This is a genomic window from Yoonia sp. JB2-21 (assembly GCF_055693545.1).
The window spans coordinates 455,060-512,730 of the sequence record NZ_JBVFUC010000001.1; the positions used below are offsets into that span (position 1 = coordinate 455,060).

The following is a 57,671-nucleotide window of genomic DNA, read 5'->3' on the forward strand; positions in this document are numbered from 1 at the left end:
GCGGTTACGCGAGTTGGACGGAACCCGGCCATCAAAAGGAAATTCGGTTTCCGCAAATAAGGGATAATAGGTCGGGAAGTCTGTGATCAGGCGGTTTGCCAATATCCCAAGGTCTTCCATCGACATCCGGTGCCCTGCAACCGGCCAACCGTTTGAATTGACAAAGGTGGAATTCATCATACCCATCTGACGCGCCCGATCGGTCATCATACGGGCAAAGCCTGCTTCTGTTCCATCAGGCGAGAGTGCTTCGGCCAAAACAGCGCTGGCATCGTTGCCCGACAAGACGATTACACCGCGCAGCAGATCTTCGACCGAGACGCGATCGGTTGTGTCCAAGAACATCGATGATCCGCCATAGCCAGCGGCATGCGTCGAAACAGCCAGCTCTTCATCGATGGCAAGCCGTCCATCGGCGACAGCCTCAAACGCCATGTAGATTGTCATCAACTTGGACATCGACGCTGGTGGCAACGGGTCCTGTGCATTTTTTGACAGCAGTACGGTGCCGGTTGTCTGATCAAAAATGTAAGCCGCCTGCGCGCTCGTCTCAAAAGCAAAGAGCGACACAGGAGCCGTCACAAATGAAACGATGAGTGCGAAGCGGCGTAACCATCCTATGCGCATCTTGAGGGTGTCCTTTCTTGATCCGCTATTGGTCGTCTTCATCTTCTGTCACGAAAGCATCGACAAAACCCATCTCTTTGAGCCGCCTGATGTCACCGGTATCCGCCAGTGGACCGGCAATGACCCGCCAGACAGTGCGACCGCCAAGCTCTTCTGGCAAAACTGCTGCCTGAATGCCCGAAGCGATGATGGACTGCGCCGCACTACCGGCATTCGCCTCAACGCTAAAGACGCCAATCTGTGCGGTAGAGCCTTGCGGCAATGGCTCGGGCTCGAACTCGGGTTCGGGCTCGGGTGCTGCCTCGACCACAGCTGGTGCAGGTGCGGCAAGAACCGCAGAAACATCAACAGCATCGGCTGCGTCTGCAGCTGCGGTATCATCCGTCAACGCAGTTTGCGCAGTTTCGGTTGCTGTCTGTGCTGCTGACGCGGTCGCAGCGGCAGCGTCCTCAACAGCCGCGGTAGCCGCTTCCAGTGCGGGTGGCAGCACCACGGCAGCTGCGGCAGCGGTCGCCGCGCCATCAGCATCCGACGTCTCAGCAGGTGCAAGCGCCTCGGCCTCGACGCTGACGGGTGCTTCCAAACTTGCAACGACAGGGTTCGCAGGGTCGGCAACATCAGCCTCAATCACCGTCTCTTCCCGGCGCAGAACCACAACATTCAACTCGGTCGGGGATCCGGCAAGGATACCCAACTCTTCAGCGGCGTCAGATGAAATCTGCAACAAAGGTCCCGGGTTCTCGCGTTCGCGACGAAACAAGGCACCGACGATTGATCTGCCATTCTCTGTATTGCGGATGACGACGCGGTCTGGGTCCTGAACATCAGGATGCGCGACCCAGACACCACCCAGTGACGGACGTCCGTCCCAAAGGCCACGGTCTGTCACCTCAAAAATATCTGGCCGCTCGATGTCGCCGCCCTGGACGCGCTGGTTGGGTGCGTTGGCGGGCACGGGCGCCTGAGCTTCAACACCGTCGGATGTTGGTAACGAAAATTCACCATTCTCATCACATGCGGTCAAACCCATCGCACCCAGTAGTACGAGTGACATTGGCCACCGTTTCGCGCTTAAAAACACTTTGCCCGTCATCTTATGCCCCTTCGTTGCGCCCCTGATATCGGGGACTTCAGCCGTTTTCGGCCGCATTTAATGCTGCTCAGCACACTTTGAAGGCAACGATAGCGCCGGTTCAGGTGTTTTGAAAGAGTCTTGGGCAATTTGTCGGCGGATTTCCCCAAAGCGTGAACCTGCTTTTCGAGATCACAAATGACCCGCTAACAGGGCTGTGTCGGAGGAGTGGCAGAGTGGTTGAATGCACCGGTCTTGAAAACCGACGTAGGTGAAAGTCTACCGTGGGTTCGAATCCCACCTCCTCCGCCAGCATTCAGTCTCAGCGCGACTGAAGCATTTTCCCTGACAGCAAACGACAACCTCCCCATCGCAATGATGTCTTACACGGCTTCTGGAACAATCCGCTGAGCGATTTCTTCCAGCAACGCCTCAAGATCAACGGGCATTTTTCCGTCTGAGAGTTTCCCATCAATGCTCAGAAAAGAAAGCCCGTGCACGAAGCTCCAAAGCATAAAGGCTTTTTTGCGATCCTCATCGGCGATCTCCGCACGTCCGTGGCATTTGGCGACCTCCATTTGAACCACCGCGAACTTCGCATCACCCAGAGCTTCGAGCTGCTGATCCTCCTCGGTCTCACCTTCCCACGTAAACATAAGGCGAAACACTCCCGGCTCTGCCCTTGCGAAACGCACATAGACACGGCCCAAAGCCACAATGCGGGCTCGTGACCCTTCGGACAGGGGGGCAATCTCTGCCATCATCTGTTCAGATTGACGGATCATTCCAGCCGCAGCGACCTCGCGCAGCATCTCGGTCTTGTCCTTGAAGTGCTTGTAAGGTGCGGCGGTAGACACACCGGCACGCCGACAGGCTTCGGATACCGAAAAATTGTCCGGTCCTTTTTCTTCGACCAGCTCTCGCGTCGCTTCGATCAATTGTGTGCGCAAATCACCATGATGATACGAGCTGCGCTTTTGCGGAATTCTGCCTGTTTTCATGATCCAATCTTTTTCATGACCCGTACCACTTGTCAAAGTAAGAGTTTCTAACATATGTTAGAGACGCTAACATTGCGAGAGGTGAAGTCATGCAACAAAGTAAGAAGCCAAGCGTTTTGGGCCGAATGGGCATTCTCGGAGCAACAACTCTCGTGGTCGGAATTGCGGTTGGTGCGGTTGCCTTAGGATCAGATGCGCTTACTCAGCGGGTTGAAAACACCCCTGCGCCAGATACCGCCGCGCTGACGTCTGTCACTGTATCGTCTATTCAGTTTGAAGACCGCTACACAACAACCCGCCGCTTTTTGGGTCAGGTCGAAGCCACCGCAGATGCGGCCCTGTCGTTTGAGCTGGGCGGTCGTCTGACTGAACTGAACTTTGACGAAGGTGAAGACGTGGCAAAGGGTGATGTGATTGCGCGGCTTGATACAGCGCTTCTTGAAGCAGAACGCACCCGACTGGAGGCATCAAAAAATGCAACAATTGCACAGCTGACCATTGCAGAAACACGTCTGAGCCGCACCGCACAACTGCAAAATGATGGATTTTCAAGCCAAGACACGCTTGATCAAGCCCGCGCAACCCGCGACGAACTGACAAGCCGGATCGCCGAAATAGACGCAGGTCTTTTGACGGTTGCAATCAACATCGAAAAGTCCGTTCTGCATGCCCCGTTTGATGGTCGCGTCGGCGCCTTGGATGTTGAAACCGCTGAAACCGTGAACCCCGGTCAAATGGTGCTGACGCTGATCGAAACCGCGCCACCGCATGTCCGTGTCGGGATCCCACTGAGTGTGGCCGAGGACGAACTTCAAGACGTCGTTGTCGAGGTCGCAGGCCAGCGGTATGACGCTAAGTTGCAGCAGTTGCGCCCGGACATCGACCATACAACACGCACGCGCACTGCGCTTTTTGCACTGCAGACCGCGCAACCACTTGTATTTGGTCAAACAGCAAGTCTCCTGGTGCAGACCGACGTGGCCGCACTTGGTGCATGGGTCAAGCTTGATGCGCTACAGCAAGGATCCGGCAGTCTCTGGACGGTTCTCGTCGTTGAGGATGATGTCGTACGTACAGCGGCAGTCGAGGTCCTATACCAGCAAAGTGATCGCGCCTTTGTTCAAGGCAGCTTTACCGAGGGTGCAAAGTTGATCGGCACGGGGGCCCATCGCGTCGTTCCGGGCCAACAGGTGCAAGTTCTGGACGGCGGGGTATAGGTTGATGAACACGCTTACTTTCCGCCAGCCACGCCTTGTAGCGCTTATCTTGTTGGTTCTTATCTCAGCTGGGATGTCCTCATTCCTTTCATTGGGCCGCCAGGAAGACCCGACCATCACCAATCTTTTTGCGACAGTAACGACACAGTTTCCAGGTGCTGATCCTGCACGGGTGGAAACGCTGGTGACGGCCGAGATTGAAGAAGAACTGCAGTCCATCCCCGAGGTCGATGTAGTCACCTCTGTCTCACGATCCGGCGTGTCCGTTGTTTCAGTCGAGCTGGTTCAGACGCTTGATGATGCCACAATCGAACAAGTATGGTCCGAGGCACGCGACGCTGTTGAGGCAGCCCGACGGTCTTTTCCGGCGGGCGTGCAGGCCCCCGACTTCAACGCGGAAGGCATTTCTGCCTACTCTGCTGTCGTCGCCATTACTGCGGAACATGATGGCGTGCCGCAAGCAGTTGTCGAAGCCCATGCAAATGCGCTGGCAGACCGCCTGCGTGCCATCCCGTCAACGCGTGCGGCCGATTTATTCGGCGAACCAGAGACGGAAGTCCTGGTCACCGTTGACCCGCAGGCTGCGGCAGGTCTTGGTTTGACGGCGCAGGATATTTCCCGGCTGATCACGGGCGCGGATGGCAAGGTACAGGCCGGGCGCATTCAAGGTGATGACATCAATCTTACCATCAACATCTCTGGCGCAATTGAGACGCTGGACCGGTTGGGCAATGTTGTCCTACGTCAAAACGCGGATGGCGCAATCGTCTCCCTTGCCGACATCGCAACGATCACACGCGGGGTGCGTGAACCGGCAAGCGAGCTGGCCATCGCGAACGGTAAGCGCGCCGTTCTTATAGGGGTTCTTGCGCAGGACGGTGTCCAGATTGATCGCTGGATGGGCTTTGTGCGCGCGGCGCTTGAGGTCGGCGCATCGGCAGTCCCGGTTGGGGTCGCAGAGACGTTGATGTTTGATCAAAGCACCTATACCGCCGACCGTCTGGCCGAGGTCGGCACCAATATGGCGATCGGTGTTACTTTGGTGGTGCTGGTTCTGTTTGTGACACTGGGCCTGCGAGCGGCGGCGATTGTCGCTGTCGTGTTACCGGTTGTGTCGCTCGCAACGCTCGCTAGCATGAATTTCATTGGCCTGCCTATTCACCAGATGTCTGTTACCGGTTTGATCGTGGCGCTTGGGCTGCTTGTGGATGCGGCCATCGTGATGGTGGACGAAGTACGCCAACGGCTTGGTCGGGGAATGGACCGCGCAACTGCGGTTGGTGACGCGACCAGCCGTCTGGCCGCCCCGCTTCTGGCTTCAACCGTCACAACAGCCTTGTCCTTTACCCCCATGATCCTGTTGCCCGGACCTGCGGGCGATTTTGTAGGATCAATCGCAATCGCCGTTGTTTTGATGTTAGTCTGGTCACTTTTAATCGCTCTGACAGTGACGCCAGCTTTGGCGGGTTGGTTTCTGAAAGGCAGTAGACCCTCTGGCCTGCAACTCCCCGCACTCGGCCGCGCATTTGAAGCAATCATCAGGGTATCAGTGCGCAACCCGGTGCGGTCAATGGCGCTGGCGCTGGTTCTGCCCGTATTGGGCTTTGCGTCCTTCCCCACACTGACAGCGCAATTTTTCCCCGGTGTCGAGCGAGATCAATTCTATATCGAGATTGATATGCCGCCCGGCACGTCCATCACCGAAACAGCCAGCGTCGCCCATGAGATTGATGCGCGACTGGCGGCAAGCAAAGGTGTTGATCTGGTTTATTGGTCTTTGGGCAAGTCGGGCCCTGCCTTTTACTACAATATCACCGGCGGACGATCATCTGAGCCTGCCTATGCCCAAGCGATGGTTAAGACAATGACCGCCGCGGATGCCGCACGCATCGTGCCGGCATTGCAGGCCGAGCTTGACCGCGGCTATCCCCAAGCCCGCATTATCGTGCGCAATCTGGTTCAGGGGCCACCTGTTGCAGCACCTATAGAGGTACGTCTGGTCGGTCCGGACATCGACACCCTGCGTGATCTTGGGAACGAGGCACGGGCCATCATGGCCGACCTTGATCTTGTAACCCAGGTACGCGCCGGGGTTGTAAGTGGGGCTCCACAACTGCGCTATCAAATTGACGAACCCACTGTGCGATTGCTTGGCATGAACCTGACTGACGTCGCGGCCCAGTTAGAAGCAGGGTTGGTCGGCGTCACTGGCGGCAGCCTTGTCGAAGGCACTGATCAACTGCCGGTTCGGGTCCGTTTTGGCGATGACCTGCGCAGCAATCTTGAGGCCGTTAACAGTCTGCCCATCCTTTTGCCAAATGCAGCAGCCCTGTCTGGTACTGGCATCTTGCCAGCGGTACCTTTCTCTGAATTGGCCACAACGGTTCTAGAGCCGGCCGAGAGTGTGATCACCCGCCGCAATGGTGAACGGATCAACACAGTCCAAGCGTTTATCATACCCGGCGTCTTACCAGAGGAGGCATTGCAGGACGTTCTCGCCGCATTGGAGGTCCGCGGGTTTGACGTACCGGTCGGCTATCGGATCGAACTGGGCGGCGACAGCGATGCACGCTCTGACACCGTCGGCAATCTGCTTGCCTCTGTTGGTCTGATTGTCACTCTGACAATTGCGACGATTGTTCTGACATTCAATTCGTTCCGCCTGACCGCCATTGCTTTGGTGGTCTGCATTCTGTCTGCGGGTCTGTCGATGCTATCGCTCGCGGTGCTCCAGTTTCCCTTTGGGATCAACGCCATTATCGGGGTGATCGGGTCCATTGGCGTGTCGATCAATGCGGCGATCATCATTCTGACCGGGCTGAAGGCCGATCCCGACGCGGCAGCAGGAGACACCAATGCGATTGCACGGGTGGTCACGGGCTCCAGCCGTCACATTACCTCAACCACAATCACAACCTTTGGGGGTTCTTACCGCTGATCCTTGCAGGCGGTGGCTTTTGGCCACCTTTCGCAGTTGCAATCGCGGGTGGTGTGTTGCTGTCAGCGGTAATTTCGTTCTTCTTTACGCCCGCCGCGTTCACGTTGGTCTACCGCAGAAAACAGAAGGTTATGGATGATCCTGTGACAAAAGAAGCGGCCCAACGAGTTGTCGCGATCGCCGCTGAATAAGAGGCGACGTTCAGCCATAAATTGCTCCGTGCCCGCATAAAACGATCACATGCCGGAACACAAAAACAGCAGTTGGTGCCAGCGGCAATTTCGTCAATGCGCCGAGGTACTGCCGGGATGATCGCGTCATATGTTTCGCCGCCGTATGGCATTGCACCAATAGGTTAGTGGCCGGCACTCAGCCCCTTGATGATTGCGCCAGTATCCCGCCGCGCGTCATCCATCTTACTGCCATAAGATATGCCGAAAGACGTCCGGCCTACACCGGACCCTTTCGATCAATAACTGACAACCACGTTGAGAAACGCGCCTTCATCATCGTAGGTCAGGTCGGTCAAATCGTCAGAGAATGAACCGAAGTTGTAGCCCACCCCGACTTTCGCATTGCTGCCAATGCTGCGGCTGACAACACCCAAAAATCCGGTTTCACTCAGCTCTGCGTCGAATGCCTCGAACTGACGCGCCTCAATCAACACGTCCCAATTTTGAACAACGTTGTAGCGTGCGTTCACAATCGCCAGCGCCGCATCATTGCGCGTCAAAGGCGTTGCATCGTCAATGGCGCTTTCAGTGAAACGCCCCCCAGCTTGGCCCCGATAGTCCAATGCCGGTTCACATCGTAGTTCCCTTCGACGCTGAACACGTGGCTTTCCTGAACGGGACCTGTTTCGACAGTGCCATCAAGGTCTTGTCCATACATATCATAGAGATAGCGGTAACGCGTGAGAACATTCAGCCGTTCATTGTCGATTGGCCGATAAGCGTAGCCTAGGTTTGCATCCACCAAGGTCCCGTCAAGCAGTGATGTTCCATCAGTTTCGGTATCCGCCGCATCAAACGAAAACAGAATGCGCTGTGTAGGGTCAATCTCATATCGCAGATCGGTCGACAAAAGGATCGTGTCGGCGTCCGAGCGCGATGACGTTTCATCAGCGCGCTCGCGACGATACTCAACCCGTGCGCGCGCCGTCAGCGACTCGTCGTCGTACCGCGTGCCAAATGATACGGCCACCCGATCAAAATCGCCGTTGTCACTGTCTTCGACTTGCGCGAACTCCAAAGCTGTATCGTATGTCAGGAAATCTGTGGCGGTATACTCGACACCGTACGTGCTTGTCAGCTTACGTGAGGTATCAAAGATATCGTAGGTGTTCTCGCCAAAGGCCAAAACATCATCACTCAACTGCCGACGGCCACCCAGAATATATTTGCCGCCATTGTTCGACTGCGAGACACCCGCATCAATCGCTCGCCCTGGATCAAGTTCGTATCCAAAGTAGGTGCTACTGTTGCTGTCCCGGCCGCGCTCGGCCAAGATACGGCCGCCAACACCACCGGTGCCACCAGAAATTTCGGACGTCAGCGCCCAGCCGTTGTCAAAACCACGCACCACACCAACGCCAAAACGATCATAGGCGTCCAAAGTGCCTGAGCTTTCTACTGTGCCCTGACCAAAGACGCTGAAGGTCAATGCCTCGGACGCAGCATATTCCAGCCTTGCTGCGAGGGTTGTCCGATCACCCTGCGTCGTCGGTGTCGTTTCATCAAGATATTCCGCGCCCAACGCGTAACTCAAGTTCTGCGTTAGTTGGCCCGTGACTTCGGCACCAACCTCAGACTTTTCAACGCCGGCGTCCGTATCGCGCCGATCACCATAAACAGCCCAGCCAAGCGCATCATCTTCAGCTTCCACGCGGGCATATGCACCGTAGAGCGTTTCATCATCGACCGTTTCATAGTCGAGTGTCGTAAATCCGGCAGTGCGATCTTCATAATATCCGCCTATGACGCCGGTGCGACCATAGCCCAGATCAGTCAGGTCCGCTTGCCCTTCGAGGCGAACGGCGCGTCCGTTTCCGCCAGAGGCCGCCGTTTCATCAATGATCAATCCGCCATCAGTCGAAAAATTGGCGCCAAAGCCCAGTCCGTCTGTTTCCGCATAGTCCAGTTGCACAAAGCTGTTGTCACCGAACTGGTACCGCAAATCGACGCTCGCTGCGGTCTGGTCCGCACCGCCGGTGTCATCGCTGGTCCCAGTGATGCCAAGACGGACATTGTCAGTTGCCCAGCCTTCGATCCGGCCACCGTAAGACAATCCGTCGACATTTGTCGCCGTCGGCGTAAATTCATACTGTGCAACAAGGTTGACGCGCACATCTCCACCCGGATTTGTTTCAATCAGGTTTGGGTTGGATGAACTGCTCAGAGGCGCATTCAGACGGACGTAACCTTGGATGTAGTTGATTTCATAGTCGCGCCCTTCAACAAGCGACTGCCGGTCTATGACCCGACCGGTCGTCACGTCACGCAGTTCCACCGTAATGGTCTCAGAACCAATCGTAACATCCTGTTGACGCAGGAAATAAAGAGAGCCACCCGTGCCCTGAAACACATCTCGACCAACAAGTTGATCCGGCTGGGACGCATAGAGCGATATTGAGGCACGCGCCTCACCCTCTGAGGTTCGTGACTGCGTTCCGTAGTAGGCCTGCGCACCATAAAGCGTACGCTCGTTGCGCAAGAACGCAGAACCCGCAAGCTGGTTCTGATAGTCGCCCCACATCAGGAAGTTTCCATCCTGTTCAACGCGTAAGTAAAACTTTCCAGAGGTTGGCGTGTTGTCAACCCGACTGCTGTCATCCCCAAAAGTCGGGTAAATGTCAGATGGATCAATGCGTTGCAGAACGGATCGTGGATCTTTTTCATCAAGGCGCTGGAAAATCTCGTCCAGATCACCTTCGGTTGTATCCAGCGACGTTGTGATCTGCACGCCAGACGCGGTTTCACCGTCTATGTAATAGCGCAAACGCCCCGTCGTACGAAACTCTGTTTCATTAGTCGCACCGTCTTTGAACTGACCGAAGGTCAGATCACCAACAGCAAAATAGAACCAGTCAGCACGGGGGATCACGATATCGCGGCTGAGTTCGGTGCGCTGTGCCGCACCACCGCGCACTGCGACATCAACAGCGTATTCACCCGGCGGCAGGATGCGCTGGATCACAACTTTCCTATTTGAATCCGCTTGAACCACTTCGCCTAGGGTCTCAAGGCGGGCACCCGGTGGCACTTGGTTCGCCGCGACAGTGACGGCACCGCCACGGATCGGAATGTTCCGTTCAGCCGTAAAATCGAAACCTTCTTCAACATCCGCGCGCAAGCCGCGGTCGTCCGGGCGCGACAAAGGCAAGGGCTCTGTTTCATCGAACCGGCCTTGCGCGTCGGTAACGCGGTGAACGGCAACGAGGTCAGCGCCATCCGGCAGACGTATCTGGACATTGCCATTCGGCGCAATCGGCACCGTCGCCAGCAATCGTGGCCCGCCCGCTGCACCACGATCAATGATGCGGATTTCACCACTCGTTACGAATGCGGGGTAGTTCAACTCGCTCTGTATCGTGACGGTATCGCCGGGCGCATAGCTTTGCGCCAAACCAACCGTTTCCAGATTCAGGCGCGGTTGTGGATCTAGCCCGTCAAAACTGACCCGAATGTCTGCCTGCGCCAGCGCAAGATCCGTGCGCCTGATCTGGTTTTCGATACGGGGATCGGTATCCAGTGTTTGCCCGTCAATAGACAGGACAAACCCCGCGTCATTGACGCGCGGGGCCGTGCTTGGTTCAAGATTTGGCGCAATACCAGTGGTGGCATTGGTCGTCGCATTTGGTTGTTCACATCCCGCAGGCAGAACCCCATCCTGCAACGCACAGGCGTTGATCTGCTGAGCGGACGTCATATTGCCAAGGGACAGTGTGAGCGCAGTTGCGCCAAAAAGCAGTGTTGTTTTCGCGGTGTTTTTTACGTTGTTCATAGTCTTTACCGCCTACTGCATCTGCTTTGTTGTGCGTTCAATCACAAGCCGGTATCGGCCCATGCTCGCCCATCTGTCGGTGATCAATTGTTCAACCGCATCCAGACGCGCATCTGTCGTGGCCGACGTTTCGCCATTTGCAAAATACGACAGGCGAATAATCGACGGGGTATCCTTGACCTGTTCCAGCAATGCCATGATCCCCTGCTCAAGCCGATCAACAGGCTCTGTTGTGCCCGACTGATAGGCGGCTGCTGTCAGGTCAATACCAACAACCCGACCAATCGAAGCGCCAAAGTTCATTTCGGTCACGATGCCTGCGGTCAAACGCATGACAAGAGGGTTCTCAGTGGTCATTCGGTAACCCGTTGGCAAAGAACGCGTATCAACTTTCAACGCAAAGTTTGTGCCAATCGCTCCCGGCAACTCGGCGGCGGGGATGCTAAAGCGACCATATTGATCTGTGGTGATGATTGTGCCCGTTGGCGTCACAAGACGGACACCGGCCAGGCCCGGTTCACCTTCAAGATCGGCTTCAATCGCCTCGCCGCCAAATTTGCCCGACAAAGGTGCGTCAAAATCGGTGATCGGGCCGCGGGAACTCAACACATTACTGTCAGCGGGCGGGTTCTGGTACCCGTCCATGTTGCGGTCATCAAAGACTTTGCCAATGACGTCCGACGCATCGAACACCGCTTCGGGTCTTCTCCTGATCGTTGCGGCGGCCCGGTTTGTAATTACAATACCGGTTTCTGGATCAATCACGGCAGCGGTGTTCACAATGTCACCGCTTGGAGCAGCGCTCGTCACACGTGTTTGCAACGTGATTGTCACCGTTCCATTCGCCGGCACAAGCACATCCGTAAAGTCCAGCGTGCGTCCTTCGACTGTGGGTTCAACAGGAACGCCACCGACGGTCGCCGTATCAGGCGTGTAAACCAGCCCAACCGGCAAGCTGTCCCGAACTGTCACAGGTCCAACCTCACCATCGGTATTGTTGGTCACGATGATCTCAAATGGAGCACTGCCCCCAACGACAACGTCGCGGATCAACGCATTCTTCGCAATCTGCAACGAGCCGATTGGCACCGCTGGCACGATCGCCAAATTCTGATCGGTCAGGACAGTCCCAATACCAAAGTCGAGGTCAGGGATTGTGCCCAATACTTCTGCAGTGTCAGGATCTATGAAGCTAAGAACAAAGTCGTCGCCAACCGCGAAATCCGTCATCTCATAGAAGCCATCAGCGTCGGTGACCGTCTCTGCGATCAGATTGCCGTCAGGATCGCGCAGTTCGACGATAACGCCGGGCAAGAGCTCATCAACGGTCGGATCAAACGTATCACTGGCGTTATTGTCGTTGAACGCAAGGCCGCTAATGCCGGTCCCCGTGGCAGGGTATGTAATCGTCACACTTGCAGGATCCGAGGTTAACTCAGTCGTATCGGTGATCGTATAGTCCACAGGTGTTGGATTGCCTGTAAAGGCCGGCTCAGCTGTGAAGGTGATTGCACCGCTATCAGGATCAATCGTCCAGACACCCTGCCCGTCGACCTCTAGCCGGTCTGGGTCTCCATCCATGTCGGTGTCCACCGCTGCGGGATCGACAAAGGCGACTGTCGTAGGATCAATGTCATCGTCCGGATCAGTGTCGTTGAACAACACATCTACGATCGTTGGCACGCCTGGAACGCCCGTCTGGGCATCATCCTCTGCAACAGGCGGCGCCTGGTCAAAGTCCAGCGTGATGCTTGCCTCATTTGATGGGTTTCCATCATTGTCAGACACTGTGTAGACCGCTGGTGTCGGATCATCGACATACCCGTCATTCGGCGTAAAGGTTACAATGCCACTATCGGCAATCGTCCAAACACCCTCGTCAGGCACAGTCAGGGTTTTGCCACCGTCCGTAACTTCTGATCCCGCTGGCGCATCAGTTCCAGTGAAGACAACTGTGCTTGGCACCAGATCTCCGTCTGGATCAACATCGGCGCCGTTGCCGTTGTCGATGAGCGGGTTAACGTCCACCGGCGTATTTGTCGGCAAACCAGTCACGACATCATCAAAGGCGACAGGCGGATCAGGGAGGACATCAACCGTCGCTGTCGTTGTCGCACAGTTTTCTGCGGTACCCACCGTATTAAGCGCTTCACACACCTCATAAGTGATCACATAGACACCTTGAGGCGTGCCAGCAGGAACATCAACAGTGCCATCCGCAATATCCAAGACAGGCACAAGCCCGCCACCAATTGGCGTCGCAGGTGTCAGAACCTCCAGAGTGATCTCGCCGGACGCAAGGTCTGCAGGCGTTAGCAATTCACCGTTGAGCCGGTCATTCTCGACCACAGACAGCACGTCGTCGGCTCCGGTTGCACCATCAATGCCATCAATACTATCCGGCTCCGCCACAATCTCCGGCGCTTCCACCAGTACCTCGACCGTGGCCGTGTCGCAATTGCCCGTCGCCGGGTTCGTGCTTGTGTCCGCATTTGCATCTTCGCACAGCTGATAGGTCACCGTGTAAGGACCCGCAGGCGTGCCTGCAGGCACACTCAGCGTGCCGTCATCCGCAATCGTCACGCCGGTCAGACCACCATCATCATTGATCAGAATCGTCGTCAGCGCCGGGTCAATCGGATCATCGTTGAGCGTGTCATTGGTCAGCACATTGCCCGCATCGCCACCATCAGCCCCATTGACCGGAGCGGCCGTGAAGTCATCATTCTCCGCAACAATATCGGGCGCTTCCACCAGCACCTCGACCGTGGCCGTGTCGCAATTGCCCGTCGCCGGGTTCGTGCTTGTGTCCGCATTTGCATCTTCGCACAGCTGATAGGTCACCGTGTAAGGACCCGCCGGCGTGCCCGCAGGCACACTCAGCGTGCCATCATCCGCAATCGTCACGCCGGTCAGACCACCATCATCATTGATCAGGATCGTCGTCAGCGCCGGATCAATCGGATCATCGTTGAGCGTGTCATTGGTCAGCACATTGCCCGCATCGCCACCATCAGCCCCATTGACCGGAGCGGCCGTGAAGTCATCATTCTCCGCAACAATATCGGGCGCTTCCACCAGCACCTCGACCGTGGCCGTGTCGCAATTGCCCGTCGCCGGGTTCGTGCTTGTGTCCGCATTTGCATCTTCGCACAGCTGATAGGTCACCGTGTAAGGACCCGCAGGCGTGCCTGCAGGCACACTCAGCGTGCCATCATCCGCAATCGTCACGCCGGTCAGACCACCATCATCATTGATCAGGATCGTCGTCAGCGCCGGATCAATCGGATCATCGTTGAGCGTGTCATTGGTCAGCACATTGCCCGCATCGCCACCATCAGCCCCATTGACCGGAGCGGCCGTGAAGTCATCATTCTCCGCCACAATATCAGGCGCTTCCACCAGCACCTCGACCGTGGCCGTGTCGCAGTTGCCCGTCGCCGGGTTCGTGCTTGTGTCCGCATTTGCATCTTCACACAGCTGATAGGTCACCGTGTAAGGACCCGCCGGCGTGCCCGCAGGCACACTCAGCGTGCCGTCATCGGCAATCGTCACGCCGGTCAGACCACCATCATCATTGATCAGGATCGTCGTCAGCGCCGGGTCAATCGGATCATCGTTGAGCGTGTCATTGGTCAGCACATTGCCCGCATCGCCACCATCAGCCCCATTGACCGGAGCGGCCGTGAAGTCATCATTCTCCGCAACAATATCGGGCGCTTCCACCAGCACCTCGACCGTGGCCGTGTCGCAATTGCCCGTCGCCGGGTTCGTGCTTGTGTCCGCATTTGCATCTTCGCACAGCTGATAGGTCACCGTGTAAGGACCCGCAGGCGTGTCCGCAGGCACACTCAGCGTGCCATCATCCGCAATCGTCACGCCGGTCAGACCACCATCATCATTGATCAGAATCGTCGTCAGCGCCGGATCAATCGGATCATCGTTGAGCGTGTCATTGGTCAGCACATTGCCCGCATCACCGCCATCAGCCCCATTGACCGGAGCGGCCGTGAAGTCATCATTCTCCGCAACAATATCGGGGATGGCAGCCACAGTCAGGGTAGCGGTAGCGGTGGCACAATTCAAAGGATTGGCGATCTCACAGATCTGGTAAGGGATCGAATAAGGTCCTGGGGTCGTTCCCTCTGCAACATCTATGCTGCCGTCAGCATTAAGCGTGATACCCGTCGGCAACGTGCCAGTTGCTGCAACGGTAACGGTTGTTGTTGTGGCAGGATCACTGGCGGCCGTGTTGGGATCATCCAACGTATCCGGCCCGTTCCCGTTATCGCCCAAAACATTCAGTACATTTGTTGAGTCTGCTGCATTTGACACGGTCGGGCCAATGTCGTCCTCAGCATTTATCGGGATCGGCAGCCAATCGAACAGGTAGTATGCAAGCGTGACCGTATTACCGGAACTCACGGCGCCCTTCCCGACAATATACTCGATGCGGTCCACAAGGACATCGTCTGGAAATGTTACGCGATACTCTCGCAGACGCTCATCCCCACTGCCGCTGGAAGGACCCAAAAGAACAGCGGAGACACCGTCATTCGATACGAGTGAGACCGATCCGGTAAAGGCGTCAAAGTAGTCATCTTGCAACGTGACTGGGGCACCCTGATAGAGCGCCCTGATCCGCACAGTGTCCCCGTTGTCGAGCCCCCCTGATAGAAGGTCAGCCCAGCCACACCACGTGTGAAACGCATGACGTATTCTGCGACATCGCCATTGGGAAAATCAGTATTCTCCGGCTGATTCCACAGTTGTTGGACACCATCCTGCACCTGGAATTGGACCCCGCCCGCCCAATTTGCTCTGCTGCCTGCAGGAAAACCGTAGTCAAAATCGAATTGCGCCGTGTTCCACCCACCAGGGCCACTGCCGCTGCCTACATCATCGATGGTGCCCGACGCCGTTGGTGAAGAGTTAAAGGCCGTATTAAACGGGTCACTGTCATTCAATGTCGCGAATTGGGCGTTTGCTGATGTCGATACGGCGCAAAGCAACAAAAACGCCATCAAGATTAGTTTTCCAAAACCATTTCCTGATGACTGGAGCCATGTTTTCGTCATTGAATTTTCCTCAGTCCCAATCGTGGTATTCTTGTTTTTGCATCGACGCATGCCCGGCCCCTGTCAGGCGAAACAACACTTTGTTCGGCCTGACGGCAACGTAGCCATTTGGACAGGCCACCGAAAATGTTGCCGCCGTGTCGTTGACGCAATCACCAGGATATTCAGCGCGTCTCGGCCGGACAAAATCGACTGCGAGGTCGCAGACCCACATCCGCAAACCAAGGTCGAACCGATTCGGGAAAATTGGTGTTTCGTCATTGCCCGCCCCCGCGACGCCAGATGTCCTTTGCCGGATTAGACGGCGTCTTAGCCCAGCCACCACAATAGCTAACAGATGATCCCAAACTTGTGACTAGAAAAAATAGTTCCCAAAAAGCATGCACTTAGCGAGAAGCAACGCCGAGCACACCACCGAACACCCAAAACGATGAAACTGTAAGCAAACGCGCAAACATTAGCCGGACAATTCGCTGTTTCCTCCCCTATTCTTGGTCGATTTGACGCGCGCGGCCAAAACGAGCACTGGAACGTAACTTTTCAGGACAAATACCTTAATATTTCGATCAGCGACAAATTGCCGATGAAGTGCGCTTTGCGCCATTTCAAAGGTTAACGGAGAACTGATCCTAAACCTCAGGCGGCGTGCTACACTGCACCGCAATAGACGCAGGCGATTTCGCAACAGCATAGAGTATGCCACCGTCATCCACGTTGTTCTCATTCGTGTCATTGTCGCATTCGGTTTACCTTCCACCCCTTTCGCTCTACGCCATGAGAGCAGACATCCAGTGGCGGGAGCATTTGAATGAACGAGTGGTGGCGGAGCGCGGTGATCTATCAAGTCTATCCGCGGTCCTATCAAGACAGCACCGGCGACGGCGTTGGGGATCTTGCTGGTATTACCCATCGACTTGATCATATTGCGGAGCTTGGCGTGGATTGCATCTGGTTGTCCCCTATCTTCGCATCACCGCAGGCTGACATGGGCTATGATGTTTCTGACTATCTTTCAGTCGACCCTCTGTTTGGGGACCTCGCTGCATTTGATGCGCTAATCGCAGGCGCGCATGCCCATGGGCTGAAGGTGATTGTCGATCAGGTGTTGTCGCACACGTCTGACAAGCATGACTGGTTCAAACAATCGCGTGTCAACCGGAACAACGACAAAGCCGATTGGTATGTCTGGGCAGATCCATTGCCAGATGGATCGCCGCCAACAAACTGGCACAGCCATTTTGGCGGCCCTGCATGGGAATTCGACCCGCAGCGTGGGCAATACTATTTGCACAACTTTCTACCGTCCCAGCCCGATCTGAATTTTCACAATCCCGACGTTGTTGATGCAATGCTGGAAACCTGCAAGTTCTGGCTGGATCGTGGGTTGGACGGGTTCCGCCTTGATACGGTGAACTACTATTTCCACGATCAAAAGCTGCGCTCAAACCCGCCCGCACAGGCGAAGCCGCAAGTGATGGCGACGGACCTCTATGGGATGCAAAGCAACATCTATAACAAAACCAGGCCCGAGAACCTGCATTTTCTGGAGCGTTTGCGCGCTTTGACCGATCAATATGACGATATAATGATGGTGGGCGAAGTTGGCGAAATGGGACGCCGCTCGATTGAAATTATGGGCGAATACACCCAAGGCACCGAACGTCTGCACATGGCCTATAGCTTTGCGATGTTGGGCCCTGACTTTAGCGCCGAACATTTTCGCAACTGTATCGAGGGTTTCCAATCCGGCGCGCCGGACGGTCACCCTTATTGGTCCTTCAGCAACCATGATGTGCCCCGCCAAGTGACACGCTGGGCGGACTATGCCGTGTCAGAGGATACGATTGCGCGCCTTGCCTGCGCGATGCTGATGTCATTCGAAGGCACCATCGGCATCTATCAGGGCGAAGAACTGGGACAGACAGAAACAGAGCTGGTGTTTGAAGAACTGACCGATCCACCCGCAATCCGTTTCTGGCCAGCCGTCAAAGGCCGTGATGGATGCCGCACGCCGATGGTTTGGGAGATGGACGCGCCAAACGCCGGGTTTTCCGACGGTCGGCCGTGGTTGCCCGTAAAGGCCCCACAAGCGGCAAAAGCCGTCGACCAACAGGGCCCCAATGGTATCATGTCTTACTACAAAGAGATGATTTCCTATCGCAAAGACAGCCCCGCATTGTCACGCGGCAAAACCACATTCATTTCTCTTGGGGAACCTTTGCTGGCGTTCACACGCGATCACCCTGATCAGACGTTGACCTGCATCTTCAATCTTTCCAAAGAACCGCAGAGGTTGCCAATCAAAGCAACCGCAAAAATCGCTGTCGGCCAAGCCGCAACGCTGTCGGATAGCGCAATCGAGTTGGGCGGAAACGGTTTTGCCTATCTTTCACACGGTCCTGAGGCACCGCTTCCCGTCAGGTAATCACATCGGGCGCATCGCGTCCTGTTATTGCTTGCAGATCCGACAGCGCCAGCGCGGCGTTCCGCACATTGGACAGCACCTTCGCCGGGTCATCCTGCAGGCGGTCAGGGTTTGTTTCCAATTGCTCCAGATACAGCCGGATGGTCGCGCCTTCCGTGCCTGTGCCGGACAAACGAAAGACAGCGCGCGCGCCCCCTTCGAACGCAATCCGAATACCCTGCCCCGCTGATTTTGACCCATCAACCGGGTCAAGATAGGCAAATTCATCGGCGGCTTCGATCACCATTTTGCCAACTTGGCTACCCGCCAAGGTCGCAAGCTTGGAGCGCAAACCGTCCACCATCTCTGCGGCCTTGTCGCTCTCCACATCTTCATAGTCGAGACGGGAATAATAACAGCGGCCATGCGCTGTCCAAAGATCCGTCATCAGCTCTGGCACTGACTTTCCAGTCTCAGCCAGAATATTGAGCCACAAAAGAACAGCCCAAAGCCCATCCTTTTCACGCACATGATCAGAACCGGTGCCTGCGCTCTCTTCACCGCAAAGGGTCACTTTGCCAGCGTCCAGAAGGTTGCCAAAGAACTTCCACCCGGTTGGTGTTTCAAAGCATGCAATACCAAGATGCTCGGCCACGCGATCGACCGCACGGGATGTGGGCATGGATCGGGCGACCCCAGACAAACCAGTCCGATACGCCGGGGCAAGATGCGCATGCGCCGTCAACAGTGCCAGACTGTCAGACGGCGTGACGTAGGCCGCCCGCCCAACAATCATATTGCGATCCCCATCGCCATCAGATGCCGCGCCAAAGTCGGGTGCATCTGCGCCATACATCTTGTCCATCAGTGTCTTGGCCCAGATTGGGTTGGGATCAGGATGCCCTTTCCCAAAATCAGGGCTTGGCGTGCCATTAACTACCGTGCCCTTGGCGGCACCCAGCGTATCTTCAAGGATCGCATGGGCATAGGGTCCGGTGACGGCATGCATGGCGTCAAAGCACATGGTGAAACCCCTTGCGAACAAGGCGCGAATTTTGTCGAAATCAACGATCGTTTGCATCAACGCCGCGTAGTCGGCAACCGAATCGACAATTTCGACAGCCATACTTTCAAGGGTTTGGCTGCCAACGATGCCAAGATCGATATCGCCCGCCGCTGTAATCCTATAAAGATCAAGCGACTTGGTACGTTCAAAAATCTTATCGGTGACCGCTTCGGAGGCAGGGCCACCGTTGGGCCCATTGTATTTCAAACCAAAGTCGGCATCGGCACCGCCGGGGTTGTGACTGGCTGACAGGATCAAACCGCCATCAGCGCCCCGCAATCGGATCAGATGCGATGCCGCGGGTGTCGATAAAATCCCATCTTGCCCGACAATGCACTTTGCCGCGCCATTGGCCGCGGCCATGCGCAGGATGATCTGGATCGCCTGATCGTTAAAAAAGCGACCGTCTCCGCCGACCACCAGTGTCTTACCTGCGATTCCACCAATCCCATCGAAGGTCGACTGGACGTAGTTTTCGAGGAAATGAGGGCGCCTGAAGACTGACGTTTTCTTGCGCAGGCCGCTCGTACCCGGCTTTTGCCCTTCTATCGGCGTGGTCCGCACGTTTTGCATCGGCATATCTCGTCCTTCCATTCGTCTTATGCGCAGCCTAACCGTCTACGGCTTCTTGTGAAAACACCACGACACTGTCCGCCGCCACGCCCATTCCCGGCGTGACCTTGATTGCGTCCTCTTGGCTGGTGTCAAAGCGGCGCACCCAAGTATCGCCACTTGGCAAATCGGGTGCCGCAATCTCAACCGCTTTCCCGCGGTTGAGAACGACCAGCAACGCCCCTTCCCTTCTGACGTATTCAGGTGAGCCAGACGCCATGCGCATTTCAGCGACCAACGTATCAAGGTCGGGATTGTCCCAGTCTTCTTGCTTCATCGGGTCACCGTTCGCCCGGCGCCAGAACAGGTCGGGCTCGCCGTCAATCAGCCGTTGGCGTGAATGCAAAAAACGGGTCTGGCGCAGCAATGGGTGCATCTTACGGAACGCGATGGCTTGCTGGCAAAACGTAAAGAAGGGATCGTCCTTCTCCGGCCAGTTGATCCAGCCAATTTCATTGTCCTGGCAGTACGCGTTGTTATTGCCACTTTGTGAGTTACTGACTTCGTCCCCGGCCAGCATCATCGGCGTACCCTGCGACAGCATGAGCGTCGCCATCATGTTGCGCTTGCGCCGTGTTCGGGCCGCGTTGATTTTGACGTCGGTCGTTGGACCTTCGACACCCATGCTATCGGAATGGTTGTTGTCGTGTCCGTCGCGGTCGTCTTCACCATTGGCCAAATTGTGTTTGCGACTGTAGCTGACTGTATCCTGCAGAGTAAAACCGTCATGCGCGGTCAGGAAGTTCAATGACGCCGTGGCCGCCCGGCCGTCATGATCAAAATAGGGGGCGGACCCAACCAACCGTTCCGCCACTTCACGCACCTTGCCGGCGTCACCACGCCAGAACTCTCTGACGTTGTCGCGGTATTTGTCGTTCCATTCCGCAAAAGGCGCAGGATAAGCACCCAACTGATAGCCGCCCGGCCCAATATCCCAAGGTTCGGCAATCAGTTTGACTTGATTGAGCACAGGATCCTGCCCAATGGCCCGGAAGAATGGCCCATCGCGTTCGAACCCGCGCGCCGTACGGCCCAAAGCCGAACATAGGTCAAAGCGGAAACCATCGACGTGCATGACCTCTACCCAATAGCGCAGACTGTCCATAACCAGCCGAATAACAAAGGGATTTTCGAAATCCAGCGTATTTCCGCATCCAGCATCATCAATGTAATAGCGCGGGTTGTCGGCCAACCGATAGTAGCTGGCATTGTCCAACCCGCGAAACATCAGCGTTGGGCCCATCTCGGACCCTTCGGCTGTGTGATTGTAAACAACATCGAGGATCACCTCGATCCCTGCCGAATGAAAGCGGCGCACCATCTGCTGAAACTCAGCAATATCAGCGCCCTGCATGTAGCGCGGATCAGGAGCGAAGAACCCGTAGGTCATATACCCCCAATAGTTCGTCAATCCGCGATCAAGCAGGAATTTTTCGTTCAGAAACGCTTGGACTGGTAGCAACTCAATGGCGGTCACACCCAGATTGTTAAGGTGTTCGAGGATCGGATCAGAAGCCATTGCCAGATAGGTCCCGGGATTGGGAATATCGGTGCGTCCGGCCGTTAGCCCTTTGACATGCGCCTCATAGATGATTGAGCTTTCCATGGGGTGCCGTGGCTCTGCCGCGTTTTCCCAGTTGAACAACGGGTCTACTACAACGCTGCGCGGCATGTAGGGGGCGCTATCGGCCTTGTTAAAGCTAAGGTCCTTTTCTTTGTGTCCGGGCTTATAGCCAAAAAGTGCGTCGTTCCACGTGGGATGATCTGTCAATTGCTTAGCATAGGGATCAATCAGAAGCTTATAAGGGTTGAACCTGTGCCCCGCCTTGGGGTCATAGGGACCATCCATCCGAAACCCATATTGCTGGCCTGCTTTCATACCGGGAAAATAACCGTGCCAGACATGGCCTTCGCGTTCTGGTAGCGTGACGATCTGATGCTCGTTTCCATCATCGTCGAACAGGCACAACATCACTTTGGTCGCATAGCGCGAAAAGACAGCAATGTTCACGCCATCGGGATCCAGGGTCGCCCCCAGTGGGGTTGGGCGTCCCGGTCGTATCTCAAAGGGTCCGATGTTCAATGCTAGGTCTCGATCAGGCTGTCGTAGATGTCTTTATATGCGGCGGCGGACGTCTCCCAGCCCACGGGTTGCTTCATGGCATTGCGCTGCATGGCTTTCCAGCCCTTACGATCACGATAAAGCCCATCAAGCCGCACAAAGGCATTGGCAAGGGCCTGCGCACTGATTGGAAAGAACTGCAATCCGGTTGCAACGCCGCAGGAAAGTGCGGCAGGTGATGCATTAATCACCGTATCGGCCAATCCGCCCGTCAGGGCGACGAGCGGCAGTGTGCCATAGCGCAACCCATACAGCTGTGTCAGCCCGCAAGGCTCAAACCGCGACGGCACAAGAATGACGTCACCACCCGCCATCATCTGATGCGATAAGGCTTCATCGTAGCCGATCTTCACCGACATATTTTCGAAACGATCTGAGGCCTCTAGCAGAGAAACTTCAAGTTTTGGATCACCCGATCCCAGCAATGCAATCTGCCCACCACGATCAAGAAGGGCTGGCAAAGCATCAAGCAACAGATCAATGCCCTTTTGCGCGGTCAAACGTGACACCAAGACACAAAGGGGGCCGTCAGACGCCCCCAAACCAAAGGTCTTTTGCAGCGCTTTTTTGTTCACAGCTTTGCCCGCAATGGACTTGTAGGGGGCGATGTTTGGATCAGTCTGTGGGTTCCAGACATTCAGGTCGATACCATTCACGATGCCCGATAGATCCGCTTGTCGTGCCCGCAGCACACCATCCATACCAATCCCAAACTCTGGGGTCAGCAGTTCTTCGGCGTATGTTTGCGACACTGTATTGATCTTGGCCGCCCCGACCAACCCGGCTTTGAGTGCTGAGATTTGGCCCCAAAACTCAAAATACTCAGAGCGAAACCGTCCCGGGTCTAAGCCGAGAACATCAAGCTTTCTGGCGTCGGCGTTCCCGTGAAATGCAATGTTGTGGATTGTAAAGACAAATGGGGTCTGAATGCCCAGCCCCTGCATATATTCTGGCGTCAGGCCCGCTTGCCAATCGTGGCCATGTACGACGTCTGGCACCCAGTCACCCACCCCATCGGCCGCAATCATCGCGCCCACTTTGCAAAGCGCGCCGAACCGTTCGGCGTTGTCTGGCCAGTCCTGTCCCGTGGGATCCCCATAAATGGCACCATCGCGATCATAGAGGTGAGGCGCATCAAGAATAAGCAGGTCAAGGCCTGCAACCTGACAGGCCAACAGCTTTGCCGATCCACCAAAGAGATCCATGTAGCGTGCCACTGTTTTTGTCTTGCCGATCTGACCCAAAACCGTTCGGTACCCGGGCAACAAGACGCGGACATGCACGGCAAGGTCAGATAAGGCACCGGGCAAGGCGCCCGCCACATCAGCCAAGCCACCGGTCTTCACCAGTGGTGCACATTCGGACACTACGAACAGCGTCTTGGTCATCAGCCGGCAGCCCTTTTGTCCAACATTTCTTGTGTGATCAATGTAATACCGCGCTCTGTGACACGGAACCACTTGGCATCTTCGACCGGATCCTCGCCCACCACCAGGCCTTCGGGGATCACAACACCGCTGTCGACGACAACTTTGCGCAAGCGGGCAGATCGATGGACAACCACATTTGGCAAAACAACCGCATGATCAAGCACGGCGTAAGAGTTGGTATGTACGCTGGTAAAGAGCACCGAGTTACGTACTTCGGTGCCTGAAATAATACAACCGCCTGAAATCATGGATGAAATTGCCATGCCACGTCGATCACGTTCATCGTGAATAAACTTCGCCGGTGGCACGCTTTCGTTGTAGGTCCAGATCGGCCAATCCTTGTCCCACAGATCCAACTCCGGGGTAAAGTTTGTCAGATCGATATGTGCCTCCCAAAACGCATCGACCGTGCCAACATCTTTCCAATAGGCTGGCGCACCGTCGCTGCGCACGCAGCTTTCGTCAAATCGGTGCGCCATGGCTTTGCCGTTCTTGACGATATCGGGGATCAGATCGTTGCCAAAATCATTGGTTGAGTTTGGATCTTCGGCATCCTTAATCAGCAAGTCGCGCAAGAATGCCCAATCAAAGACATATATGCCCATCGAGGCGAGCGCCTTGTCGGGGTCTTCGGGCGTGCCGGGTGGATTGGTGGGCTTCTCCAGAAAGCTGGTGATCCGCCCTGCACTATCGGTGTCCATGACGCCAAATGCGGTGGCCTCCATCCGCGGGACAGTAAGGCAACCCACCGTGACGTCCGCGCCGGTGTCGACATGCTGTCGCAGCATGATTTCATAGTCCATTTTATAGATGTGATCGCCCGCTAGGATGATCACGAAATCTACGTTGTAGCTGTCGACAATATCAATGTTCTGGGTCACGGCATCCGCCGTGCCCTTGTACCAGCTTTCGTTTCCACCACGCTGGGACGCAGGCAAAACATCAAGGAATTCATTGCGTTCTGCACGAAAGAAGTTCCAGCCGCGTTGGGTGTGGCGAATAAGGCTATGTGCCTTGTACTGCGTCGCCACCGCCATTTTGCGAATACCAGAGTTCACAGCATTCGACAGCGCAAAATCGATGATCCTTGCCTTGCCCCCAAATGGAACCGCGGGCTTTACGCGCCTGTCGGTCAGTTCCTTCAGACGACTGCCCCGCCCCCGGCCAGTACAAAAGCCATTGATCGCTGCGTAAGACGCTTTGTCGGCATGTCTTCTCCCCCTCATTTGGTCTTAAGTGACTGTAACGCGTTTCTTCAAAACGACCACCGCAAGCGGAGGTAAGGTCAACGTCACAGAAAACCCCTGCCCGTCCACAGGTTTGGCCTCGGCCTCAAAGCCCCCAAGATTGCCGCGGTTTTCTCCGCCATAGACCTCAGCATCTGTGTTGAGCACTTCCTCCCAGGAACCAGGTTCTGGCACACCGACTTGAAAACCTGACCGCACGACGGGTGTAAAATTGCAAACAACAAGCACCGGGGCGTCACCGTCGTTCCCGTAGCGCAAAAAGCCCATCGTGGATTGTGAAGGATCATTGCACACCCAATCAAAACCACCCGCCTCGCAGTCTTTTGCGTGCAAAGCGGGCGCGCCGCGGTAAAGCGTGTTCAGATCGCGGACAAGCTGCTGAATGCCCCGGTTCGCGGGCTTGTCAGCGGCACCCCAATTCAATTCGGCGTCGTGGTTCCATTCCTCTGGCTGGGCAAACTCGCATCCCATGAACAAGAGTTTCTTGCCCGGCTGCGTCCACATGAACGCATAATAGGCGCGCAGGTTGGCAAATTTCTCCCAATCGTTGCCGGGCATTTTTGCAATCATTGATCCCTTGCCATGCACAACCTCATCATGGCTGATCGGCAGAATAAAATTCTCGGTGAACGCCCAGTCAATTGGGAAGGTCATCAGGTGGTGATCATATTGGCGGTAAATTGGGTCTTTCTCCATGTACCGCAACGTGTCGTTCATCCAGCCCATGTTCCATTTGTAGCCAAACCCAAGGCCGCCATCGTGAACAGGCTGGGACACAGCGGGAAAGGAGGTGCTTTCCTCGGCGACTGTCATGATGCTGGGCTCTGCACCATAAGCCGCAATGTTCATCTCTTGTAAAAAGGCGATGGCCTCATAGTTTTCCCGCCCGCCATCCTTGTTGGGCACCCATTCGCCATCATTGCGCGAGTAGTCACGATAAAGCATCGACGCCACCGCATCGACCCGCAACCCATCAAGATGGTATTCCTCCAGCCAATACAGCGCATTCGCCACAAGGTAGTTCTTCACCTCACGTCGCCCATAGTTGTAGATCAGCGTGTTCCAGTCTTGGTGAAACCCTTCACGCGGGTCGCTATGTTCATAAAGGGCGGTGCCGTCAAACTGAGCAAGGCCATGCGCGTCGGTTGGAAAATGGCCAGGCACCCAGTCCAGTAGCACACCAATGCCTGCAGCATGGGCCGCATCAACAAAGTCGCGAAACTCATTTGGCGGTCCAAACCGGATCGTTGGGGCATAAAGCCCCACAGGTTGATACCCCCAAGAGCCGTCAAACGGAAATTCGGAAACCGGCAACAACTCGATATGCGTAAACCCCATATATTTGACGTAAGACACCAGATCTCGCGCCAACTCTTGGTAGGATAGCGGTCGACCGTTGTCGTCATAGCGTCGACGCCAAGATCCCAGGTGCGCCTCATAAATCGAAATGGGTTGTGCGCGATCAACTTGGCTTGCCCGGTCTTTCATCCAAGATGCATCCGTCCAGCCATATCCCGCAATATCGCGAACGACAGACGCCTGCGCGGGTGGGTGCTGCGACCCAAACCCCAGCGGATCGGCCTTGTCGCGGACATGTCCATCAATACCGGTGACCTGATATTTGTAGAGCGCCCCATCACAGACACCGGGAAGAAACACCTCCCATACGCCTGTTTCGCCGGCAGGCCTCATTGGGTGTCTGCGCCCATCCCACGCATTGAAGTCGCCGATGACACTGACGCGTTTGGCGTTCGGTGCCCAGACAGCGAAGTGCACGCCGCTTGCGCCCTGATGTTTCGTGACATGTGCGCCCAGCGCGCGCCAAAGCTCTTTGTGGGTGCCCTCACCGATCAAATATTGATCAAAATCAGTCAGTACTGGAGCAAAAGAAAACGGGTCCCTCGTTGTGTGCTCAGCGCCGTCTGCATAGCGCATGGTGAGCGTGTACACCCCGCCGGTCACAGGAGCAGAAAAAACATCGTCTGAAATACGGTGCAATGGTGTTTGCTTTCCAGCAACGGTTGCGATGACCTCGGTCGCGTCGGGCTGGAACGTAGTGACCCAGCGTCGCTTTCCGCTCTTATGAGGACCAAGAACCTCGTAAGCCGATGAATGCGTGCCGCTTTGCAAAGATGATAAAGTGTCATCGGACAAAAAAGTCGGGCGTTCAGCGCAGCTGTTTTTCGTCATCGTCGTCACTCCGCCCTTCGAAACAACATCTCATACGTCGTCGCGCTACCACGACCCAATCACGTCCGACGCATGAACGTCAACCAAACCCAAGCAATGATTGCAGCAGGCGCAGCGGCATAAATGCCGAACCAAGTGATCTGTCGATGTTGAATGACACGCAGTCTCGATATGCTGATATGCGCTAAAATGGCTCAATCAACGCAGACACCTCTACTGAAAACCACTTCAGAGAACCATAAGCGCCGCCTTCAGATCCAAACAAGGCAGCTAACGTCCGACAACCATCTGATGTAATGGTGCCCACACGGACCCACATTTACTTTCTAACTAGTTACTTTCAATACATAAAATACGATCAACCGCACACAACACCCCCAATGATACCCCCAAAAATTTTCTTAGAGCCAATTTACTGGCATCAGTTGGCGTAGATATGCGTTTGAATATCCATGAATGCGCGCTTGATATCAGGGATAGCGCCGAGTGCATTCTTTGCACCATTAGTACCGCCATATCTGACACGCAAGAAGTCGCTGATTTTCGATAAGGCAAGTTCATCAACCCCGTGGATTTCATAGGCTGCTAGCACAGCTTCAAGAAAAGAGCGCATCTCTCCTTCAATCCCAGCCAACCCAATGTCGCGTGCCGCCCTTGCCCGTTGTGACCGTGCCAGTGGAACCAAAGTGAACTTGACGTAGGCCAGCACGTCAAATACATCGCTATTGGGCGCGTCAATCAACCGTTTCATGTCCTCCAAACGGTCAGCGTCATAGCTCCGATCCGCAAGCACCTTGAAGAATTGGACGCGGGTTTCGGGATTGCTCCAAATCGCACGCAAGTGATCTTCGTCTTTCACCAGATCACTAAGATCACCGAACAACTGCTGCATGAACTCTTCGCCAGAGATCATCTTTCCATCATGCGAAAAATAGGTCGTCGTCGCGATGTATTTGATTTGGCGCTCTTTGCCGTCCGCCAACTTTATCACGATCTTTGCTTCGGGTTCCGCACTCCGATCAGTTGGATCGCCCGGACCTACACCAGTCGGGCTTGAGGGCGGTCTTGGCGGTTTGGGATCATCGGGCGGCAACGGTTCCCCATCCCACTCAGGATCATTGAAATGTTCGTATGCCTTCACAAAATCAAAAACCGTGAAGAAATCTTTGCCCTCGAACGTGCGTGTCCCCCGCCCAACGATCTGCTTGAATTCGATCATCGACTTCACGGGCCGCATCAACACGATATTGCGGACGTTTCGAGCATCGACGCCAGTGGACAGCTTTTGCGAGGTGGTCAGGATCGTCGGGATGCTGCGCTCGTTGTCTTGGAACTCTCGCAAATGTTGCTCGCCCAGCGCACCGTCGTTGGCTGTCACGCGTTCACAATAGTGCGGATCGTCGATGTCTTTGATCTGGTTGATGTAGTCGCGCACGGCGGCGGCATGGTTTTGGGTCGCACAAAAAACAAGCGTCTTTTGGCGCGGGTTGATCTGATCCATGAACTCGTGAATGCGGCTTTGCTCGCGTTCGGGGATGACAATCTTCGAATTGATTTCGGCTTCGGTATACTCACAGTCGTCACAATTGCCTTTGCCGCTCATCGACACCTTCAAGCCGTGCTTTCGCAGGATCTTCTGGTAGTCGTGAGAGCAGTATTGCGATCTACGATCCGTGTGATGAATTCAGCCTTTGGGCGGTGACCTGAAGACGATGGCCATTTTCAGTGCTCGGATCGCTAGGTTCGGTAATCCCCCCATTAAAAATGGGGGGATTACCGGTTTCTGATGTGGGCAGGTAGCGGATTGCTACTTAGCGTTCATCCATTCAAAGGCAGACGTCGCCTGGATCGAAGGGTTGTGCGTCATTGGTCATAGTTCACCAAAGGCCCATCCATGCCGAGGGTCGAAGCATTGCGGGGTCCGTGGAGTATGCCGAAAAATAGACTGGCTTCGTTCCCGTCGAAAGGCAGATGATAAGGTAGAACCAGACCAGCATCTACGCAACCTGCATCAAGTGATGCAATTGCGGCGGGCGTTGCAGCGCGCAGTTGCGGACCAAGACTATCCAGCATGGGATCGTTAGGGGCGAGGGTCAAAACCTCGTTGGCCAGCCGTTGTACCTTGTCCGAATTTGATTGCGCATACGCCGCCAAGAACCCCTTTGCCGGAGGACTGCTATCCGCGACTGAGTGTAAAAGTTCAAGGGCATTGGGGAACGTGATCCGCGCCTCTGAAACGAGACCATCGAATGTGCTTACACCACAATTTCGCGCAAGTGATGCTAGTGCAACGTAAGTATTCGCTTGGGCAAGTGTCTCAGCTTGCCATAAGAATTCAGCCAGCGCTCCTCTGATGCCGGGGACAGTATCCGCTGCGTGCCCATAGCCAGACTGCATTGCTGCAATTACCGCTTCGATCAGGTTCCGAGGACCAGCGCAAACCTCATTGCGCCCGATCAGTCGACCTGAGGCTTCGGCATAGTCTGCCAGATCGGATGCCGATGTTACGCCTGATACCCCACCGCTAATCGCGGCCAAGCAGGCCTCATACACGCCATGTCCAACTTTCGCTGCAGTCGCCTTGACAGGATCTGGCGCAACAGGTTTGGCGCCCGCAATCAGAGTGATTTTCGGCGAGTGATACGCCGCATGCGCCACGCGAAGTGCATGCCAAACTCGGTCTTGTTGCGGTGCAGTGGCAGCAACTTCTTTTGACAGATGTTTGAAATAAGCAAGGACTTCTGCTTGCAGCGCCATAAAATGCCGTAACGCGGCAACATTCATGGGGAGCTCATGATTGCGCCGGACGCCGGGATAGCGGCATATGCTGTAGTCGTTCGCTGCAGGCGGCCACCGCAAAGAGCGCCCTTCCAATAGCGGTCGGCCCGTGGAGTCTTTCCCTTCCATGGGAAGAAAATATCGGACGATGCCCAATTTCAGCACATGCGTCAAATCTATTTGATACGCAGGATTAATCGGTGTCACGCGCTGTGTACCTCAACAAGGTTCCGCATTGCTGGGTCGAGATGATAGATGCGATCGGCCTCAGCGATCGTTGTCGCGCGATGTGCCGTCATCAATACGGTTTTGCCAAGCTGTCGCAGTGTCGCGAATATTTCGGTCTCTGTTGCTCCATCCAGATTGCCCGTGAACTCGTCCAGCACCAGAATGTCAGCACTCTGATAGAGCGCGCGCGCCAAGAACAACCTTTGACGTTCTCCAGCACTTAATGCGCTGCCATTACCAGTAACAGGCGTGTAAAGTCCGCCCCGCATTCGACTGACAAACCCTGTCGCAGATGCTTGGTCACAGGCCAATCTGACCCTTGCGAGGTCTGGGGCCGTTGCAAAACCGGTAATGTTTTGCACAACGGTGCCACTAAACAACTGGTCTTCCTGCATGACTGTTGCCACCACGCCATTCAGGGCAGACCTCGAATACCTTTCAAGCGGATGGCCTGCCCAGTGGATTGTTCCCTGCTCCACAGGATACAGACCCAGGATAAGTTTGAGCAAGGTGCTTTTCCCTGCCCCAGACGGGCCGGTGATTGCGACGATTTCAGATTTATTCACGGTCAAGTTTACCCGTGTCAGGACGCGTGGCTGATCTGCTTCGTACCGAAATGCGACATCCTTAAGCGCAAGCGCCTCGTTTGTAACGTTTTGTACATCTGCGCGGTTTGCTTCGTGATCCAAGCCAAAATCTGACAAGTGATCTGTCGGTTCAAGCGCCAATGTGCTCAGGTCACGCAGGTAAAGCGAAATATCCCACAGTCGCCCAACCTTGCTGGTAAATGCCGTCAGCATACCCGTCACGAGAAGGATATAGAACATCAACCCGAAGAACCCGCTTAACGTAAGCGTACCTTGAAGGTAGACGACGCAGCCTAAACCGACGAGTGAAAATCGCGTCATGGATAGGATCGCCTCACCAACCATCGCAGCCCGGCCGTCGAGTCGTCGCAGCGCAACCGTACTTTGTGAGGCGCGTTCATAACTCGTCTGCCAGATCAGATCCCGGATTGCTTCCAGACCGTTTGTCTTGATGACCTGCATGTTGTGAAGGTTTTCGCGCAGACAGGTGCCTTCTTCTGCGTAAGTTATCATGGATTGGCGCAATGGCACCTGCCTCTTACGCAAGATGGTAAGTACGGTCCCGAGATAAAGCGCTACAAATCCCACAAGGACGGCACCAACAAGTGGGCTAAGAAGAAAACACAAGGCCAGCAAAACGACCAACGTTGATAGCTCGACAAGCGCGTCGATGCTTCCTTCTGACAAAAGCGAGCGCACGATCCTGAGAGCGGAAAAATACTGCCCAATCATTCCTGTCGACTTCCGATGAAAAAATCTGAAATCAAGCCGTAGTATTGTTCGATTGAGGTATCTCGCCAGCACGTAGTCAATATCTTGGACGAATTGGTCGGTTAGCGACTGCCTCAGACCACGGAACACTGCGACGATAGCGACTGCCCCAGCCGCGACAAGAAGCGCGGGCCCTAGCATGTCTGGGTTCTGAGGTTGTAGTACGAATGCCATCACAAACTTGATGAACAGCGGAAAGAGAAAAAGCCCCAACTGGGTTCCCAGTGCGACGACCGCGATCAGCGCCAGCCGCCGCTTGGCACCGGGTAGCGCGGCAAGGATCGAAGCCAGACTTAACGACTTCAAGGCACCCAGATCACTGAAATCAGATTGTGATGCAAAGGATAAGGCAACCCCTGTGAAACGCGCTGACATCTCTGTGCGACCAAGCTCAACACGGCCTATGGCGGGATCTCGGACTAGAAATCGATCACCTTCCACGCGTTCCAGCACGACGAAGTGATACATCCCGACGTGCAGGATTGCCGGCAACGCCAGTTGCTTTAGGTGATCCAGTTCCAGCCGTACAGCGCGCCCTGTCATGCCCAGCTCCCTTGAGATGAGCAGAAGATCAAGAAGGCTTGTCCCATCTGCTGGGGTACGAAAGCGAGACTTCAACACTGCCAAATCTACAGGGTTACCAAAAATACTGCTAACAATCGCAAGAGAAGCTATCCCGCAGTCGGCGCGATCCTCCTGAAGAATGTCACGTTCAAACAACCCTAGATTAAATACTGTCACTTGCCTTTGCCCATCAACACATCAATCAGGTTTAGTTCGGCGACTGGCAGAAAGAATTGATGTGGCGTTACAGAACTGGGCGCGATGATTTGCAGGGGATCTGACGCTTGAAGAGAGATCACAGCAAAATCTTTCTCAAAAGTCACATCCCGGACTATCAAGCGTTCTGAGCCGGTCGAAAAGGTTGATGTCGGTTTCTGTGACCAGTAGATGTGGTCGTCTCCCGCCTGGATCGCTTCTGATATTCGCTGTCCGGTGGATGCCGTCACAGTTAGCACCGGCGCCGTTGGTGTGCCGGACATGACACCTTCAATGCGCGTGTTGAGTTTAATGGGAACGTTAAGCAGCATCGCGACAGCTAGAAAAACCGGAATTGAAAAAGCCCATGCAAGCGCAGGCGTGACCTTGTTACGCAACTCTACCTGTTGGAGAAACGCCGCTTCATTCACGGCATCATGCGCGGCACGTCGAAAGAGTTTATGCGCCTGGCCGCCCTCAAATGCCTCCGCCTTGTCGTCTCGTTTTGAATTAGTCACACAGCACCTGTTGCATCACCAACGCTCTAATTTCTGATGTACTGATTTATCATTTGATGTTACTCGCGATACACTAACGCGGGTGCCCCTTCCCAACTACTGTTTCAGGAAGGGGCTTGTGATCAGGACATAAAGCCGCCACCACCACCGCCGCGTGACGCGGACAGGCGTCCGCCAGACACAAGAAGCATCTCTTCTTTTGTCAGCTCGCGAATTGCGGGGGCTTTTGTCTCTTCATTGATTTCTTTTTTCATCTTCTTACTCCAAATGGTTTCAGAATACACCGCAACGCCTTCACGGCGCCACGGATGAAAAGAACTATATACACTTTTAGTGCGAAAACAACGCGCCGCCTTTCAATCGGCAGGAAACTGCACGATTAGATAAATCTCTGCAAGAAGGAATGGTTTCGCGGGAGCACAAGATTAAAGAAAGCATGATTGACGTATCTCACTTTCATCACTACGCATAATTATCGGCACTACGTCGGTTAGCACTCTATACATCTAACGTGTTGATAATGAAATATTAAAAGTGCATTATACATCTTTGATTAGAGTTTTCTGAGTTCATTGCGCGAGTTTTTAAGTGATTATAAGAACTGAAGTGCCTCAATTGCCAAATCTATAGCAATCACCGGACGCGCCCGGTGATTGCTATTTTATATTACGCCGCTCATCTTTAAGGTTTATCACAAAGAGCACAGATCTGAGAAATCTCACAGCATTTCAAAACTGCCGAATTATTTGTTTTTTACAATCCAGCATAGTCATCCTTTCCGAACTCTAACGCGTCAAAAATAGCCGAACCGCAACCAATAGCGGCTGGCAGATTGAGTTCTGCTGCTCTGAGCGCCATATGAGATGCAGCACCGCCGTATTTTGTGACCAATCCAACAATACCCTTTGTGAATATCCAGTCATAACCGGGGTCGCAGCTTTCTACCAAGCAAATGCGACCCTGCAGGTTATCAAAAGTAGACGCTGGATCGCATCCGTTGAGACGAAAACTTTCGGCGTTTATACTTTTTTGCGATACAAAATTGGGCCTTGCAGAACCTTTCCCGACCTGAAGCAAGTCTTCGGGGTTGAATATCAATTCCGGCATCTCAAAATTACATTGGTTACGCCATGTTTGTTGTTCTGCAGAAATTATCGCCGCAAACGTGTCTCGCCGAATCTCGGCAGCTTCACCTTCGCTGGCCAATAGGTCATGGATGTTCAGATGGCCGACCCTGTCTAGACTGATACCGTACTCTTGCGCGCGTTGCTGGCAAAGGTCGAACGCTCTGTTAATGTACTTCGAAAGCTGGAATTTTAAAAGTTCGCGCGATTGGGATGCACGCCGCGTAAAATGCAAGAGAGTATCGAGACTGAAGGCATATCCCATGTCGGAGAACCTAGTGTTCAACGCTTCAACATCAGACACTGCCATGACGAACGGGGGATCTTCTGCCCCTTCATGAGAAGCGGAGGCTTCAGTGATCGAAAAATATGATTCTTCCTCGTTATAGGACTTTACCGAGATGTCATAAGTTCCTGGTCTCAAATGACCGTATCGTTCAAGATACGTCTTCTTGCTGATTGTCCCTTCTCCGAGCCGCTTGGTGTCGCGAACAAAGTCGCTCGTGATAGTTTCGACACTTCCATAAAACTTGGTATAGTCTTCTAGCGTTAACGAGCCTTCGCGCACTGCCGACTTCAATAGGGCATCGCCGACGAAAAAGCATCGTACAGCAGTCGAAAATGGTACTGCAATGTTCTTCTCGCACGCTTCAAGAAGCAAACGTAGTTTTCGCTCGATGGTATCAGTCGAACCGGTTGTTTGGTCATAATGGGCCAGATAGCGATCCGAGGCCTTGATCGCGTCACCAGTACTGGACAGTCGCGCGTTCTCCTCAAGAATGATGCTATTTGTCAGCTTAAGTAGCTGGCTGCGAAACTGCGCGATGTCTTCGTTTGTTAGACCTGCATGACAAAAGCGTGGCGCTGCGTAGGTATCAAAATCAAGGGTTAGGCATGACGGGATAACTTCGAATTCGACCTTGTCATGTAACTCGGGCGAACGTTCGAGCATGTCGATACAAGCATCAACGATCTTATGCGCCAATGCGTTTGAGGTGGTATCAGGGATGAGTGAGTTGAAACAGTTGCGAACATCGATGTAGGGGTGCCCGCCATATAGGCGTAAGAGGGAATGAGGTTTCGGATTTCGGTACCCCAGAACAGAACGACCGTCCCGCCACGCTTTGTTCAGAAAAATTGCCTCATATAGTGAAGACGCAAGCCGCTGCGGACGGCTGCCGATAATCTCGGCAGGGTTCCAGTCGCACATATCACTGTAACATGTTCGTGCACCCGCCACACTGACAGGTGTTTGGAGATCATTGTTCAGCTTGCGCAAAACCGCATCAAATGCGTTGTGGAAAGTGGTATCGTTCGCGACGGGCAGTCCGACCAAACGACGAACTTGAAGCAGAAGAACTTGCCCAGTGGCCGAGATGGCGTATTCAATATTAAGCGCATTGGAGCCGCATAACTCTTCTAGCTCCTGCGCCATATGAATAAGCTTCTTTTTCAAAGGGCTGATATCTACGGCATCGAAGGAATGGGATTTCATGATCCTTGTAATGCGACCAGTTGCTCCAGCCGTAACATTAGCCGTCTGAGAGGCTGTATCGTCATGGCTAATCACATAGTACGGTGCACCACTTGTCGGATCTCTTGTCAGGATGACGCCGCTACCTGTGGTCTGGACGGCCATACGCTGAACCATCACCTGATGATCTGTGACATCGGCGTAGGCACGATAATAGCTGTCTTGAACCCGCTTGATTGCATCGTGCAACTCATCGGGGTTCGATGAGGAAACATTTCCAACGCTTTGGAAATATCCGATCCAAGACTCGTCGCAGCCGTCCTCATCCGGCGCGGTACTTCTGACGATAACGGGACAGGCAAATCTACGCCTAATCTCTGTCGCTACAGCGACTGGATTATCATGCCAATCGCCAAGACGCACCGTACATAACTCCGGTATTTCGCTGCGATCCAGCTGCCCGAAAAGCTGCAAGAGGTTCTGTGCCTTTGTGCCAAACACAAAGTCTTGAGACATTCGTTTGTTCATCGTGGCTCTGCTCCGGCGATTGACGCATTTATGATGTCGTAGTCTGTGTTGAGCTCGAGCCGACCATCAGTGTGCAGGTGCATAGGATCCCAACCAGAGACGTAGAGGATCTTTCCATGCGATTGTTTGATCGCTGATCGAATTGCGACATCCCGTTTCGGGATCGTTTCATGTCTGACACCAAGTTGGGCGATCACGTTCTCTATTGTCACCAAATGTTCGAAGCCATTCCCGATCTTATGATCGACCCCAGGCTCAGTAAGAAGTACATGGTCGCAATGCGTACCAAGACAGTTTCCGATATCATCGCACCCTCCCGGATCACGATTCTTGTCTAAAGAGAAAACCGCAACCACGCCTTTCTCAGCCAGCGAGTGAAAGTGAAGTCTGAGCGCTGAAAGGGCATTGTCCAATGATGCTGCGGTATGAGAACAATCGTAAATGACGACAAAATCGTCATGTGCAATCTTCTCCATTCTCGCGCTTATTACCTCCATTGCACTCAGTCCTTGAATGGCTTGTCCAAGGTCTAAATCCAGGATCGAAATAACTGACAACGCCAGCAAAGAGCAGGTGAAACTCCCACGGCCGAACACGGGCAGGGAAACTTCTTCCAACTCTCCAAAACGTCGATCCCAAAGGGTGTAAGTGATCCCCTTACTCGAAAATTTGGCCGAAACGGCTGCTATCGCTGTATCTGAACTTATTTTCTCTCCTGACACAAAGACGACGTTTTCGCAGACGCTCGTAACGGCATGGGTCCCTACGTCGTCCTGATTGACGACCGCGATGTTTGAACGCGCAAATAGCTTCAACTTGGCTGTACGGTAGTTCTCCATCGTTCCATGACGATTAAGATGATCTCTGCTGAAACTCGTAAAAATGCCCAGGTCAAACGCAAGACCATCCAGCCGTCCAGATGTCAGCGCCGATGAAGAGGTCTCCAATATAACGTGATCGACACCCTCGTTCGCCATAAGAGCGATGAGCGCATAAAGTTCATCAATTGGTGGGATTGTCGCTGTCCGCTTCCCTCTTCTGATACATGTATCGTCGCAAAAAACACCAGAACTACAAATTCGACCAACACGTTCACCGCATGACCGCAGGGCATTTGTCAGAAACTCAACAGTTGTCGTTTTCCCATTTGTTCCAGTTACCCCAATCATATTAACCCTACGGCATGGATCATCGTAGAACTCTCTGAGGATTCCATCTAAATATCGATCAATATTCTGAATTAATACGAAAACGTAGTCCGTGGCACCGGATTCTTGAGGTAGCCAATCTGGATCAAAGTCATCCTGCTCGGCAATTATCGCTTTAGCACCGCTCTTGATCGCGTCACGAATGAAAATACGGCCATCAACATTTTCACCCTTTCTCGCTATGAAAAGTGCGCCGTTTTTGACCGCGCGAGAGTCTATAGTGACGTACTGCACTTCTTCCTCGCCGTTGCCATGTAATACCACGTGATCGATATCAGAGATCAGGTTTATTACTGCACTGCTGCGTATCATATTTAACTCATTTATCACGCTTAATGCCACGCTTAATGCTTAAGTGAAATCAACTTTGATTCCACTAATACGTCAATAAGATCTCTCGGGTCGCCGTATGAACGAGGTTGCTGGTCCATAGAGAGTAGCTGTTCAAACGATGATTCCAATTCAGGTCGACTAGATGGAACGCATGCGAGAAGGCAGGCTTTAGCGACTAGTGGATCAATTAGACCTGCAACTTCTGGACCCTTGACATACCAATTGTCGTTATTGATGAGAAGGAACAATGGCTTCGCAATATTCCAATCACATTCTGCCCACGAGCTTGTTGCTTCTCGTGCTGGGATCTGGCCATCGGCAGCAAAGTAATGGTGCTGCAGCTCAGTATGAAACTTAAGAGCCTCGGCCAGCCAAGCCTGGCTGCCCTCTGCCGATCCGAGGCCAAAAAGGAAGTAGGTCGAAATAAATTTTTCTCTTATTTGTAAAGGGATAGCGGAACATTTTTCAAGCCGGGCTGGTATCCATTTGCTGCGTCCATTCGCATCCCCGTGCAGGCAAAGAAGTGCTTCGATCTCTCTCCATAGCAGTCCACGAAGTGACTCAATCGATGACAGATACCTAGCATCGACCAGCGATCCACACACATCATCAAACAGATTGATAGCGACCTGGCGTTGGCGCAGAGAAACCTTTTTGTAGTATTGCTTGCGAACAATTGGATCGTGAAACCGACTCAGTCTTTGATCACCAACTAGCGCAACCGCCGATGTCAATTTCTCCATGAGCGAAACGTCGCTTGGTGAAAGTCCAATATAGCATTCGCTATCAATGAGTTCGGATATTCGATCAATCTCACTCAGAGACGCGATATATATGTCGGTCACCTTATTCTGAAAAACACCACCGGCATAGCAAGGACTCTTATTGAAGTTCTGCGATCTTGGTATCGCTACTAAATCGATATCTGAGCGGGAAGTCGCCAAGCCATTAGCAGTTGACCCGGTTAAAGCGACAACTTCTAAATCCATACATAGTAGGTTCCTGCAGTATTCTACAAGTTCATTCTGGAGATTCGCGTCAATTGGCCGATTATGCATTATGGTAACCTTTGATCTTTCAGATTAGCTGAAGATAGAGTAATCGCTACAGGCATACTTTTTATTTGACGGGAGAACTCAAATTGCGAGTCCATTTCATCGGTATTTACGGGAAAGGCGTGTCGGGTGTCGCCAAACTTGCCGCACAGAATGGATTTGAAGTTAGCGGTTGCGATAACAACTTCAATGATTCGGTTCACCGTGATTTAACCTCAGCAAACATCCGCGTATCGAACCATCATGATATTAGACATGTTGATGAAAATGATCTGATTGTCATTAGCCCGGCTACACTAAGGCAACGCAGCAAAACGCCAGAAGAAGTGACAGTCGCTATTGAACGTGGAAAGGCGATGACTTGGCAGGAATTTTTGTCGACGTATCTGATTGCGGACAAACCATGCGTGGCGGTCGCTGGAACGCACGGTAAGACGACGACAACAGCTATGCTGGGCACAATCGCAGAATCCCAGGGATTGGATCCGTCAATTCTAGTGGGGGGGCATGCATTGAATTGGCAGTCAAATAGCCGCCGCGGCAACGGAGAGATATTCGTCGTAGAGGCCGATGAATATAATGATAACTTTCTTCATTATCGGCCAGAGCTCGCATTGATCTTAAATATTGAATGGGATCATCCCGACTATTTTAAAGGTCTCGGCGAGTGTGTAAAAAGCTTTGAGAAGTTTGTAGGATGCATCAGGCCCGGCGGTGCATTAATCGTAAATTCCGGAGATGCAGGCTGTCAGTTGCTTATCGAGCGTTGTCGACAAGTGATTGATGACAATGACCTTCGTGTTTTCTCATATAATATCGGACAGTTGAATGCCCCTGTGGGTGTGGACGCCTCAGAGATCCATGGCTACGTTAAGAATGTGGCGCCCGATTGTGTGGATTTGGTTATACGCGGTGCTGTCGAGATAGAGCTGTCTCATGTTCCGATTCTTGGCGCGCATAATGCAGAAAACTTACTGGCTGTGGTCGCGACTGCTTTGGCGGCGGATTGGGACGTTGATGCGCTTGTGAAGGGTGCAAGCTCTTTTGAAGGGGTGGAAAGAAGACAGCAATTGCTGTACTCAGACAGCCGCTGCCGCGTTTACGATGACAATGGTCATCACCCATCAGCAATTGCCAAAACACTCGCTGCGCTAAGAAGTCATCACCCAGATAGTCGGATCGTAGCAGTCGTTGAACCAGCCACAGTATCGCGGACAGTTACGTTTTTTGTGCAGTATTTGAACGCCTTGAACAGTGCTGACGTAGCGATTTTCACGAAGATATATGAGGGGCGTGATGCTGGCGGAGACGTCCCGGACCTGAGGGCGCTGCTCGAAACACACAATGCGCAGGACAGAGTTTTATTCCACGAAGATCCTCGAACAACAGTCGACCATGTAACCTCGCTTGGACATGATCACGTGGTAACTATCGTCTTTGGCACTGGGAAAGCTGGAGAGTTGGCCCAATCGTTGGCGACCGCAGCGCGTGATGTACAGCCAATGCGCGTAAGGGTTTTCATGGAAAGCAACGCTTGACAACACGCCAAACGACGACCTTCACGCGATGAGAGATTTGATAACTTCGATGTCACTGAATGGAATGGTCTGGGTTCCAATGATTTGATGCGTCTCATCACCTTTGCCTAGAACCAGCACGTAGTCTTCTTCCTTACACTCAGTCAAAGCTCGGCTGATGGCTTCTTTGCGATCCAGGATGATCTCATAGTTTTTGCTTTTGCTGCCTTGTGCTATTGCGTCGGCAATCTTTGCTGGTGCCTCACTTCTTGGGTTGTCAGACGTGATGATGACGTGATCTGCAAGTTCAGTTGCTATCTTTCCCATCAATGGCCGCTTATCAATATCCCGGTCGCCACCACATCCAAACACGACGATGACCCGCCCTTTGGTGAAAGGTTTGACGCTGGAGACACAGCTTCTCATCGCGTCTGGCGTATGTGCGAAATCAACGATAGCGCGGTTGGTCTGACCGTTGACGACCTGCATGCGCCCGGGTGGGGGAAAGACATCCGAGAGAGTGGCGGCAAGATCGCTCATCCCGTATCCTGACGCATGTAGTGCAGTAAGCGCAGCGAGAATATTGTAAACATTGAAATATCCAATGAAATTGGTTTGGATATCGTTTGTCTTACCGTCAGGTGCGGTCACCGTGAATGCGACGCCGGAGCGAGCCAATCTGATGTCAGTTGCAGTAAAATCAGCAACAGGATTGTCGATGCCATAGCGGAGAATATTGGCGTTCGTGATCTGTTCAAGCCTTTTGCTTTCTTTCGCATCGGCGTTCAATACCGCCCATTTAGGTCCTTCTCCGTCGGCCGGCTGGCGCAGACTAGAAAACAGGCGTGATTTGCTAGTCAGGTAGCTGTCCATATCACCGTGATAGTCCAGGTGATCTTGCGACAGGTTGGTAAATACCGCGACGTCGAAGTCGCATCCGTGGACGCGATCCTGATCAAGTGCATGCGACGATGCCTCCATCGTCACGGTACCAATACCCTGATCAACGAGGTTTCTGAGATACTCTTGCAAGAGCGGTGCCTCAGGCGTATTGCCGCGATGAGAAATCGCAGTATTTGGCGCATTCAACCCCAGATTGCCAATATTCGCATTCGCAACGCCCAGACGGGTTAGTATTTGACTGGTTATTTGTGTAACTGTCGTTTTCCCATTTGTCCCGGTCACGCCTATCAGATGAAGGTCAAAGCTTGGATCATTGAAGAGACGACAAGCAAGCTGAGCTGTCGCTTGTCTGACATCATCGACAAATATTCTGGTAATATCATCTCTTTGAAATAATGCTTTCGCGTCGGATGGCATCAACAGACACTTGCATCCTCGTCGAAGCGCATCCTCCACGAACTCTAACCGATCTTTATTTGCACCCACCTTTCCCGGTACGCAAGCAAAAATAGAACCGTCGACCGCGGTTCTGGAGTCTAGTGAAATGGAGGTTATTTCTCTGTCGGTGAGGCCTGTGTGCTTGGCGCCTGGCAATGCCTCTAACAACTGTTTTAGCTTCAATTTCATGTTAAACATGGTCTCGCGTATTTCGATTGTCCTAAGTTGACAAGGATCTCTGTGTTGAGTGAGCCGCTCCAACGCGCGATGTCGTCCGCATCAATTTTCTTACACTTGTTTTCACCCATGATTGTCACAAGTGTATCCCGTTTAGCACCTTCGATGTTCGTCACATCAATCATCATGCTATTCCCCGCGATTTCACCAACAATCTTTGCATATTGCCCCTCCACCAAGACGTACCCACTGTGCGCAACCGATCTGGACAACCCATCGGCATAGCCGGTTGGGACGACACCAATGCGCGCGTCGGTTTTTGGTCTCCATCTGGAATATCCAAGTGCGGTACCGGCCTCTACTTCGTGGATTGTGTATAGATACGAGCGGACCTCTTTAACAGGTTTCAAAATAACTTTGCTGCTTTTCGACGCCCTGTCAGGGTATACGCCAAACAGCGCTATACCAATCCGGGACATATCAAAGTTATCGTCGGTGCCAAGCAGGGCCGCGCTGCTGCTCGAGATGTGAAATTTTATTTCTCTGTATTGCCGTTCCTCAAATCCACGCTTGATCGTTGCCAGTCTGTCAAACTGGTCGCGAATGGAGTGAGTATCACAGTCATCTGGACGCGCCAAGTGAGAGTATACGCCGGTGACATTCACAACAGGTGATTGGCCAACGCTATAAACACGGCGGTCGTTCACTGCGAAGCCATATCGTCGCAAACCCGTGTCGATCTTCAGATGAGCCGAAATCGTTTTGCCTGCCATACAAAGCCAACCCGAGACATCTTGAAAATGATCCCAATCAGCGATGGTGATTTCAAGCCTGTTGCGCACCGCAATGTCTAGTTCATCTGCCCGCGTCGGGCTCAACACGAGGATGTTCCATGGGTATCCGCTGCCGCGCAGGCGCTTGCCTTCCCGGACGTTTCCAACGGCCAGATTGCGAACGTCAAGCTTTTGCAGGTGTTGGGCTATATCAACCAAGCCATGACCATATGCGTCATTCTTTAGGACGGCCAGAATGTCACGTCGGTGTGACGCGCGCTTTAACGAGCGCAGGTTCGCTGTGAGTCTGTCGAAATCAATATGAACCGTCGCACCACCCATCTAAATTTCCTCTGCTTCATTGCTATGTTTTGATGCATTTGATTTATCGTTACTTTGCGACGTTCGTTACGAGCTCTCTGAAATACTGCCCGCGCTGTAGGTGATTTTTGAACATGTCTTTACTATTCGCACCAGGAGAGAACAGAACTGTGTTGCTTGTCCTGGGTAGTACAGAGGCGATGTGCACTGCCTCTACCAGGGTCTTTGCGAAGGATATATTTCGGAAGCCGCTGCGTCGCGCTGCATCAGAAACTTTGGGTGCTGTTTCGCCGATCAGGACCAGCTTATCTACGCTGGCAGCGATCGCCTGACCAAGTTCGTCGTAGGAGACGCACTTATCATCCTTGCCGCCACAGATAAGCGTTGGTCGATCACCGATGTGCTTTAACGCAAAAACTGTGGCACCGGGATTGGTCGCCTTGGAGTCATTATAGTACGTTACGCCGCGGATTTCGGCGACATATTCTAATCTGTGCTCAAGTGTTTGAAGGCGTGTAAGTGCATCCGATATGCAATTATCGCTCAGTCCAAGGGCCACGCCGACAGCAGCGACCGACAGGAAGTTGTCGGCGAAACTCTTGTTGTGTGGCGTCAGACCAAAGGCGATATCGCTGTGTCTTTCCGTGAGGCGTATACGGACCGCTTTGGCGGCTTCGTCGTACCAGATGCCATTTGAAAGACGATTCGAGCGACTGAACCAGACTTTTTTGGAATGGATCGACACGGCTATGCGCCTGACAACCGAACAGTCGTAATTTAGGATCGCGATGTCGTCCGGCGTCTGATTTCTCAACAGCCGTGATTTTATCTCAACGTATTGTTCCAGCGTTCCATATCGGTCCAAATGATCTTCTGTAATGTTCAGTAGGACACCAATTTTTGGCTTGAGTGTTTTCGCCATTTCCAGCTGAGCTGCACTAACTTCAAGTACGATATGTGGATAGTTCTGAATCTCTGATATGTAGTCGAAAAATGGAGTGCCTATATTACCTAATACTATTGACTGTCTGAAGGCTGCGTCGAGCAAAACGCCAAGCGCTGTCACAGTTGTCGATTTACCATTTGTTCCAGTAACGGCGATTAGATTACCGGAGTACAACTGCGATCCAAGTTCAATGTCGCCAGTAATGGGGATATTATGTTTTGTTGCTAATATCAAAGCAGGGTGTGTTGCTGCGATGCTAGGGCTGACAACAATTAAATCTTGAGAAAGGACCACTGCCTCGTCGGGCTGTGCACCAACAATCAAGGTGACCGATTCACTATTTTTGTACTTGTTCAGCGTATTACATATCTTTTTGTTATCATCGCATAGCGTCAGCTGAGCACCTTCTTGTAACAGGAAGTTTGCAACGGCGCATCCCGACTGGCCCATGCCATACACTAATACTGATCTGCCTTTGAATTTTTGCATTTTAGGATTTTAGTCTCTATCTACCGCAAAGAGATGTGCCTTCACTCCAAACACCTTAGTCCTTGATAAATCAAAGTACAGGTTGTGGTGGATCACCAGCAAACCTCCGGCATCTTTTTGCCGTTAGATCCTACTTTGGTTCTATTACGGCGGAGGCCCTTCTTCGGTGGAGCAACAAATACAGCCCCTGCATGTGCTGAGACATTTAGCTACCAAGTATTGCTTCTTGGCCTTTCCCCAAATACGGACCTTGGCGCCGCCGCAGCGAACTAACCGCTTTGTCCGCGATGCAGTCATCCAGCATTACAAAATGCTGCGCTCACGGGTCAATGCCTGCTTCGGGGAAGCTGCAATGCAACGACGGTAAGCACGATGAATGGCTGGTAAGGGCCGTTCCCAATCGCTGCGTACGGGCTCAAAGGTTCACATGCTGCATTAGCTTGATGGCCGCGAAGAGCCCAAACCTCCAAATTTCTGCGGCGCGACAATTAATGGCAGGTGAGTTGCGTGCAACCCGGACCTCCGCGTGTAATTCTGATGATTGAGACACTGGTAGGATTGGAATGCGATGCGCGAAGTTCGACTACTTGTAAGAGCAGATGACGCTGGATCGAGTTGGTCCTCTAACGTTGGGTGTCTGCGCGCCTGCACTGAGGGTATCGCGCGGAGTGTTGAGGTCATGATGCCGTGTGCATGGGCTTCGCATGCGGCGGAGATTTTGAACAAACAACCCGAGGTAGACGTCGGTATCCATTTGACCCTGACAAGCGAGTGGGACGCCGTAAAGTGGCGACCCCTCACGCATGCCAAGAGTTTAACCGATGAAAGCGGAAACTTCCTACCATTGCTGAATCCACGCGACGGTGATGGAAGGCTTTGCCTGGCAAATGTAGACTGGTCGCTCGACGAAATTGCTAATGAATTCAGGGCTCAAGTCTCGCTTGGCATCGCAAAGTTCCGAAACGCATCTCATATCAGCTCTCATATGCTGAAGCACTTCAGAGACTTCGACGCGCGGCTTGGTGAGGTTATCTCTGACCTTTGCAGAGAATTTGGCCTCAAAGACGACGCCTTTGGCCACGGGCTTCCCCGCATCGAAGGCTATCCTAAGTTCCCGAGAGACACCGATCAGAGGATCGAAGCTTTCGCCCGGCAACTCGATGAGCTTGAAGTCGGAACCTACATCTTCATCGACCATCCGGCCGTTGCGTCACCGGAATTGGGTGCAACGGGACACGATGGTTACGAGGACGTAGCCGAAGACCGAGTGACTTGTCTGGAGACGCTGACAAGCCCGATGCTGCGTGAGCGCGTTAAACAGCTTGGAATATCACTTATCAGCTACCGAGAACTTTGAATCGAATGGCAGCAAAGTCCCGCGATTTGTAAGTTCGATCAGCGTTGAATTTTGCGCCTGCAGCGAATGGCTGGTTCGACGGGCCGCACCGCAGCATGCCCGTCCTCCGGTCAAGGTCCGGAAGGGGCCGTCCGTGACAAGACGGACTGGGCAGCCCGAGAAATTGCGGCACTCGATCTAAGGGCGGCTCTGAGCCGATTGTGTTGAAAAACTCGGTTTGAGAAGCGCGATGATGTGAGTGTTTATTGTGGCTGGCGTCGATCTTATGTCATCGCGGGGCGCATTGGGCGCAGTTTGGCGAGTTTGCGGAGGTTTTGGGCGGTTGCGGCGAGGAGGAATTCGTCTTTCGCACCGTTTGGTCCGCGCAGACGCAGGCGGTCGAGCCGCATGATCTTCTTGAGATGGGCGAAGAGCATTTCGACCTTCTTTCGTCGTCTGCTGGCTTCGGCATATGCGTCTGTCTTGGCGATCTCGCGTGCCTTGTCACGCGCCGCCTCATGGACATGCCGTGAGACAATGCGGGCATCTTTGTTGGGCGTGCAGCGTTCTTTGAGGGCGCAGGTGGAGCAGTGTGTCTTGCTGGCGTAGTACCGTTTGATGCCATCCTTACTAACGCCGGTGCGCGGGGTGCGCATCTTACGCCAGTACTTCTTGAGGGGTTTGCCACCAGGGCAGGTGTATTCGTCTGTGGCTGGATCGTAGCGGAACTCGAGATTAGTGAATGTCCCGTCTTTGCGATCTGATTTGTCGATCACTGGAACGTGCGGTTCAATGTCTTGATCGACCAGCCAACCCAGCATGTTGCCTGAACCATAGGCGGTGTCCGCTGCCAGCCGGTCTGGAAAAAGATCGAACCTGTCTCGCGTGCGGGTCAGCATTGTTTGGGTTGCCCCAACCTCAGCCGGACGGATGGCGCGGGTCGCCTCGACATCCAGAATGATCGCATGGTCAGTATCGATCAGATAATTGGTCGAATAGGCAAAGAATGCTGGTCCTTTCAACGCACCTGTCCACTGGCTGGCGGGATCAGAGAAGGATGTGAACTTTGGTGTCGTATCGCTTGCGGCACCAAATGCGGCGTCATCCAATGTCTCAAGATATTCCCGCACGGCTCGCGGAACGACCGCCGGGTCGATCTGCGCGGCCTCCCATTCCGCCTTTGACGCTGAGTATTGCTTGTTGGCATCGGCCTGGATGATGCTGGCATCTATCGCAAAGGTCTCGCCGCCAACCAAACCCTCAGCCATGCAGCGCTCCACGACCGTCTCAAATAGATGGCGGAACAGATCGCAGTCACGGAACCGTCCATGCCGGTTCTTGGAGAAGGTTGAATGATCGGGGATCAGAATCTGACAGATCGAGTTTGCAGAACCAGCGATATGCGAGGTTCAGATGCACCTCTTCGCAGAGCCGACGCTCGGACCGGATGCCAAAGCAGTATCCAACCAGCAGCATGCGGATCATCAATTCCGGATCAATCGATGGGCGGCCTGTGTGGCTGTAGAAATCCGTCAGATGGGCGCGAATGCTGCTGAGGTCAACGAACCGATCAATCGCACGCAGCAGGTGATCTTGCGGGACGTGATCTTCAAGCGAGAACTCATAGAACAAGGCCGCCTGCGCTTCCTGCTTCGGTCCCATCATCGCAATCAACCTCCAGTATGAATACCGAAATTGAATCAGCGATCAGCTCGCCAAACAAGCAGAGTTTTTCAACACAATCAGCCCACTTTGACAAATGCTGCGGCAGGTACAAGTGTCGTTACTACCAAGTCTATCAGAATGAAAAGCGTACAGCCGATACCCACCATGAAGAAAGCAGATATCTTGGGGGCTTTCAATCGGGTCCGCTCTGGGCTCAAACCGGTCATCTGTGGACTTTAGTCAGGTTTTTGCGACAAGATAGCAGCACCAATGTCGACTCTGCGGGACTTTCCCAACCTTCGTTTCTCTGACCTCGCTTACGCAGCATGGCCTCGCGCTTGTGGCGCACTTTTCGCGGCGTTGCAGCTGACGTCGCCAATGCAGACATTCAACCGCGATGCCTGACTTCAAATCTAAACCGACTCTTCGATACGCGGTGAAACATCCACTACGCAAAGTGCTTGACTCGGCAAACACTTTAGAATCGGGTGGCCTCGCCAAAAGCCCTTTATGAGCGCCTTGCTAAACCCAGACCCCATGGCAGAGCTTAGTGTGCTGGCGGTGGCCGTGGCCTCGGGCACGATTGGCTATGTCTATCTCGCCCATGGCAAGCTGCAAGACTCGGGCGTTGGCCTCAAGGTGGCGAAATACAGCGGTGACTTGGTTGGCTTTGTGCAAGGGCTGATCAGTGAGCTAAAGCCGGATGTGGATGTAACCGAGAAGTGTGGTCAAGGCTGCCGCAAAGGTGACCGGGCCAAAGAACTCATTCGGTCTATCGCAGAACTGGCTAGCCACGCAGTATGGTGTTGTTTGAGGCACTGACGCTCACAGATGCAGTGATCAAAGGGCCGCCAATGAGGTTGGCCGCCGCGATGGAGTAGTAGCCAAGCTATCGTTCTTCGAAACCGTCCCAGATAGGGGCGGTTTTTTAGTAGCGACGTCCAGATACAATATGGCTCAAATTGCACTTGCAAAAGAAAAGCACTTACGAAAAGTTGTGCCAAGAGTCATGCGCTCAACCGAACTGACGAACATTGGTTTGGAAACGCCTCTCCCTGACGAGTAACCAATGAGTTAGATTGACTATATGATTTCAAGAAGAATTATCGCAGCAACCCAAGTCGCATTGCTAGTAATGGCATCTCCCGCTCTGTCACAAAATCTACGGGTCCAAGGACATGCAAGTGGCACTGTCGTCCAAGTCGAGACGTCGGGTGAACTATTGCTCAGTAACGGTCAACGGCTACACCTTTGGGGTCTTGAACTCACCGATACGGAAACTGCCCTGATGCTGCTTGAAGGGCAAGAAATCGCTTGCGCGATAATTGAACAAACACCGACCGGATTCGTTTCTGATTGCGTGTTGTTTCCTCAACGTGACGGTGTCTTGAGGTCGAGATACCAGTTGGACTTGTTCACGTGGTTGGGTGAATTTGGCGCTTATTCCTACGCATGTCAGCACAATGGACGCGCTTCACAAATCAAAGAGCACGCAAATAACTATTCCTACCAATGCACTGACGATGGCACCCCAATTCGCGCATTAAGAGCGCAACTCGACTAAGGACGTCCAAAATGACGATTTCATCACTGATTGCAGACGGCTTCATCCTCTTTGATCCAAGCGTGGACGCCCCCACCCGTATACAGTTCGAAGCAGAACTTGAAACCGTTTACGGCACGCCGACGGGCAAGGCGCTGTACGACACCCTTCGATCGGAAGGAAAGTTTCTTACCATTCACCAGACGAGCAACGGCAGTTCAGCTGAACGCGGCGTAGCCGGTGTAACCGACCTGAATATCTATATTAACCCAAATGAGAATTTAGTCGGAATTGATGGCTCGGGACATGAGTTTGACTATTCTTTGGCACGGGTCATTGCGCATGAATCCATCCATGCAATTAAAGTGGGATTTCTGGACACCACAGACGATTTGACGGGTCTGATACTCAATCCCGACTATGCAGGTCGAACAGTTACTGAGACCAACCTTATCGCCGCTGAATTGGGTGAGCCGCTCCGCGTCTCTTATGCAGGAGTGACGGGTACGACCCTTCCGACTATCTCGGGTAGTTGGACGAATGGACAGTTGGTTAACAATGTAATGATGTTGGTGTCATCCATTACTCAGGACCCCATTGGTCTTGTCGCGTTTACATTCCGGTCTCTCAGTTCATTTATGCAGCCTTTCGTTCGAAGGCCAAGGGGCTTTTGCCACCTAATGACGAGTGTCGGCGTCGTGGATTGTAGAAGCCATTAATATACTGAAATATAGCACCTTCTGCTTGGCGTCTGGTTTCCCAACGGTTGCGCCAAATCAGCTCTGCCTTGAGTGATTTGAAGAACGTCTCAACCATGGAATTGTCGTAACAATTGCCTTTTCCGCTCATTGATACCTCGAAGCCATGTTTGGACAACCGTTTCTGATAGTCGCCTGAACAATATTGCGACCCGCGATCCGTGTGATGGATGCAGCCCTTAGGGGGCTGTCGCAGCGCCACAGCCATACCCAATGCCCGGATCGCCAGATCCCGCTTCATACGATTGCTGACCGCCCAACCGATGACGCGACGGGAGTACAGGTCGAGAATGATCGCCAGATACAGCCAGCCCTCACTGGTCCAGATATATGAAATGTCGCCAGCCCACTTTTGGTTTGGACCATCAGTAGAGAAATCCTGATCCAACAAGTTTGGAGCGATATTGAAAGCATGATTGCTGTCTGTCGTGGCCTTGAATTTACGAGTTCTCACAATTTTTATGCCATTGTCCCGCATCAAGCGCCCCACACGTCGGTGGCCTACTTCTAGCCCTAGTTCCTGTAACTCTTCAGTCATCCGGGGGCGGCCGTAGCTTTGCAGGCTGAGGCGATGCTGGTCACGAATATGAGCTAAGATCACCATATCATCGCGCTGTCGCTGGCACATTGGGCGGACGCGCCAAGCACGATACCCACGTGCTGTGACCCGCATAACGCGGCACAGAAACTCAATCGGCCATTCTTCTCTCCAGGTGTCGATGAAGGCGAACCTCACCGACTTTGGCCTGCAAAGAAGATCGCCGCTTTTTAACACTTCCCTCTCCTCTCGCAGCAGGCGGACTTCCTTGCGAAGCCGCTCGTTCTCCCGTTCCACATCTTCATGAGGGCCCGACATCAAATCATCATGCTGGTGTTTCTGAACCCACTTGTTCAGCGTCGAAAGCCCAACGCCCAAATCAGATGAAACCTGAGGCCGCGTTAGGCCACTGGTCATTGCGATGCGCACTGCATCACGTCGAAACTCGTCAGTGTATCTCGTTGCCATTCCTTGTCTCCTTCATAGCAAACATTGCTCGAAAGAGACCGGAACTAAACCGTGACAAGACCAAATGCGACGCGGTCGCTATCGTGCCCGAACCGTTTGTCAACACCGATATGGTTCGCCAATTCGCGGCTCAAATAATAGTCAAGCGATCTGTAGGACAGCCGGGCGAAGAAATCGCGCGCCAGTGCCGAGAACTCCCGCCCTCCCGAGAACGACGCCAAGGCTTTTCGGACCTCTTGGGGTGTTGGCTCAAAGAGCGTAGGCAGCTTGTCTCGTAATTGAACCGACAGGCTTTCCAAAAGTGCCGTCCGTGCCAACTCTCCAGCGTCGGAGGAATGACCTTGATCGAATGCTCGTTGATTGATGGCCGCATTCAGCCCAGCCAATAAGCCCGTGACAGAACTCAACGCGTCAGACGGCAGACCAAGTTCGGCCATCTCGGCTTCAAACCCAGGCGCACGCGCCAAAAGAGGCAACTGGACAAGAAGTTGGGTTACAGATTGGAAGAAAGGATCATCTGAAGCGCGCTTCAGGTCCAACTCAGACGCGCGCGCTGCCGCTTCCGCAATGCTCTCGACACCGGCATTTGAATCGAGCAAGCCAATGACATCACGCCATTTCTTTGACTGCTGCAACGTTCCGAGCCTAATATGACCCATCAAGTCCTCCCAAACTTAGGATAGCGTGAAACGGGAGGCTAAAAAATGCAAAATAAATATGGCCGCATCTGCTTACCCAGCGCTTACCCTAAAACAAGCGTTGATATCAAAAAATCAGCTAAGTTATTGAAACAAATGGTGCCCCCACACGGACTCGAACCGCGGACCTACTGATTACAAATCAGTTGCTCTACCAGCTGAGCTATAGGGGCACTGGTGCTTTGCGGCACCTATCCGGCACTGCGAATGCGCGGCGTATAGCAGGGGAAAACGCCAGAGCGCAATGGTGTTTTCGCACCACGCAACATAAAAAATGAACCCAACATCGCACCGCAGGGACACGGCGCCGGAATCTTGCTTTCGCGTACCGCAATTCACCCTATGATGCCCCGACACATCGCACAAAAGGCCCATCATGCAGATCGCATTTCATATCGGCGCAAATTGCACGGATGAAGATCGGCTGCTGAAATCCATCCTGAAGAATGCCAATGCACTGCTCCAACAAGGGATCGCGGTGCCTGGTCCTGGCAAGTATCGCAAGTTGATACGAGAGGCGATCCAAGGGTTGGATGGTGCGGCCCCCGCGCAGGACGCGCGTGATGTCTTGGTTGATGCAATTGTGGAAAATGACAACATTTCGCGGCTGGTCCTCAGCAACGACAATTTTATCGCAATACCCAAACGTATTTTTGACCACAGCGTGTTTTATCATCAAGCAGAAATGAAGGTGCGCGGGCTACATCAGCTATTTCCCAATGATGAAATCTCGTTGTTCTTTGCGTTGCGAAATCCGGCCGGCTTTTTGCAAGACACGGCGACCCGCGCAGCCGTTGGCAGCCTTCAGCAATATCTGGGGGTTTTACCCCCCATCGACGTGCGGTGGTCTGATGTCATTCGTAGGATCAAGTTGGCGGCTCCCCAAACACCGCTTTATGTTTGGTGCAATGAGGATACGCCACTGATCTGGGAGGAGTTAATCCGTCTACAGTCAGGCATTTCGCCACAGACAGGGATTACCGGTCAATATGATGTTTTGAACAACATCATTACGCAGGAGGGCATGCAAGTTCTGGCAACGCGCATCGCGGACCTGTCGTCCGGGGATATCGAGGCGCGCCAAGAGGTGATAGCCGATGTCATCGAAGGTTTTGCCGTTCCGGACAAACTGGAAGACAGCATTGATCTTCCGGAACTCGACGAAGCCGTCGTGTCCTTGATGACAGAGGCCTACGAGGAAGATTTGGAGATCATCGCCGAGATGGAAGGTGTGGATCTTATCCTTCCATTCGACTGATGCTTACATGCCCAGCGCCGCCTTGTACATTTCCATCACCGCTTCTTCCTCGGCCAGATCGTTCGCGTCACGCTTGCGAATAGCGACAATCTTGCGCAGGACCTTGGTGTCATAACCACGGCCTTTCGCCTCGGCCATCACCTCTTTTTGTCCGTCTGCGATATCTTTCTTTTCCGCCTCCAGCCGCTCATAGCGCTCAACGAATTGGCGGAGCTCTTGTCCGGCAACGGTGCTTGCTGTGTCAATCACGGAATCGTTCATTTCTGCTCTCCTGAAGGGGTTGTCATTGACTAGCCCCTGCCCTCGAAACCCGCAACCCTTGCGCAGCACAACGCTGCACGATAAGTCCGGCAAAACTGCGGAGTGATCATGGAAATCATCGTCTGGATTGGTGCGGCGCTGTCGGTCGCGGGCCTCTGCGGCATTGCCTACAGTATCGTCGCTGTTGCACGGGCGAAACGTGCAGGCCTGACGGATGACGCTTTGCGGGAACGGATTTCAAAAATCCTGCCGGTCAATCTCGCAGCCCTTTTTGTCTCAATGATCGGCCTGATGGCCGTCATTATCGGTGTCATGCTGGGCTAAAGCTCTGCACCCTCGTGCATTACGATGCTGGCCATTGCCGCCAATGCCGGCACAGCCGCGCCGTATTTGCGCGCCATCGCAGGGTTTGACGCATTGCCTGCCGCTGCGCGTGCGGCCACGCCCGCTAAAATGGCCGCAAGCCGAAAAAATGCGAAGACCAGATAAAAGGGCCAGTTGTCTATCTGTCCCAAGCCACGTCTCGCGGCATAGTCCGCGACGTAAGCGGTCTCGCTTGGCAGTCCAAGTGCCGCGCGATCAACGCCCGCCAAACCTCGCATGTCACCCTGATTTGGCAGCCGCCACTGCATGCATTGATAGGCCAAGTCGGCCATCGGATGACCCAATGTCGACAGTTCCCAGTCCAATACACCAGCTATCTCGGGCGCATCTGGCCGAAAGATCATGTTATCTAACCGCCAGTCACCATGCACCAATGCCACTTGACCATCGTCGCTTGGCATATTGGCACCCAACCACGCCATGATCTCTGACATCGCGTCGCTTGGCGCGTCGACCGACGACCGGTACTGGCTACTCCATCGGTCCAACTGGCGTGCAAAGTAATTCCCCGGCTTGCCATAATCACTCAAACCAACAGCATTCGGGTCAACGTCATGCAGCGCTGCCAAAGCCCCATTCATCGCATCATAAATCGCCGCGCGTTCACTTGCGTGGCAGTCTGGCAATGCCGGATCCCAAAAAATGCGCCCGGGCAGAAATCGCATCACAAAGAACGCGCGTCGACTGGGCGAACTCTCTGCACTTGTCAGGTGCAACATTTCGGGCACCGGCACATTGGTCCCTGCCAAAGCCTGCATCACCCGGAATTCACGATCGACCGCGTGTGCAGACGGCAGCAAACGACCGGGTGGTTTGCTGCGTAGCACATAGGTCCCGCTTGCGGCATCCAGTCTAAATGTTGGATTTGACTGTCCGGTGCCAAACTTCGTCACGTCTTGCAGCCCCTCAAATTCCGGAATGGCATCTGTGAGGTAAGAATTCAGATCAGCAAGGCTGACCCCGAGATTTTGCGCGGCTTCCTTCATGCAGCCATTAGGGCCACCTGCCCCGGTTTGTGCAACCCATTGATTGACACCCCAGCCGCGCGATGCACGATAGGATCCAGATTGGTAGAGGTGAAAAGATGGATCTGGGACAGACCGAGCGGCTTAAACCCGTTCTCGCCGCCGTAAAGGCCATGATCACCGATGAGATCGCGCCGGTCGACGAAGAATTTCTTGCTGAAGTCGATGTCGGTGACCGCTGGGCTTTTACGGATCGTCAGGTTGAAATCCTAGAAGGTCTAAAGGCAAAGGCGAAAGAACGCGGTCTTTGGAATTTCTGGGATACCTTCCGCGATGGACCGCAGCTCAACACCGTTGAATACGCATATCTTGCCGAAGAAATGGGCAAGAGCCATCTTGCCGCAGAGGTCTTTAACTGCAACGCACCTGATACTGGCAATATGGAGGTGTTCGCCCGCTACGGTACTGAGCCGATGAAGAAGCAGTGGCTAGAGCCATTGATGGCCGGTTTGATCAGATCCGCCTACCTGATGACCGAGCCAGATGTCGCAAGCTCGGACGCGACGAACATCGCGATGCGCTGCGAAAAAGATGGTGATGAATACGTCTTGAATGGGCAGAAATGGTGGGCGACAGGTGCAGGTGACCCACGCTGCACGGTCTATATCGTCATGGTGCGAACACGGTTCGACGGACCAAGGCATCAGCAACACTCGATGGTTGTCGTTCCTGCCGATACGCCAGGCATCATGAAACTGCGTGCCATGGAAGTCTATGGGCATGATGATGCGCCGCACGGTCACATGCACTTCCGCTTTGAGAATGTGCGCGTCCCTACGCAAAACATGTTGCTGGGCGAGGGCCGTGGATTTGAAATTGCACAAGGGCGTCTGGGACCGGGCCGGATCCACCACTGTATGCGCGCGGTCGGTCAGGCCGAGAAGGCACTGGAGCTTATGTGCGAAAGATCCGTCGCGCGTCAGGCGTTTGGTAAGCCGCTTGCGCAGTTGGGCGAAAACTTCGACATCATCGCCAAGGCGCGTATGGACATCGAGCAAGCCCGCCTCTTGTGCCTGAAAGCTGCGTGGATGATGGATCAGGGCGACAAGCGTGCAGCTGCCCCCTGGATCAGCCAAATCAAGGTGGTTGCACCGCAAGTCGCATTGGATATCACCGATCAGGCCGTCCAGATGCATGGCGCAGCGGGCGTGTCGCAAGATACACCACTTGCCCGGCAATGGACGCACTTACGCACCCTAAGACTGGCAGATGGACCCGATGCTGTGCACCGCAGGCAGGTCGCCCGCGCCGAGTTGGCAGGTTACGTGACAGGGCAAAACAGCTCGTAGAGACGCTCAAGAAGCGGACGTACGCGTGGATCCGCCAGCCTGTAGCGCATGCTGCGACCATCCCGATTGCACGCAACCAACCCTTCGTTACGCAATCTTAGAAGCTGGCCGGAGACATAAGATTGGCTCGCGCCCAGCGCGGCCTCCAACTCGCGTACTGTGAGATCCCCGGGCACAAGCGCGCACAAGATCCGCAACCGGCCGGCGTTGGACAGCGATTTTAACAGGTCGGCTGCCTCCGCCGCCGCTGCATCCATGGGATCAGCCAAAGTTTGCACAGGGTTTTCCATGGCTGACAGATAACTCTCGCAATAACACATTTCAACATTGAAATGTTTCGCAAACCGATTACTTTATAGGCAAAGGAGATCAGATATGAAACCTGATGTGAAAGCCTTCTTCGACGATGCCACCAATACGGTGTCGTACATTGTGCGCGAACCTGACGGGCGGTCCTGCGCGATCATCGACAGTGTATTAGACTATGATCAGGCGTCAGGTCGCACAAATACCCAGTCTGCTGATGAAATCATCGCGTGGGTCAAGTCAGAAGACCTCCGGGTGAAATGGATCCTCGAAAGCCATGTCCATGCTGATCACCTGTCTGCGGCTCCTTATCTACAAGAACATCTGGGGGGTCGGATCGGCATTGGATCACAAATCACCGTGGTTCAAGACACATTCGGGAAAGTATTTAACGAAGGCACCGCATTTCAACGGGACGGGTCACAGTTTGACGCCCTGTTTAACGATGGTGACAGCTTTCATGTCGGCCAAATGCGCGCCGATGTGATGCACACGCCTGGACACACCCCCGCCTGCCTGACCTACGTCATCGGCGATGCCGCATTCGTTGGGGATACATTGTTCATGCCTGATTTTGGAACAGCACGGTGCGATTTCCCGGGTGGATCGGCCGAGGATCTGTTTGCATCGATCCAAAAAATCCTGACCTTGCCAGATGATACCCGGATCTTTGTTGGCCATGACTACAAGGCACCCGGTCGGGATGAGTTCGCTTGGGAGACAACTGTGGGCGAACAAAAGGCGCTGAATATCCACATCGGCGAAGGCCGCCCGATGGAAGATTTCGTCTCGATGCGTCAGGAACGGGACGCGAAACTCGGCATGCCGAGACTGATCTTGCCGTCCTTGCAAACCAACATGCGCGCAGGGCACCTCCCCGAGCCTGAAGACAACGGGAAACGTTACTTCAAAGTGCCGATCAACACGCTCTAGACCACTTAGAACAATAGGAAAATACCATGCCACTCGATTGGTTATTGGGGCTCGCCGGTGGCGTGCTTATCGGAACTGCAGCCGCTGTGTTCCTGCTTGTGAATGGGCGGATCATGGGGGCGTCCGGCATTATCGGCGGTCTTGTCGACGGCAGCGGCCGCCATGATTGGGTCGAGCGTGCTGCACTCATTGCCGGACTGCTCATCGCGCCAGCAATTGCTGCAACGGTGATGGGAAATGCCGAAACGCATTTGACAACCAATTGGGCCGTGATCATTGCCGCTGGCCTTTTCGTCGGAGTTGGCACACGTCTGGCCAACGGCTGCACGTCGGGGCATGGCGTATGCGGTATCTCACGCCTCTCCTTAAGAGGGATCGTTGCAACCGTTTTCTATATCGGGGCGGGCGGCCTGACAGTAGTATTATTCAAACACATTCTGGGGATGATATGATGCGAGCCCTTGTTGCATTTGCGGTCGGCGCTTGCTTTGGTTTGGGGCTGCTGATTTCAGGCATGACGGATACGACCAAGGTTCAAGGCTGGCTTGATGTTTTTGGTGATTGGGATCCAACACTCGCTTTTGTTATGGGTGGCGCGATTGTACCAATGGCTATCGCATGGCGCATGACGAAAGCGCGCAAACCACTGCTAGCCGCGAACTTTCCTAACCCCCGGAACCCAGATTGGGACGTGACCTTGCGTTGGGCTCTACATTTTTTGGTATCGGCTGGGGCCTGTCGGGCCTGTGTCCTGGACCAGCGATTGCTTCACTTAGCTTCGGCGGAGCAAGTGGCCTGATCTTTGCGATTGCGATGTTCCTTGGCATGGTGCTAACCCCCGCCCTACGCAGCTGGCTGGACCATCGGGCGGTAGCCGTTTAGAGACAAGAGATGGATATTCGACACCTTAGCCCGACTTACGCCGTTTCACCCCAAATTGGGGTCGAAGACATTGCCGCAATTGCCGACGCTGGCTTTGCCACGGTGATATGCAATCGACCGGACACTGAGATTCCGCCAAGTCATCATGCGGACATGATCAAAACTGCGGCAGAAGATGCGGGCCTGTCATTCGTTATCATCCCGGTGACACACCAGGGCATGAACATGCAGATGATTGCGGATCAAAAAGCAGCAATGGCGGCGTCTGCGGGCCCAACACTTGCTTATTGTGCGTCTGGTACCCGCTCATCAATCGTATGGGCTTTGGGTCAAGCGTCCGAGATGTCCGCCGACGAGATTTTGACTGCGACATCCGCGGCGGGATACGATCTTG

39 protein-coding genes, 2 tRNA genes and 5 pseudogenes (2 of these 46 running past the window's edge) are annotated in these 57,671 nt (G+C 53.7%); 15 read left to right on the forward strand and 31 right to left on the reverse strand.

Going from position 1 to position 57,671, the window contains the following annotated elements; translation table 11 throughout:
* Positions 1–627, reverse strand: partial view of a D-alanyl-D-alanine carboxypeptidase family protein gene (locus ACZ1G5_RS02290; protein ID WP_472731321.1) — the 5' portion only. The gene continues 555 nt to the left of window position 1, outside the view; the window shows 627 of its 1,182 coding nt (coding positions 1–627); it begins with the start codon at positions 625–627; its stop codon lies beyond the left edge, outside the window.
* Positions 628–652: 25 nt separating this feature from the next.
* A complete protein-coding gene (locus tag ACZ1G5_RS02295) occupies positions 653–1,681 on the reverse strand; it encodes an SPOR domain-containing protein (RefSeq protein ID WP_472731322.1) in 1,029 nt (342 codons plus the stop codon).
* A 240-nt stretch (positions 1,682–1,921) separates the two neighbouring features.
* Here ACZ1G5_RS02295 and ACZ1G5_RS02300 point away from each other — a divergent pair.
* Positions 1,922–2,011 (forward strand) — tRNA-Ser (locus ACZ1G5_RS02300).
* Positions 2,012–2,082: 71 nt separating this feature from the next.
* Here ACZ1G5_RS02300 and ACZ1G5_RS02305 read toward each other — a convergent pair.
* Complete coding sequence (locus tag ACZ1G5_RS02305; protein WP_472731323.1) at positions 2,083–2,700, reverse strand: TetR/AcrR family transcriptional regulator; 618 nt, start codon at positions 2,698–2,700, stop codon at positions 2,083–2,085.
* A gap of 125 nt (positions 2,701–2,825) precedes the next feature.
* On the opposite strand from ACZ1G5_RS02305, the gene ACZ1G5_RS02310 reads away from it, so the two are divergent.
* Both ACZ1G5_RS02310 and ACZ1G5_RS02315 read left to right on the forward strand, forming a co-directional pair.
* Positions 2,826–3,917, forward strand: coding sequence for an efflux RND transporter periplasmic adaptor subunit (locus tag ACZ1G5_RS02310; RefSeq protein ID WP_472731324.1), 1,092 nt, complete (start codon positions 2,826–2,828; stop codon positions 3,915–3,917).
* 4 nt (positions 3,918–3,921) lie between these two features.
* On the forward strand, positions 3,922–6,855 hold the full coding sequence (locus tag ACZ1G5_RS02315) for an efflux RND transporter permease subunit (protein WP_472731325.1): 2,934 nt from the start codon (positions 3,922–3,924) through the stop codon (positions 6,853–6,855).
* A gap of 469 nt (positions 6,856–7,324) precedes the next feature.
* Here ACZ1G5_RS02315 and ACZ1G5_RS02320 read toward each other — a convergent pair whose 3' ends face one another.
* The 3 genes from ACZ1G5_RS02320 to ACZ1G5_RS02330 are packed head-to-tail and all read right to left on the reverse strand — an operon-like array spanning position 7,325 to position 15,504.
* Entirely contained in the window at positions 7,325–7,588 is a 264-nt protein-coding gene (locus ACZ1G5_RS02320; protein WP_472731326.1) for a hypothetical protein, read from the reverse strand.
* Positions 7,585–10,857 carry an RHS repeat domain-containing protein gene (locus tag ACZ1G5_RS02325; RefSeq protein ID WP_472731327.1) on the reverse strand — a complete coding sequence of 1,091 codons (3,273 nt, stop codon included), beginning with the start codon at positions 10,855–10,857 and terminating at the stop codon, positions 7,585–7,587. The genes ACZ1G5_RS02320 and ACZ1G5_RS02325 overlap by 4 nt, the downstream gene beginning before the upstream one ends.
* Before the next feature lie 12 nt (positions 10,858–10,869).
* Positions 10,870–15,504: a hypothetical protein gene (locus ACZ1G5_RS02330; protein ID WP_472731328.1), complete on the reverse strand. Its 4,635-nt coding sequence runs from the start codon at positions 15,502–15,504 to the stop codon at positions 10,870–10,872.
* A gap of 1,239 nt (positions 15,505–16,743) precedes the next feature.
* On the opposite strand from ACZ1G5_RS02330, the gene ACZ1G5_RS02335 reads away from it, so the two are divergent.
* Positions 16,744–18,360: an alpha-glucosidase gene (locus ACZ1G5_RS02335; RefSeq protein ID WP_472731329.1), complete on the forward strand. Its 1,617-nt coding sequence runs from the start codon at positions 16,744–16,746 to the stop codon at positions 18,358–18,360.
* On the opposite strand, the gene ACZ1G5_RS02340 is transcribed toward ACZ1G5_RS02335, so the two are convergent.
* The 14 genes and pseudogenes from ACZ1G5_RS02340 to ACZ1G5_RS02405 form a co-directional block, all read right to left on the reverse strand.
* The gene (locus ACZ1G5_RS02340) at positions 18,353–19,984 is read right to left on the reverse strand and encodes an alpha-D-glucose phosphate-specific phosphoglucomutase (RefSeq protein WP_472731330.1); all 1,632 of its coding nucleotides are present in this window, start codon (positions 19,982–19,984) and stop codon (positions 18,353–18,355) included. The two genes, ACZ1G5_RS02335 and ACZ1G5_RS02340, sit on opposite strands and share 8 nt — an antisense overlap.
* 31 nt (positions 19,985–20,015) lie before the next feature.
* Complete coding sequence (gene glgX, locus ACZ1G5_RS02345; RefSeq protein WP_472734257.1) at positions 20,016–22,094, reverse strand: glycogen debranching protein GlgX; 2,079 nt, start codon at positions 22,092–22,094, stop codon at positions 20,016–20,018.
* An 8-nt stretch (positions 22,095–22,102) separates the two neighbouring features.
* A complete protein-coding gene (gene glgA / locus ACZ1G5_RS02350) occupies positions 22,103–23,527 on the reverse strand; it encodes a glycogen synthase GlgA (RefSeq protein WP_472731331.1) in 1,425 nt (474 codons plus the stop codon).
* Positions 23,527–24,779: pseudogene (gene glgC / locus ACZ1G5_RS02355) on the reverse strand (glucose-1-phosphate adenylyltransferase). Before glgC ends, glgA begins: the two are co-directional and overlap by 1 nt.
* A gap of 22 nt (positions 24,780–24,801) precedes the next feature.
* Positions 24,802–27,006, reverse strand: a complete 2,205-nt coding sequence (glgB, locus tag ACZ1G5_RS02360) for a 1,4-alpha-glucan branching protein GlgB (RefSeq protein WP_472731332.1) — start codon at positions 27,004–27,006, stop codon at positions 24,802–24,804.
* A 421-nt stretch (positions 27,007–27,427) separates the two neighbouring features.
* Positions 27,428–28,585: pseudogene (locus ACZ1G5_RS02365) on the reverse strand (type I restriction-modification enzyme R subunit C-terminal domain-containing protein); the annotation flags it as partial.
* A pseudogene (locus ACZ1G5_RS02370) lies at positions 28,583–28,750 on the reverse strand (DDE-type integrase/transposase/recombinase); the annotation flags it as partial. The pseudogenes ACZ1G5_RS02370 and ACZ1G5_RS02365, both read right to left, overlap by 3 nt.
* Before the next feature lie 119 nt (positions 28,751–28,869).
* Positions 28,870–29,790: a hypothetical protein gene (locus ACZ1G5_RS02375; protein WP_472731333.1), complete on the reverse strand. Its 921-nt coding sequence runs from the start codon at positions 29,788–29,790 to the stop codon at positions 28,870–28,872.
* Positions 29,791–29,987: 197 nt separating this feature from the next.
* Complete coding sequence (locus tag ACZ1G5_RS02380; protein WP_472731334.1) at positions 29,988–32,111, reverse strand: peptidase domain-containing ABC transporter; 2,124 nt, start codon at positions 32,109–32,111, stop codon at positions 29,988–29,990.
* Positions 32,108–32,560 (reverse strand): hypothetical protein, encoded by a 453-nt coding sequence (locus ACZ1G5_RS02385; RefSeq protein ID WP_472731335.1) that lies wholly within the window; start codon positions 32,558–32,560, stop codon positions 32,108–32,110. Before ACZ1G5_RS02385 ends, ACZ1G5_RS02380 begins: the two co-directional genes overlap by 4 nt.
* A 209-nt stretch (positions 32,561–32,769) precedes the next feature.
* A complete protein-coding gene (locus tag ACZ1G5_RS02390) occupies positions 32,770–32,901 on the reverse strand; it encodes a hypothetical protein (protein WP_472731336.1) in 132 nt (43 codons plus the stop codon).
* Between the two features lie 499 nt (positions 32,902–33,400).
* The gene (locus tag ACZ1G5_RS02395) at positions 33,401–35,773 is read right to left on the reverse strand and encodes a PEP/pyruvate-binding domain-containing protein (RefSeq protein WP_472731337.1); all 2,373 of its coding nucleotides are present in this window, start codon (positions 35,771–35,773) and stop codon (positions 33,401–33,403) included.
* On the reverse strand, positions 35,770–37,293 hold the full coding sequence (locus ACZ1G5_RS02400; protein WP_472731338.1) for a Mur ligase family protein: 1,524 nt from the start codon (positions 37,291–37,293) through the stop codon (positions 35,770–35,772). Before ACZ1G5_RS02400 ends, ACZ1G5_RS02395 begins: the two co-directional genes overlap by 4 nt.
* Before the next feature lie 32 nt (positions 37,294–37,325).
* On the reverse strand, positions 37,326–38,303 hold the full coding sequence (locus ACZ1G5_RS02405) for a hypothetical protein (RefSeq protein WP_472731339.1): 978 nt from the start codon (positions 38,301–38,303) through the stop codon (positions 37,326–37,328).
* Between the two features lie 152 nt (positions 38,304–38,455).
* Here ACZ1G5_RS02405 and ACZ1G5_RS02410 point away from each other — a divergent pair, with 152 nt between their 5' ends.
* On the forward strand, positions 38,456–39,907 hold the full coding sequence (locus ACZ1G5_RS02410) for a UDP-N-acetylmuramate--L-alanine ligase (RefSeq protein ID WP_472734258.1): 1,452 nt from the start codon (positions 38,456–38,458) through the stop codon (positions 39,905–39,907).
* A 21-nt stretch (positions 39,908–39,928) separates the two neighbouring features.
* Here the strand turns inward: ACZ1G5_RS02410 and ACZ1G5_RS02415 are convergent, their stop codons facing one another.
* From ACZ1G5_RS02415 to murD, 3 genes are read right to left on the reverse strand one after another with little or no spacing between them, the layout of a single operon-like run.
* Entirely contained in the window at positions 39,929–41,416 is a 1,488-nt protein-coding gene (locus ACZ1G5_RS02415; RefSeq protein WP_472731340.1) for a UDP-N-acetylmuramoyl-L-alanyl-D-glutamate--2,6-diaminopimelate ligase, read from the reverse strand.
* Positions 41,413–42,519, reverse strand: a complete 1,107-nt coding sequence (gene alr, locus ACZ1G5_RS02420) for an alanine racemase (RefSeq protein WP_472731341.1) — start codon at positions 42,517–42,519, stop codon at positions 41,413–41,415. The genes ACZ1G5_RS02415 and alr overlap by 4 nt, the downstream gene beginning before the upstream one ends.
* Positions 42,520–42,568: 49 nt before the next feature.
* Complete coding sequence (gene murD / locus ACZ1G5_RS02425; RefSeq protein WP_472731342.1) at positions 42,569–43,933, reverse strand: UDP-N-acetylmuramoyl-L-alanine--D-glutamate ligase; 1,365 nt, start codon at positions 43,931–43,933, stop codon at positions 42,569–42,571.
* A 568-nt stretch (positions 43,934–44,501) separates the two neighbouring features.
* On the opposite strand from murD, the gene ACZ1G5_RS02430 reads away from it, so the two are divergent.
* Positions 44,502–45,290, forward strand: coding sequence for a ChbG/HpnK family deacetylase (locus ACZ1G5_RS02430; protein WP_472731343.1), 789 nt, complete (start codon positions 44,502–44,504; stop codon positions 45,288–45,290).
* Positions 45,291–45,553: 263 nt separating this feature from the next.
* Here ACZ1G5_RS02430 and ACZ1G5_RS02435 read toward each other — a convergent pair.
* Positions 45,554–46,934: pseudogene (locus ACZ1G5_RS02435) on the reverse strand (IS1182 family transposase).
* A gap of 77 nt (positions 46,935–47,011) precedes the next feature.
* Positions 47,012–47,161 carry a hypothetical protein gene (locus ACZ1G5_RS02440; protein ID WP_472731344.1) on the reverse strand — a complete coding sequence of 50 codons (150 nt, stop codon included), beginning with the start codon at positions 47,159–47,161 and terminating at the stop codon, positions 47,012–47,014.
* A gap of 310 nt (positions 47,162–47,471) precedes the next feature.
* Here ACZ1G5_RS02440 and ACZ1G5_RS02445 point away from each other — a divergent pair, with 310 nt between their 5' ends.
* Entirely contained in the window at positions 47,472–47,756 is a 285-nt protein-coding gene (locus ACZ1G5_RS02445; RefSeq protein ID WP_472731345.1) for a hypothetical protein, read from the forward strand.
* 753 nt (positions 47,757–48,509) lie between these two features.
* Positions 48,510–49,196 (forward strand): hypothetical protein, encoded by a 687-nt coding sequence (locus ACZ1G5_RS02450; RefSeq protein WP_472731346.1) that lies wholly within the window; start codon positions 48,510–48,512, stop codon positions 49,194–49,196.
* On the opposite strand, the gene ACZ1G5_RS02455 is transcribed toward ACZ1G5_RS02450, so the two are convergent.
* The 3 genes from ACZ1G5_RS02455 to ACZ1G5_RS02465 form a co-directional block, all read right to left on the reverse strand.
* Complete coding sequence (locus tag ACZ1G5_RS02455; RefSeq protein WP_472731347.1) at positions 49,114–50,241, reverse strand: IS3 family transposase; 1,128 nt, start codon at positions 50,239–50,241, stop codon at positions 49,114–49,116. The two genes, ACZ1G5_RS02450 and ACZ1G5_RS02455, sit on opposite strands and share 83 nt — an antisense overlap.
* Before the next feature lie 44 nt (positions 50,242–50,285).
* Complete coding sequence (locus ACZ1G5_RS02460) at positions 50,286–50,900, reverse strand: hypothetical protein (RefSeq protein WP_472731348.1); 615 nt, start codon at positions 50,898–50,900, stop codon at positions 50,286–50,288.
* A gap of 136 nt (positions 50,901–51,036) precedes the next feature.
* A tRNA-Thr gene (locus ACZ1G5_RS02465) sits at positions 51,037–51,112 on the reverse strand.
* 203 nt (positions 51,113–51,315) lie between these two features.
* Here ACZ1G5_RS02465 and ACZ1G5_RS02470 point away from each other — a divergent pair.
* A complete protein-coding gene (locus ACZ1G5_RS02470) occupies positions 51,316–52,197 on the forward strand; it encodes a hypothetical protein (protein WP_472731349.1) in 882 nt (293 codons plus the stop codon).
* Between the two features lie 3 nt (positions 52,198–52,200).
* Here ACZ1G5_RS02470 and ACZ1G5_RS02475 read toward each other — a convergent pair whose 3' ends face one another.
* Entirely contained in the window at positions 52,201–52,458 is a 258-nt protein-coding gene (locus ACZ1G5_RS02475) for a DUF2312 domain-containing protein (protein WP_472731350.1), read from the reverse strand.
* Positions 52,459–52,566: 108 nt separating this feature from the next.
* Between ACZ1G5_RS02475 and ACZ1G5_RS02480 the strand changes: the two genes are divergently transcribed.
* Entirely contained in the window at positions 52,567–52,782 is a 216-nt protein-coding gene (locus ACZ1G5_RS02480; RefSeq protein WP_472731351.1) for a hypothetical protein, read from the forward strand.
* On the opposite strand, the gene ACZ1G5_RS02485 is transcribed toward ACZ1G5_RS02480, so the two are convergent.
* A complete protein-coding gene (locus tag ACZ1G5_RS02485) occupies positions 52,779–53,828 on the reverse strand; it encodes a phosphotransferase family protein (RefSeq protein WP_472731352.1) in 1,050 nt (349 codons plus the stop codon). The two genes, ACZ1G5_RS02480 and ACZ1G5_RS02485, sit on opposite strands and share 4 nt — an antisense overlap.
* Positions 53,829–53,926: 98 nt before the next feature.
* Here ACZ1G5_RS02485 and ACZ1G5_RS02490 point away from each other — a divergent pair, with 98 nt between their 5' ends.
* On the forward strand, positions 53,927–55,156 hold the full coding sequence (locus ACZ1G5_RS02490; protein ID WP_472731353.1) for an acyl-CoA dehydrogenase family protein: 1,230 nt from the start codon (positions 53,927–53,929) through the stop codon (positions 55,154–55,156).
* On the opposite strand, the gene ACZ1G5_RS02495 is transcribed toward ACZ1G5_RS02490, so the two are convergent.
* A complete protein-coding gene (locus ACZ1G5_RS02495; protein ID WP_472731354.1) occupies positions 55,129–55,446 on the reverse strand; it encodes an ArsR/SmtB family transcription factor in 318 nt (105 codons plus the stop codon). The two genes, ACZ1G5_RS02490 and ACZ1G5_RS02495, sit on opposite strands and share 28 nt — an antisense overlap.
* 85 nt (positions 55,447–55,531) lie before the next feature.
* On the opposite strand from ACZ1G5_RS02495, the gene ACZ1G5_RS02500 reads away from it, so the two are divergent.
* The 4 genes and pseudogenes from ACZ1G5_RS02500 to ACZ1G5_RS02515 all read left to right on the forward strand — a co-directional run.
* Positions 55,532–56,395 (forward strand): MBL fold metallo-hydrolase, encoded by an 864-nt coding sequence (locus ACZ1G5_RS02500; RefSeq protein WP_472731355.1) that lies wholly within the window; start codon positions 55,532–55,534, stop codon positions 56,393–56,395.
* 26 nt (positions 56,396–56,421) lie between these two features.
* Positions 56,422–56,847 (forward strand): YeeE/YedE family protein, encoded by a 426-nt coding sequence (locus ACZ1G5_RS02505; RefSeq protein ID WP_472731356.1) that lies wholly within the window; start codon positions 56,422–56,424, stop codon positions 56,845–56,847.
* A pseudogene (locus ACZ1G5_RS02510) lies at positions 56,847–57,277 on the forward strand (DUF6691 family protein). The gene ACZ1G5_RS02505 and the pseudogene ACZ1G5_RS02510 overlap by 1 nt, the downstream one beginning before the upstream one ends.
* A 9-nt stretch (positions 57,278–57,286) precedes the next feature.
* Positions 57,287–57,671: the 5' portion of a protein tyrosine phosphatase family protein gene (locus ACZ1G5_RS02515; protein ID WP_472731357.1), read on the forward strand. It continues 41 nt past the right edge of the window; the window shows 385 of its 426 coding nt (coding positions 1–385); its start codon is at positions 57,287–57,289; the stop codon falls past the right edge of the window.

Bases quoted from the DNA above. Each gene is read 5' to 3' on its own strand.
- ACZ1G5_RS02295 (WP_472731322.1), bottom strand. From the start codon at position 1,681: ATGTCACTCGTACTACTGGGTGCGATGGGTTTGACCGCATGTGATGAG.
- ACZ1G5_RS02305 (WP_472731323.1), bottom strand. From the start codon at position 2,700: ATGAAAACAGGCAGAATTCCGCAAAAGCGCAGCTCGTATCATCATGGT.
- ACZ1G5_RS02310 (WP_472731324.1), top strand. From the start codon at position 2,826: ATGGGCATTCTCGGAGCAACAACTCTCGTGGTCGGAATTGCGGTTGGT.
- ACZ1G5_RS02315 (WP_472731325.1), top strand. From the start codon at position 3,922: ATGAACACGCTTACTTTCCGCCAGCCACGCCTTGTAGCGCTTATCTTG.
- ACZ1G5_RS02325 (WP_472731327.1), bottom strand. From the start codon at position 10,857: ATGAACAACGTAAAAAACACCGCGAAAACAACACTGCTTTTTGGCGCA.
- ACZ1G5_RS02335 (WP_472731329.1), top strand. From the start codon at position 16,744: ATGAACGAGTGGTGGCGGAGCGCGGTGATCTATCAAGTCTATCCGCGG.
- ACZ1G5_RS02340 (WP_472731330.1), bottom strand. From the start codon at position 19,984: ATGCCGATGCAAAACGTGCGGACCACGCCGATAGAAGGGCAAAAGCCG.
- glgA (WP_472731331.1), bottom strand. From the start codon at position 23,527: ATGACCAAGACGCTGTTCGTAGTGTCCGAATGTGCACCACTGGTGAAG.
- glgB (WP_472731332.1), bottom strand. From the start codon at position 27,006: ATGACGAAAAACAGCTGCGCTGAACGCCCGACTTTTTTGTCCGATGAC.
- ACZ1G5_RS02375 (WP_472731333.1), bottom strand. From the start codon at position 29,790: ATGAATGTTGCCGCGTTACGGCATTTTATGGCGCTGCAAGCAGAAGTC.
- ACZ1G5_RS02390 (WP_472731336.1), bottom strand. From the start codon at position 32,901: ATGAAAAAAGAAATCAATGAAGAGACAAAAGCCCCCGCAATTCGCGAG.
- ACZ1G5_RS02395 (WP_472731337.1), bottom strand. From the start codon at position 35,773: ATGAACAAACGAATGTCTCAAGACTTTGTGTTTGGCACAAAGGCACAG.
- ACZ1G5_RS02400 (WP_472731338.1), bottom strand. From the start codon at position 37,293: ATGATACGCAGCAGTGCAGTAATAAACCTGATCTCTGATATCGATCAC.
- ACZ1G5_RS02405 (WP_472731339.1), bottom strand. From the start codon at position 38,303: ATGGATTTAGAAGTTGTCGCTTTAACCGGGTCAACTGCTAATGGCTTG.
- ACZ1G5_RS02415 (WP_472731340.1), bottom strand. From the start codon at position 41,416: ATGAAATTGAAGCTAAAACAGTTGTTAGAGGCATTGCCAGGCGCCAAG.
- alr (WP_472731341.1), bottom strand. From the start codon at position 42,519: ATGGGTGGTGCGACGGTTCATATTGATTTCGACAGACTCACAGCGAAC.
- murD (WP_472731342.1), bottom strand. From the start codon at position 43,933: ATGCAAAAATTCAAAGGCAGATCAGTATTAGTGTATGGCATGGGCCAG.
- ACZ1G5_RS02430 (WP_472731343.1), top strand. From the start codon at position 44,502: ATGCGCGAAGTTCGACTACTTGTAAGAGCAGATGACGCTGGATCGAGT.
- ACZ1G5_RS02440 (WP_472731344.1), bottom strand. From the start codon at position 47,161: ATGACCGGTTTGAGCCCAGAGCGGACCCGATTGAAAGCCCCCAAGATA.
- ACZ1G5_RS02445 (WP_472731345.1), top strand. From the start codon at position 47,472: ATGGCAGAGCTTAGTGTGCTGGCGGTGGCCGTGGCCTCGGGCACGATT.
- ACZ1G5_RS02450 (WP_472731346.1), top strand. From the start codon at position 48,510: ATGACGATTTCATCACTGATTGCAGACGGCTTCATCCTCTTTGATCCA.
- ACZ1G5_RS02455 (WP_472731347.1), bottom strand. From the start codon at position 50,241: ATGGCAACGAGATACACTGACGAGTTTCGACGTGATGCAGTGCGCATC.
- ACZ1G5_RS02460 (WP_472731348.1), bottom strand. From the start codon at position 50,900: ATGGGTCATATTAGGCTCGGAACGTTGCAGCAGTCAAAGAAATGGCGT.
- ACZ1G5_RS02470 (WP_472731349.1), top strand. From the start codon at position 51,316: ATGCAGATCGCATTTCATATCGGCGCAAATTGCACGGATGAAGATCGG.
- ACZ1G5_RS02475 (WP_472731350.1), bottom strand. From the start codon at position 52,458: ATGAACGATTCCGTGATTGACACAGCAAGCACCGTTGCCGGACAAGAG.
- ACZ1G5_RS02480 (WP_472731351.1), top strand. From the start codon at position 52,567: ATGGAAATCATCGTCTGGATTGGTGCGGCGCTGTCGGTCGCGGGCCTC.
- ACZ1G5_RS02485 (WP_472731352.1), bottom strand. From the start codon at position 53,828: ATGAAGGAAGCCGCGCAAAATCTCGGGGTCAGCCTTGCTGATCTGAAT.
- ACZ1G5_RS02490 (WP_472731353.1), top strand. From the start codon at position 53,927: ATGGATCTGGGACAGACCGAGCGGCTTAAACCCGTTCTCGCCGCCGTA.
- ACZ1G5_RS02495 (WP_472731354.1), bottom strand. From the start codon at position 55,446: ATGGAAAACCCTGTGCAAACTTTGGCTGATCCCATGGATGCAGCGGCG.
- ACZ1G5_RS02500 (WP_472731355.1), top strand. From the start codon at position 55,532: ATGAAACCTGATGTGAAAGCCTTCTTCGACGATGCCACCAATACGGTG.
- ACZ1G5_RS02505 (WP_472731356.1), top strand. From the start codon at position 56,422: ATGCCACTCGATTGGTTATTGGGGCTCGCCGGTGGCGTGCTTATCGGA.